The organism is Pseudonocardia yunnanensis, from assembly GCF_039534065.1.
Taxonomy (GTDB): Bacteria; Actinomycetota; Actinomycetes; order Mycobacteriales; family Pseudonocardiaceae; genus Pseudonocardia; species Pseudonocardia yunnanensis.
In genome coordinates this window covers 337731-395086 of the sequence record NZ_BAAAUS010000024.1, presented here as the reverse complement: position 1 = coordinate 395086, position 57356 = coordinate 337731, and the positions used below count along the sequence as shown (strand labels likewise).

Below are 57356 nucleotides of genomic sequence, written 5' to 3'. Positions count from 1 at the left end.
CCACGGCGCCCTCGATCTCCGCACGCAGGTCCGGGTCGTTCACCAGGTCGCCGACGCCGTCACCGGCAGGCTTGCCGTTGCGCTCGCGCCACCCGGGCAGCGCCTCCGTGTCGATCGTCACCAGCGCGGCGACGAAGGGCTGCGCCTCCCCGACCACCATGCACTGGCTCACCAGCGGGTGGGCCCGGAGCCGGTCCTCCAGCACCGCGGGGGCGACGTTCTTGCCGCCCGCGGTGACGATGATCTCCTTCTTCCGGCCGGTGATCGTCAGGAAGCCCGCGTCGTCGATCTCGCCGAGGTCACCGCTGCGGAACCAGCCGTCCTCGAGCACCTCGGCGGTGGCGGCCTCGTTGTGCCAGTACCCGTCGAAGACGAGCGGGCCCTTCAGCAGGATCTCTCCGTCGTCGCCGATGCGGACAGCGTGCCCGGGCATCGGCCGCCCGACGGAGCCCACGCGCTGGGCCGCGAGTGTGTTGATCGTGATACCCGCGGACGTCTCGGTGAGGCCGTAGCCCTCCAGCACCGGCAGCCCGACGCCGCGGAAGAAGTGCCCGAGCCGGTCGCCGAGCGGGCCGCCGCCGGACACCGCGGCCACCACCCCGCCGCCGACGGCGGCGCGGAGCTTGGCGTAGACGAGCTTGTCGAACAACGCGTGCCGCAGGCGCAGTCCGAGCCCGGGACCACCGGTGTCGCGGGCGCGGCTCCACTCGATCGCGGTGCCGGCCGCGGCGTCGAAGATCCGGCCCTTCCCGTCGTTGTGTGCACGCTGGCGGGCTCCGTTGTAGACCTTCTCGAACACGCGCGGCACCGCGAGCAGGAGGGTCGGCTTGAACGCGGCCAGGTCGGGCAGCAGGCTGGACACGTCCGGGGTGTGCCCGATGACGGTGCGCGTGGCGAAGGAGGCGCACTGGATCGCCCTGCCGAACACGTGGGCGAGCGGCAGGAACAGCAGCACGGACCCGTCCTTCCCGAGCATCTCGGGGAAGACGTGCTCCGCGGCCTTGACCTCGCTGAGCAGGTTGCCGTGGGTGAGCTCGCAGCCCTTCGGGCGGCCGGTGGTGCCGGACGTGTAGACGAGGCTGGCGAGGTCGGCTGCCCCCACGGCGCGGCGGCGGGCGTCCACCTGGTCAGCGGGCACGTCCGCGCCGAGCGCGGTGATCCGTTCCACTGCGGGCGAGGAATCGGCGTGATCGTCGGCACCGTCGGAGACGTCGACGGCCGGTTCGATCTGCCAGACGTGCCGCAGTGCCGGGAGGTCGTCGGAGACACTGCGGACGAGCGCGCGGTGCACGTCCGTCTCGACGATGACGGCAACGGCTGCGGAGTCGCTGAGGATCCAGCTGATCTGCTCGGCCGACGAGGTCTCGTAGATCGGCACGGTGACCGCGCCCGCGGCCAGCACCGCGTAGTCGATCAGCGTCCACTCGTACCGGGTGCGGGACAGCAGCGCCACCCGATCGCCCTGCTGTACGCCGGCGGCGATGAGGCCCTGCGCGATCGCGGTGACCTCCTCGGCGAACTGCCCGGACGTGACGTCGGTCCATGCCCCGTCGATCCGCCGGCGGAAGGCCGGTGCGGAGGCGTGCTGCGCGGCGTTGTCGTAGACCGCGTCGACGAGGTTCTCGTTCTCACCGACCCGGAAGGTTGCGGGGACGCTGTACTCGCGCACGGGCGTTGACCTCCTGGCCTGCGCTGGCTGTGGTTCACGGCAACCTACCGTGCTGATCTCCCTGTAGGGAGGGTCGAGTGCGCAGGCCGCGGCAGATCCGGCACGCTGCGTGTATGCCGTCGGTGGACGTGGTGGACGAGACGTTTCTCGCCGTGGCGCCCGAAGTGGTGGCCGCCGAGTTCGCCCAACCGGCACGGTGGCCCGTGCTGTGGCCCGATCTGCGCCTCGAGGTGATGACCGACCGTGGTGCGGAGGGGGTGCGCTGGACGGTGCAGGGCGCGCTCGTCGGCAGCATGGAGGTCTGGCTCGAACCCGTGCTCGACGGGACCGTGCTGCACTACTTCCTGCGCGCCGACCCGGCCGGACCGGACGGCACGCCGCGCCCGGCGTCGCCGCGCCGCGCCGCCGCGGAGGCCCGCAGGCGCCAGCGCGCGGCCAAGGCCATCGCGTTCGCCTGTAAGGACAGGCTGGAGGCGGGTCGCGCGCCGGGGGAGCCCCCGACGTAGGTTGGCGACCATGCGCGTGCACGTGGTGTCCGATGTGCACGGCAACGTCGAGGCGCTGGCTCGGGCGGGGGACGGTGCCGACGCGCTGCTCGTGCTGGGCGACCTCATCGACTACGTCGACTACGGCAATCCCGCCGCCGGAATCCTCGGGCGCGTCCTCGGCCCCGACGTGAGCACCCGCTTCGCACATCTGCGCACCAACGGTGCCCGCAGCGAGCTCGTCGCCTACGTCCGCGACGCGTGGTCACGCGTCGCCGACGCCGACGCCGTGCTCGAGCAGGCCGTCCGGGAGCAGTACGACCGGCTGTTCGCGGCGATGACCGTCCCGACCTACGCGATCCCGGGCAATGTCGATCTCCCGCGGCTATGGCCGGAGTACGAGCGCCCCGGGCTCAACCTGCCGGACGGGAAGGTGGTCACGGTGGGCGGGCTGAGGATCGGATTCGTCGGGGGCGTACCGCTGCCACCGGGGCAGACGGTGCTCTCCAGTGGTCCGTGGACGCCGCATCTGCTGCCCTTCGAGGAGTACGCGGCCACCGTCCGCGCCCTGGACCCCGTCGACGTGCTGTGCAGCCACGTCCCGCCCTCGGTTGCGGAGCTGGCCTACGACGTGGTCTCGCGCCGCCCCGAGGCCGCGGCGCCCGCGCTGCTCGACGTCGTCCGCCGGGACCGGCCGCGGGCCGCTCTGTTCGGGCACGTCCACCAGCCACTGGCACCCAGGGCGCGGGTGGGCCGCACCGAGTGCGTCAACGTCGGGCACTTCCGCCGGACCGGCGTGCCGTACGTGCTGCGCTGGTGATCCCCGGATGTCGCAGTAGGTGATGTTCGGCCCCGCTGGGTGACCCGTCGGTGTCGATGTTGGGGCCCGCTTAGCGACCCTTCGGTATCGATGTTCGGATCTGCCCGAGGCCCTTCGGTAGCCTGCCGCTATGGCCGACGCTACGACATCCACGATCACCATTGCCGCGGCGCCGGAGCGCGTCATGGCGGTGATCGCCGACTTCCCGGCCTACCCGGAGTGGGCTTCTCAGGTGAAGAGCGTCGAGGTGCTCGGTAGTGACCCGAACGGGCGCGCCGAAAGAGTGAAGTTCACGATGGACGCCGGACCGATCAAGGACTCCTACACGCTCGACTACACGTGGGCGCCCGATGCGAGGTCCGTGAGCTGGACGCTGGTGAAGGGCCAGATCCAGAAGGCGCAGAACGGGTCATACACCGTGGTAGGGACGGCGTCTGAGACCACCGTCACTTACAGCCTCGCTGTTGATCTGAACATCCCGATGATCGGAATGTTGCGCCGCAAGGCCGAGAAAGTGATCATCGACACCGCTCTCAAAGGGCTGAAGCGGCGGGTTGAAAGCGCCCCGTGACTGGTCGTCGGCCATCTCGCGGCTACTCTCCGCCTCGTGCGCGTCGTCATGTTCACGGGCAAGGGGGGCGTCGGGAAGACGACTCTCGCTGCGGCCACTGCCGCGCTGCTCGCGCGTGCGGGTCGCAAGGTATTGGTCGTCTCGACTGATCCGGCGCACTCGCTCGGCGATGCGTTGGCGGTCGAGCTCAGCGGCGAACCGTTGGAGCTCGAACCCGGTCTCTCCGCGGCGCACATCGACACCAGGGCGCTGCTCGACGGTTCCTGGACCAGCCTGCGGGGCCACCTACGCACGCTCCTGGCCGGGGCGGGCGTCGACGAGCTGGTGGCCGACGAGCTGACGGTGCTGCCCGGCGTCGAGGAGCTGCTCGCCCTCGGCGAGGTGCGCCGGGCGGCGGAGACCGGCCCGTGGGAGGTCGTGGTCGTCGACTGTGGACCCACGGCCGAGACGCTGCGGCTGCTCGCCCTGCCCGAGGCGATGTCGGGCTACCTCGAGCGGCTGTTCCCGGCCCACCGCCGTGCCGTGCGCGGCCTGCTCGCCGGCCTGTCCGGGGCGGGCCGCGAGGCGCAGTCGGCCTGGGACCGCACTGTCGACGCCCTCGACACGCTGGCCGAGCAGCTCGACGGCCTGCGCACGATGCTCGCCGACCACCGCAGGACCTCGATCCGGCTCGTCCTCACCCCGGAACGTGTGGTGGTCGCCGAGACCCGACGCACGCTCACCGCGCTCGCCCTGCACGGGCTGCACGTCGACGGGCTGGTCGCCAACCGGGTCGTGCCCCGGCCGCCGTCGTCGTTGCGCGGCCCGGCCGCCAGGTGGCTGCGCGTCCGGCACACCGAGCAGCAGGCCGTGCTCGCCGAGCTGGGCGCGGTGCCGGTGCCGCTGCGCACCGCCGTCCACACCGCTGAGGAGCCCACCGGGGTCACGGCACTGCTGGAGGTGGCGCAGTCCCTGTACGGCTCCACCGACCCCGTCCCGCCCCCCGGTGGGGCGCCCGAACCGCTGTTGCAGGTGCAGCGCACCGCCGGGCAGGGCAAGTCGCTGGACTCCGAGTTCGAGCTCGTGATGCACCTCCCGGGTGCCGGTGTCGGTGCGCTGGACCTCAGCCGCGTCGACGACGACCTCGCCGTCACCGCGGGCGGCACGCGCCGCATGGTGGCGCTGCCATCGGTGTTGCGCCGGTGCACCGTGAGCGGCGCGCGCCTCTCCGGCGATGATCTGCGGGTGGCGTTCACCCCCGACCCGGCGGTCTGGTTCCGGTGACAGGCACGGGAGGCTGCGGCGACCACAGCGGGCTCAGCGCCGAACTACGTGCGTTCGCCCTGAGCGCGCTCGGCAAGGTCGAGCCCTTGGTGGAGCGGCTGCGCGTCGAACCGACCGGCCGGACGCCCGAGACGTGCGCGAACTGCCCGGTGTGCGCCCTACTCGCCGCGTTGCGCGGCGACCAGCCCGAGCTCGCCGGGCGGCTGGCCACGCACGCAGCGGGGCTGCTCGCGGTGCTGCGGGCGGCGCTCGAGGAAGGCACACCGGCGAGCTCAGGCGGGCCGCCCGATCCCGAGCCGGCTGAGCCGGAACGGCGGGTGCAGCACATTCCGATCGATCGTGGGCAGGAGGCCGGATGACCGCCGGCGGGAGACTCCCCGGGTGGCTGTGTCTGCGCCTGTGCTGACTGTTGGTGTCGATGTCGGGGGAACGAGCGTGCGGGCCGGCGTCGTCGACGCCGAGGGAAACGTTCACGACACTGCTCGCACTCCGACCCCGCGGAGTGAGGCGGCGCTGGAGGCGGCGCTCGCAGGCGTCATCTCCGAGCTCGCCGGCCGGTACCGGATCGGAGCCGTGGGGCTCGCCCTGGCCGGATTCGTGACGCCGGACCGGCGCGGGGTCCGGTTCGCGCCGCACCTGTCGTGGCGCGACGCCCCCGTCGCCGACCGGATCGCCGAACGTGTTGGGCTGCCCGTCGTCGTCGAGCACGACGCCAACGCGGCTGCGCTTGCCGAGCGTCACTTCGGGGCCGCATCCGGCGCGTCCACCGTGGTCTTCGTCGCGCTGGGCACCGGCATCGGGTCGGCCCTGCTCATCGACGGGCAGCTGTACCGCGGCGCTTTCGGGGTGGCTCCCGAACTGGGGCACCTGCGTGTCGTGCCGGAGGGGCGTCCGTGCCCCTGCGGCAAGAACGGCTGCTGGGAGCGCTACTGCAGCGGCACGGCGCTGGCCACCACCGCCGTCGAGATGCTGGCGCGTGACCCCGGGCGGTCACCGGTGCTGCGCAGGCTCGTCGCGGGCGACCCTGGACGCGTCACGGGTCAGCGGGTGGCTGCCGCCGCCCGCGACGGCGACCCGGTGGCCTGCGCAGCCATGGACGAGCTCGCCCGGTGGCTGGGGGAAGGGCTCGCGCTGGTGGCGGACGTGTTCGACCCGGAGCTCGTGGTCATCGGGGGTGGGGTGTCGGAGTCGGCCCCGCTGTTCCTCGACGAGGCGCGCGAGCACTACGCCGCCACCGTCACGGGGGCGGGGCGTCGCCCGCTCGCGCGGATCCGCACCGCCCAGCTCGGCGAGGCGGCCGCTGTGGTGGGCGCGGCACAGCTCGCGCGTGAGGTCGTGCTGTCCTGAGCTGACGCCCGGCCGGCGTCAGACCACCGCGCCGTCGTCGCCCTCGTCCTGCTCCGTGCCGGGTGGGTCCGGCCACAGCCGCAGCACAAGCCAGCCGATCCCGGCAGCGAGCGCGACGAGTCCGAGCGGCAGCCCGTAGAGCGAGGGGACCCCGATCCAGTCGGGGGCCACGACCAGCACGAGACCGAGTCCGAGCAGTACCAGACCGACGATCGCGGGTGGGCCGAGCCGCGGCAGTGGGGGCGGCTCCGGCGGGACGAAGTGCTCGTCGTCGGCAGCGGGGGCCGGCTCCGGCGTCGGGACGGGCCGGGACTCGAACAGCGATCCCGCAGGCTCCGGGGCAGCGGGCCATTCGGGCACGTGGCCATCGCGGCGCAACTCCGCCACGATCGCGTCGAACTCGTCCGGCTTCCGACCGCCACGGTCGGGCTGCGCGCGTTCATCGGGATCCCGGTCCACGCGGCCTCCTTTCGACCTGCGGCCCGCATCCAAGCCCCCCGCTGTGCCCACCATCCTGACATGCCGGCCCGCGGAAGAGGAGAAGCGCGCCCCCCGGTTCGGTGCGATCGACAGAGCCCGTTGTCGCCGTGTGACGCGCGTCCGTAGGCTGACGCCGTCGAGGTGGAGGGGGCACGCCCAGGTGCTGTACTGGTGGTCCAAGTTCGTGCTCCTCGGTCCTCTGCTGCGGCTCTTCTGCCGGCCGACCATCGAGGGAGTCGGGAACGTCCCGGAGCGCGGCGGCGCCATCCTCGCCAGCAACCACCTCGCCGTCGTCGACTCGTTCTTCCTCCCGCTGCTCGTCCCGCGGCGGATCACGTTCCTCGCCAAGCGCGAGTACTTCATCCAGCCGGGGCTCGTCGGCCGGATGAAGAAGATGTTCTTCTCCGGTGTCGGCCAGGTGCCGATCGACCGGTCGGGCGGGTCGGCCGCGCAGGCGGCGATGGACACCGCGGTGCGGCTGCTGCGCGAGGAGAAGCTGCTCGGGATCTACCCCGAGGGCACGCGGTCGCCCGACGGGCGTCTCTACAAGGGGAAGACGGGCATCGCCAGGATGACGCTGGAGGCTGCCGTCCCCGTCATTCCGGTGGCCATGATCGGCACGGACAAGGTCAACCCGATCGGTTCGAGAATGTGGCGCCCGCGCAAGGTGCACATCAAGATCGGGGAGCCGCTCGACTTCTCCCGCTACGCGGGGATGGCGGGCGATCGATTCATCGAGCGCTCGATGACCGACGAGATCATGTATGCCCTCATGGAGCTATCGGGGCAGACCTACGTCGACATGTACGCGGCGTCGGTCAAGGAACGAGCGGCCAAGGCGAAGCTCGCGGATCCCCAGGAATCGAGCGCAGACGGCCACTCCGGAGACGGCGTCCCGAAAGCCCGCGCAAGCTAGGCCGTGTCGGTTACACCCACTTGGACGAAGCTCCAGCAATCGGTGTAATACCCTTGCCCGGTGCCGCGATGGGTCAATGTGGTCAGACGGGACAACGCCCCTTCTTCCGGCGACGACTCACCGACGTCAATCGTCCGCCTCGAGGACATACCCACCTCGCACGTCCAGGTGGTGACGAGCCCGCCGCCCGCCCCGCCGCAGAGCTGGATCCGCAGGATGGCGCCATGGGCGGTGTTCGGTGTGGTCGCGGTGGTGGTGGTCGGGGGCACCACGGCGTGGTCGGCCTCCGTGCGCGGCCCCGAGAGGCCGCTTCTCGCCTCCGTTCCCTCCACCTATGCGCCGCCCGTGCAGGCCACCTCCGACGTCCCGCCACCCGCGGAGCCGACCGCTGAGCCGGAGACGGAGCGGGCCGCCGCCGTGGCGACCAAGGTCAGGCGCGCGGCCACTCCCACCCCGAGCCCCACTCCGCAGCAGCCGGCTCCGCCCCCGCCGCCTCCTCCGGTCACCACGACTGCGCCCGCTCCGACGACGGTGAGCCAGCCCCCACGGACCACCACCCCCAGGACTACCGCTGCTACGACCACGCGCCGCCCGCTGTTCCCGACGTCCCGTAACACTCCCCGGTCGACGCCCGCCAACCAGCGGGTCGCTCCGGGGCCTGGCTCGGGCTGACGAGTCGGTCCGTTCGGCCGCTTCGTGGTGTGCCGGTCGGGACACTCGGCGGCACCGACCACGAACCGCCACATACAGTCATGGATGCCCCGCTCGGAACGACCGGACCGCCTGGCACCCGCCCGGCACCGGGCGCGCCCGTCCGGGTGCGGACCGAACGTGGCCGGTCGTGCGTCGACCAGCGGGAACAGGACGGGTATGCGCTTCTTCTACGACTGCGAGTTCATCGAGGACGGCACGACGATCGACCTGGTGTCGATCGGCGTGGTCGGAGAGGACGGCCGCGAGTTCTACGCCGTGTCCACGGAGTTCGACCCATCGCGGGCAGGCGACTGGGTGCGGGCTCACGTCCTACCCAAGCTCCCGTCCCCGGCGGACCAGGCCTGGCGCTCACGTACCCGGCTGCGCGCCGACCTGCTGGAGTTCCTGACCTCGGCGCCGGGCGACGTCGAGCTTTGGGCCTGGATCGCCGCGTACGACCACGTGGCGCTCTGCCAGCTGTGGGGCGCGATGCCGGCGTTGCCGCGGGCGCTGCCCCGCTTCACCCGTGAGCTGCGGCAGCGTTGGGAGGACGCCGGACGTCCCCCGCTCCCGCCGCCCACCTCCGACGCTCACGACGCGCTCGCCGACGCCCGCCTGAACGCGAAGCGGTGGGAGGCGATCGAGTCGGCGGTGGCCGCCCGCTGACCATCAGCGAGCGGCCGCCGAATGGTGCTTTCGGCGTCAGGTGAAGATGCTGACGCCACCAGGCCCGACCAGCAGGCCGACGACGATGAGCACGATTCCCCATACGAGCTGCTTGCGCAGGATCGCGAACACGCCGGCGATCACCAGAACCACGGCGATGATCCACAGTAGAGTTGACATACCGCTATGTGCCCTGATCACTCGCTCGGGAACCGCGCCGTTCGGGTGACGCACGCTACTTTCGGCCGCGTCGAGCCTCATCCGGCGCGCGGCTGAACGGAGCGGCTGCCGCTTTCTGCGGCCGTCCGGGTCGGGTGGATCCGGCGGTCCGCCTGTCGCGGGCCCGGCTACCCTGCTGGGTGTGAACTGGACCGTCGACGCCCCGGTCGAAGTGCTGCCCGAGCTGCCGCCCCTGCCCGCTGAGCTGCGTGCCCGCCTTGACGACGCGCTCGACCGGCCCGCCGCTCAGCAGCCCGACTGGCCCGACAGCGAGCACGTCGCGCACGTCCGCACCGTGCTCGAGAGCGTGCCGCCGGTCACGCTGCCCCCCGAGGTCGACCGCCTCCAGACGCGGCTCGCCCAGGTCGCCCGCGGCGAGGCGTTCCTGCTCCAGGGCGGCGACTGCGCCGAGACCTTCGTCGACAACACCGAGCCGCACATCCGCGCCACGATCCGCACGCTGCTGCAGATGGCGATCGTCCTCACCTACGGCGCCTCCCTGCCCGTGGTGAAGGTGGGGCGGATCGCGGGGCAGTACGCCAAGCCGCGCAGCGCACCCGTCGACGCTCTGGGGCTGCCCTCCTACCGCGGTGACATCGTCAACTCGATCGTCGCCCACCCGGCCGCCCGCGTGCCGGATCCGTCCCGCATGGTCCGGGCCTACGCCAACGCCAGCGCAGCGATGAACCTCGTACGGGCGCTCACCGCCACCGGCATGGCGGACCTGACCATGGTGCACGACTGGAACAAGGACTTCGTGCGCACCTCGCCTGCGGGGGAGCGGTTCGAGACCATCGCGGCGGAGATCGAGCGGGCGCTGCGGTTCATGGACGCCTGCGGCGTCGACGACCACAACCTGCACAGCGTCGAGTTCTACGCGAGCCACGAGGCCCTGCTCATCGACTACGAGCGGGCCATGCTGCGGATGGACACCACCGGCCCCGAGCCGCGGCTCTACGACCTCTCGGCCCACTTCCTGTGGATCGGGGAGCGCACCCGTCAGCTCGACGGCGCCCACATCGCCTTCGCGGAGCTGCTGTCCAACCCGATCGGGCTCAAGATCGGCCCCACCACCACGCCGGAGCACGCCGTCGAGTACGTCGAGCGGCTCGACCCGCACGGCACACCCGGGCGGCTCACCCTCGTCAGCCGGATGGGCAACGGCAAGGTCCGCGACGTGCTGCCGCCGATCGTCGAGAAGGTGGAGGCGTCGGGGCACAAGGTCATCTGGCAGTGCGACCCGATGCACGGCAACACGGTCGAGTCCACCACTGGCTACAAGACGCGCCACTTCGACCGGATCGTCGACGAGGTGCAGGGCTTCTTCGAGGTGCACAGGGCACTGGGCACGCACCCCGGCGGCATCCACGTGGAGGTCACGGGTGAGGACGTCACGGAGTGCCTCGGCGGCGCGCAGGAGATCTCCGACGCCGACCTCGCCGGACGCTACGAGACGGCTTGCGACCCCCGCCTGAACACGCAGCAGTCGCTGGAGCTGGCGTTCCTCGTGGCGGAGATGCTCCGCGGCTGACCTGAACCCCCGCGAGTCGCCCGTTCGTACGGGATTCGGGCGACTCGCGAGGGGTCAGAACGTCTCCAGGGTGACCGTGCTGCCCTTGTCCACCAGCGTGCCGGCGCTCGGGTCCTGGCCGATCACGCGGGAGCGCCCCCGCCCGTCGGAGAACCGGGAGTGCTGGTCGGAGTCCAGCCCGGCGTCGTCGAGCTTGTCGGAGGCGTCGTCATACCGCTCCCCGATGACGAACGGCACCTCCACCTGGTCCTCCTCCGGTGGCTGGGGGCCGCGGCTGAGCACCAGCGTGACGGGCGCGCCGATCGGGAGGGCGGTGCCGGCCGGGGGGGTCGTGCCCACTACGGCGCCGACCGGCACCGTGGCGCTGAACTGGTCGGCATCGGTGGACCGCACGGGGGTGAGGCCGCCATCTCGCAGGGCCTGTTCGGCAGCTGCGACGGCAGTGCCGGGAGTAACGGCGGGCACAGTGGGCCGGCCGGAGGAGACCGTGATCACCACGATGCTGCCTCGTAGCAGTCGGGCGTCCGGCGGTGGATCGGTGGCTGTGATGGCACCTTCGGGCTGCGTGTTGTCGCGGGCCGTCTTGATGCTCGCGACGAGGTCGGACTCGCTGAGCAGCTGCTGCGCCGTGGCCTGCTGCAGGCCCACCAGGGACGGCATGGCCGTCCACCGGCCGCTGCCGAGCCACCAGGCCGTCACCCCCACGAGCATGGCGAGCACGAGCACCACCGCCACCCAGATGGCGAAGATGCGCCGGCTGCGTCGCCGGGCGCGCAGGTGAGGCGGCGCATCGCCCGGCGTGGCCAGGTGCTCCGCCTCGTCGGACCGCGGCATCATCCGGGTGCCGCTGCGGCCGCCCGGAGGAAGCGCGGCACCGGCGCCGCTGGGCACGTGCTGCGGAATGGCGGGCAGCGTGTCCTGGTCTTCCAGGGATCGCGGTGGCGGCACCGGCGGCGGGACCCGTGGCACCTCGAGCTGCACCGCCACCCGGCGCAGCGCGGCGAGCATCGCCGCGGCGTCCGGGGGACGGGCGGCCGGATCGCGGCGGGTGGCGCGCAGCACGAGGTCGTCGAGCTCGGGAGGCACGTCCCCGGCGATCAGTGACGGCGCCGGCACGTCGGTGTTGACGTGCCGGTACGCCACCGAGAGCGCCGTGTCGCCCGAGAAGGGCGGTGCGCCCGTGAGCAGCTCGTAGAGCAGCACGCCGGCCGCGTAGACGTCGCTGCGCGAGTCGGCCGCGCCCGTGGTGACCTGCTCAGGGGACAGGTAGTTGACGGTGCCCAGGATGTAGCCTGCGTGGCTCGCACCGGCCTGCGCGGCGGCGGTGACGAGCCCGAAGTCGGCGACCTTGACCTCACCGGTGTAGCTGATGAGCACGTTCTCCGGCTTGACGTCACGGTGGACCAGCCCGAGCCGGTGCGCCTCGGCGAGGCCGGCCAGCACCGGCTCCATGACGGCCAGCGCCGCCGGCACGCCCAGCGCTCCCCGGGCCTCTAGAACGTCGCGCAGCGTGCCGCCGTCGACGAGCTCCATCACCAGGAACAGCACCGGCCCGTCGACGCCCATGTGGTCGCCCTGGTCGTGCACGTCGACGACCGCGGGGTGGTCGATCCGCGCCGCGGACCGGGCCTCACGCTCGAAACGTGCCCGGAATGCCGGGTCGGACGCTAGTCGCGGCTCCATCACCTTGATCGCGACAGGGCGGTCCAGACGGGTATCGGTACCCCTGTAGACGGTGGACATTCCGCCACGGGCGAGCACCGGGCCGACCTGGTACCGCGCGTCGAGCAGCGCGGCCGGCGGGGCGTTCACACTAAGACGGTACCGTCCGCGTACGGTGGTGCCGGACCTACCGCGCCTGTGGCATCGTGGTTCCTCGTGAACGACGTGTCCGTGCTCTCCGAGGTCGTGGCGACGCTGCCCGTCGCGGAGGTCGCCCAGAGGCTCAACCAGCCCGTATCCCGAGTGCACCAGTTGGTGCGCGATGGCCAGCTCCTGTCCTTCCGTCGTGATGGCGAGGTCGTTGTCCCCGCCGATTTCCTCGACGAGGACGACGCCGTGGTCAAGGGCCTGTCCGGGACGATCACGGTGTTGCGTGACGGCGGTTACTCGGACTCGGACATCCTGCGGTGGCTGTTCGCCGAGGACGACTCGCTGCCGGGCACACCGGTGGCGTCGTTGCGTGAGGGTCGCCACCGTGAGGTCAAGCGCCGCGCCCAGGCGATGGCGTTCTGACAGGTCGTACGGGCAGGCTCACGAGCGCGCCCGCGCGAGCACGGCGCGCAACATCCCCGGCACCGCCACAGCGGCGCGTGTGCGGTTGGAGACGGTCACCCTGCGGTGCAGCACGTCGTAGTCGGCCGCCTCGATCTCGTCGAGGATCCCTCGGTACAGCCTGAACGCGCAGGCGATGCAGGCCCGGGACACCGGTTCGAGCATCGCGACGCCCGGAGCCGCTCGTCGGTAGATCGCGCGCGTATGTGCGACGAGGTGCGCCAGCGCCCGGCGCACGCGGCGGTCGTGCCTGCGTGTGCGGCGGCACCAGCTGAGCAGCTCGCGGTCCACCCCGAACGCGGCGAGCTCGTCGGCGGGGAGGTACAGCCTGCCCCGGTCGAGGTCCTCTCCGACGTCGCGCAGGAAGTTCGTGATCTGAAACGCAACACCGAGCGCCGCCGCGGCCGGCTCGGCCTCGGCGCGCGGCACGATCGTGCCCAGGATCGGCAGCATCTGCAGCCCGATCACGGCCGCCGAGCCGTGCACGTAGACGTCGAGCTCCTCGAACGTGGCGTAGCCGCTGACCTGGGTGTCCATTCGCATCGATCTCATGAAGTCGATGAAGTGACGCCCGTCGATGTCGTAGCGACGGGCGGTGTCGACGAGGGCGATGAGCACGGCCCGGTCGGTCGCCCCGCCGGCGAGGGCGATCTCCAGCTCCGCCGACAGCGCGTCGATCAGGGCCGCCTTCTCCGCGGCGGGCCGCTGGTCGCCCAGGTCGTCGACGATCTCGTCGGCGTAGCGGGCGAAGCCGTAGAGGGCGTGCACGGCGGGCCGGCGTTCGCGGGGCAGGAGCCGGGTGGCGAGGAAGTAGGTGCGGCCGTGCCGCGCGTTGAGGTCTCGGCAGCGGGAGTAGGCGGCTCGCAGACCCGGGTCGGTGATCCCGGCGGCGTCGAGCTCAGCCCGTCGGGCGCTCGGCACCGGCGGCCGGTACTGCGGCTGCAGGGACGGCCGGAACGGTGACCGGCACCGCCTCCGGTGATTTGCGGCGGGAGCGGGCCCCCGCGGCCAGTCGCAGTGGGTCGGGACGCAGCAGCGACACCGCGGCGAGCGCCGCCACCAGCGCGCATCCCGCGAGGTAGGGCCAGTTGTAGAGGGCGTCCTCGCCGTTGGGGTAGTAAACGATCACCAGCATCAGCGAGCAGAACACCACCCAGGCGAGCCCGCGCGGCGACCAGGCGACCATCGCCAGCAGCGCCATTCCCCAGCTCACGTACCACGGGAGGGTGGCGGGCGAGAGCACGGCGACGGCCAGCAGCACGATCCCGGCCCGGTGGATGGCGTCCGGGCCGCCGTCGCGGGCCGCCAACCACTGCCGCACGGCGATCCAGACCAGGACGATCGCACCGATGACGCGGCCGACGTTGATGAAGGGCTGCTTCGGGACGGTCGGCGCCGCGAGCCCGATGAGGGCGTGCAGGAACTCACCAGCACCCGTCGGGAACGACATCCAGTTCACGATCATGGACGGGGCGCTCAGCGCGGGCAGCCACCCGAGGCTCACCCCCGCCGCGAAGGTGCAGGCGGCGAACACCACGACGAACACGCCGACGCCCGCTGCAGTGGCCTTCACGATGCGTGCGCTGCGCGTGCCCGGCAGCCGGGCCGCCCACACGAGCACGAGGAACGGCAGTGCGACGCCTGCGCTGGCCTTCACGGCCATCGCCCCGGTGACGAGCGCGATCCCGCCCGCCGGTTTGCCGCGCAATGCAACCAGCGACCCTGCGGCGAGCAGACCGACCACGAGAAGGTCGTTGTGGCCGCCGCCGATCATGTGGATGACCATCACCGGGTTGGCGACGGCGATCCACAGTGCGAGGGGTACGCGGCCGCCGAGACGGCGGGTGAGCTCGGGCAGCGCCCACACCAGCAGGAGCAGCCCCGGCAGCAGCGCGAGCCGCATGAGCACGACGCCGAAGATGATGTTGTCGCCGGTGGCCCAGGCCACCGCCTTCGCGATGAGGATGAACAGCGGGCCGTAGGGCGCCGGTGTGTCCTGCCAGAAGTAGTGGACGTTGTCGGTCCAGATACCCGGCATCGCGTCCGGGCCCACCGCGTACGGGTCGAACCCGGCGAGGGACAGACCGCCCTGCGCGAGGTAGCTGAAGATGTCGCGCGTGAACAGCGGCGGCGCGAACAGCACCGGCACGGTCCATGCCATCGCGATCGTGAGCACGGCGCGGCCGCCGACGCGGCGTGCGAGGACGTCGCGGCCCAGCTGGACCCATGCCCACAGCATGAGGGCGACGCCGATGTAGACGAGCACGGTGGCGAGCTCGCGCCCGTGCCCGTAGCGCCAGAAGCCGAGCGGCGAGTTGGTGAGCAGCGGGTCGCGGACGAGCACCCCGCCCGCCCCGTACCCGCCGATCACCATCATCACGGATCCGGCCAGCCCGAGCAGCAGTGGCCGTCGCGGGGGGTTGCCCAGGCGGGCGCGCCACGCCGATCCGGACGCCGGCGCGCTCGCGGGCGCCAGTGGCTCCCGCTCCGCCGTGCCCCCGCCGGGTGCCGCTCCGCCCTCTGCCGGCGCTGCAACTGACGCCGATGCGCGCTCCGCGGGCGCTGCGTCCGGCAGCGCCTCGGGCAGCGTCGATCCGTCGACCGATGATGGTGGCTTCATGACGCGATCCATGCTCGCATGACCCCTGTCAGGCGCCGGTGGGGACCCTGCGAGCACGCCTGGCCGGGCCCGTGATCCGCTGGGCTGCGAGCCGTCCGGAGATCAGAACGGGCGGGATTCCGACGCCCGGAGTGGTGCCGCAGCCCGCCAGCACCACGTTCGACAGGCCGCGGACGAGGTTGCGGGGCCGGAAGGGTCCGGTCTGGGCGACGGTGTGGGCGAGTGAGAACGGCGTGCCCGCGGCGAGTCCGGCGCTCGCCCAGTCGGCCGGGGTCACCAGGCGCGACACCTCGATGTCGCCTGCGAGCCCGTCGAGGCCGGGGTGGCCACGGGCCTCGAGGACGCCGAGCAGCTCGTCGCGGTAGGCCGGGCCGACCCGCGCCCAGTCCACCGTGGCGCGGTCGGTGTTGGGGCACGGGGCGAGCACGAACAGCAGGTCGCAGCCGGCAGGCGCGAGGTCCGCGTCGGTGGAGGTGGCCCGGGTGACCAGCAACGACGGGTCGCTCATCAGCCGGCCGTCGTCGATGATCTCGCGGAACGTCCGCCGCCATGCCGTGCCGAAGGAGATCGTGTGGTGGGCGAGTTCGGGACGCCTGCGCGTGACGCCCGCGTGCAGCACCACGGCGCTGGGGGAGTGGCGCAACGGCACCACGCGCCGCGGGGTGCGCCCGATGATCCGGCGCGCGGCCGGCAGGTCCGGTGTGAGCACCACCGCGTCGCAGGCGAGACGCTCCGTCTCGCCCTCCGGCCGCCCGGTCGAGGCGTGCCGGACGGCGGTGACCCGGCCACCGCGACGTTCGAGGCCGGTGGCGGAGCGCCCGTAGTGGATCTGCGCGCCTGCGGCCACGGCGGCGTCGGCAAGCGCCTGCGCCACCTGCCGCATGCCGCCGCGGGGGAAGAAAATTCCCCCGATCGTGTCCATGTAGGCGATGACGCCGTACGCGGCCATGGCGAGGTGCGGCGGCACGCCCGCGTACAGCGCCTGGAACGAGAAGATCCGCTGCAGCCGCTCGTCGGGCAGCATGCGGGCAACGCGCGGACCGAGCCGTCCGAACCCGCCCAGAGCCGCGAGCCGGAGCAGGTCGGGGCCGAGCAGGTCGAGCGGTGAGTCGAGGTTGGCGCCGATGAAGGAGTTGATCTCCGCGTCGTAGAGCCGGGTGAGCCACTCGCGGGTGCGCCGGTAGCCCGCCGCGGACCTGGGCCCGCAGACCCTTCTGACCTCGGCCTCCATGGCAGCGCCGTCCGTGTGGACGTCGATGGTGGATCCGTCGGCGAAGTGGGCGCGGTAGGCCGGGTCGAGCTCGACGAGGTCCAGGCGCTCCTTCAGCTTCTCGCCCACTGCGCCGAACGTCTCGTCGAGCAGGTCGGGCATCGTGAGCACGGTGGGGCCGGTGTCCACCTGGTAGGTGCCGCGCTCCGTGTGCAGGTCGAGCCTGCCCGCGCGTCCGCCGGGATGCTCCGCACGTTCGAGGATCGTGACGCTGCGCCCGGCACCGAGCAGGTGCAGGGCGGCGCTCAGTCCGGACAGGCCGGCACCCACCACGACGACGTGGTCGGTCGGCCCGGGGACCGTGCGCGTCAACTCCTCCTCCGGGTGGCGAGCTCGGCGAGGGCGACCAGTTCGGTGGCCGCCGGCTCGTCGATCTCGACGGCCGAGAGTGCGTCGAGTGCGGAGCCGGTGAGGGCAGCGATCCGGTGTTCGATCGTCTGTACGGCCCCGAGATCGGTGAGCAGATCGCGGATGCGGTCGACCCCGGCCGCATCGAGGTCCGGGTCACCGACGGCCGCGGTCACCGCGTCGCGCGCGGCCCGCTGCCCCCGCTTCTCGGCCCTCTCCACGGCGACCGCAACCAGCAGGGTGCGCTTGCCCTCCCGCAGGTCGTCGCCTGCGGGCTTGCCCGTGACGGCGGGATCGCCGAAGACGCCGAGCAGGTCGTCGCGAAGCTGGAAGGCGACGCCGATGTCGGCCCCGAACCGCCGGTACGCGGAGATCAGCTCAGGGCGGCCGTCGGCGAGCGCCGCTCCGAGGTGCAGCGGGCGCTCGACGGTGTACGCGGCGGTCTTGTAGCGGTCGATCTGGAGCGCGGCGCGCGTGGAGGTGTCGCCGGTGGCCTGGTGCAGCACGTCGAGGTACTGCCCGCCGAGCATCTCGGTGCGCATCGCCTGCCACGGCGGCGTGGCCCGCAGCAGAGCGGACAGTGGCAGGCCGGCGGCGCGCAGCATGTCGTCGGCCCATGCGAGGGCGAGGTCGCCGAGGAGGATCGCCGCGGCTGCGCCGAACCGCGCAGGCTGCCCGGTCCAGCCTGCGGCGACGTGCCGGCGGGCGAACTCGACGTGCACGGTCGGACGGCCCCGGCGGGTGGCGGAGGCGTCCATCAGGTCGTCGTGGATCAGCGCGCAGGCCTGGATGAGCTCCAGCGCGCTGACCGCGCGGAGCACGGCGACCGCCTCGGGTGAGTCGACCGCCCCGCCCGCGCCGCGCCAGCCCCACCAGGCGAACGTCGGCCGGATGCGCTTGCCTCCCTGGAGGACGAATGCGACGAGTGCGTCGGTGGCCTCGGCGAACGCGGGGTCGATGGCGGTGGTGTCGGTCGTGCGCGACCGCAGGAACGCGGCGAGTGCGGCCTCGACGGCCACGATGAGACCGGTGTCGTCGAGCAGGTGGTCGACGGGCCGCGTGTCGGCCCCGAAGGGGTCGTGCCCGGTGTCGAGCGCTCCGGTACGGGTCACCTGGGGGACCTCGATAGGCGCGGCCCGATCGCGCCGCGGCATCGGGGAGGCAGATGTGCTGGTGAGCAAGGCACGAATGGAGCGTAACGGCGTCGGCACGGCGCGGCGCGCCGACGAGGCCGCCGGCCGTAGGCTGAACCTGTGAAGGTCACCCAACGGATCGGCGGCGACCGTCCCGTCTTCTCGGTGGAGTTCTTCCCGCCGAAGGACGAGGCCGGTGAAGCCGAGTTGTGGCGCGCCGTCCGAAGGCTCGAGCCGCTCGACCCCGCCTTCGTCTCCGTCACCTACGGCGCAGGGGGCTCTAACCGGGACAGGACGATCCGGACCACGGCCCGCATCGCCACCGACACCACGCTCGTCCCGATGGCACACCTCACCGCGGTGTCGCACTCGGTGAGCGAGCTGCGGCAGGTGATCGGGGCCTACGCCGCGGCGGGTATCTCGAACATCCTCGCGGTGCGCGGCGACCCGCCCGGTGACCCGCTCGGGGAGTGGGTGGCACATCCCGAGGGCCTGACCTACGCCGACGAACTGGTCACGCTGGTGCGCCGCCTCGGTGACTTCTGCGTGGGCGTCGCGGCGTTCCCCTACGGCCACCCGCGCTCGCCCGACCCCGAGTCCGACCTCACGCGGCTGGTGGCGAAGATCCGGGCAGGGGCCGACTTCGCGATCAGCCAGCTGTTCCTGGAGCCGGAGGGATTCCTGCGGCTGCGCGACCGGCTCGCCGGTGCCGGCTGCGACGCTCCGCTGCTTCCCGGCATCATGCCGCTCACCACGGCGCGCACCCTGCGACGCGGGCCGGAGCTCTCCGGTGCACCGGTGCCACCGGCGCTGACCAAGCGCTTGGAGCGCTACTCCGACGACCCCGCGGCCTTCCGGGCCGCCGGCATGGACGTCACGTCGGAGATGTGCGCACGCCTCCTCGACGAGGGGGTGCGGGGCCTGCACTTCTACACGCTGAACAGGTCGACCGCCACGGTGGAGCTCGTGCGGCGGCTCGGGCTGGCGGCCCAGCGCCCCGCCGTCACTGCCCGGGGGTGACCGGGGGGTTGCGGGTGCGGCGGGCCAGCACCACCACCGCCGCACCGGCCAGCGCCACCATGGCGCCCAGCCCGATCGTCCAGTTGACCGCCGAGGGCGCGTTGGGATCGGCGAATGCGACCACCGCGTTGGTGTCGCCGACCTCGCCCGGCACGAACGTCCAGCTCACGGTGCTGTTGTCGGTGTCGCCGTTGGTGTCGATGACCTGGCCGGGGAACCCGATCTTCAGCTGGAAGTCGGCCCGGTCGACCGGCACGGTGGTGAGATCGACGGCGCCGCCCAGCAGCACCCGGCTGCCCACCCGGCGCATGTCGAACTTCACCGCGTTGCCCGCCGGGCCCGCCACCTGCGTGAGGCTTGCGACCTGGGCGAAGGTGAGCCCGGAGAACCGCAGCACCGACCCGGCGTAGCCGTCCTGACGGTACGGCGACACATCGACGTCGGACTCCAGCTCGGACGGAATCGTGATCGTGGGCCCGGGATCGTCGGCGCTCTTCTCGGGGGTGGCGATGAGGATCTCGCCGGTGACGGTGTCGTCGGGCTGCACGGCGAGCGCCGCACGGACCCGCGCGCACCCGCTCAGCAGACTGGTGGCCACCAGCAGGGCGAGCAGCAGCAACGGCAGGACGCGGCGGCGGGCAGCGGTCGACGTCGGCACGGCGGACATCGTGCCACCCCGGTGTGCCACGACGGGCGGCCCCGTGGCTCCGGCTACCTGGCAGACGACATGGGGAGCTCGCGGCCGAGCACCGCGAACGGGCGGGAGTCGCCGGTGAAGCGATGGTCGCGCAGCACGTCGCGGAAGCCGGTGCGCCGGTAGAGCCGCCACGCCCGGCCGGGCGGCTCGGTGCCGTACTCGGGCGTGGAGAGCAGCACCCGTGGCCGGTCGGTGAGAGCGAGGAGAGCCCGCAGCAGACGCTCGCCGAGCCCGTGGCCCTGGGCGTCCGGGTGGACGTGCAGCTCCGTCAGCTCGAAGTAGTCGCGCAGCCAGATGTGGGCCTCGGGGCCTTCGGCGGCCACCCCGCGGCGGACCTCCTCGAACCACCACTGCCCCGGCCCCCCGGTGTAGCCGTAGGCGATGCCGAGCAGCGCCCCGGTGGAGTCGAGCCACCCGACGGCGCGCCAGCCGGGTCTGCGGGAGTGGTCGAGCCAGAGCGTGCGCCGGTGCCGCGCGGTGCTGTGGGGGTAGCCCATCGCGGTCACGTACACGTGCAGCGCTTCGGCGAGTCGGTCGGCGAGATCATCCGGACCGAGCTGAATCAGCTGATGTGCCGGAGCCCTTGTCACCCTTCCATCACACCATGGGGATCGCACGTGCGCCGCTCCGGTCGACGGCGACTTGACGGGGGAGGTCAAGAGCGCTCTACTGGAGATGGATCGAACATGCGTTCGATCCTCCGGCGTCGGTGGTGGGGCGGGGGAAGCGTCCCGCCACCGGCAGCCCGGTGCCGCTGCTGGGCGGGAGGAGCGTAGTCGGATGAGTGCTTTCGGTCGGGTGTTCGGGTCGCGCCGGCCGACGCCGATCCAGGTTCGGTGGCTGGACGGCGAGCCGGTCGAGTTCGAGCGCCGTCCCGTCCGGCGGGGCGCGCGCTACCTGGTCACCGACGTCCACGAGCGCTGGATCGAGGAGTCTCCGTGGCCGTTCCCGTCGCCGATGCCCGTCGGCGGCGATCGGCTGCGCTGCTGGCGCGTGGAGGCGCGATCGGCGGCGGAGCCGGAGGCGCCGGCGCGCGAGTTCGTGCTGCGGATGCGCTCCGGGCCCGGCGTCTGGGATCTGGTGCGGGTGACGGAATGACAAGGCTCACGGAACGACAAGGCTCGGGGAGGCGACGATGACCATCACCACCGCGCGGGTGCCGCACCCGCGGGGGCCGCAGCGGGCCCCTGCCGGGCCGCCGCCCCCGGCGCCCACCTCACGCGCAGCGCTGGGGCTGCTCCGCCAAGCGACCGACGGGCTCGCCGAGGCCCACCGCACGGAGGAGCCGCTGCTCCGCTATCCCGCGGCCTACCTCGCCGCGCTCCGGGCCGCGGCTGCCGTGCTCGCGGTGCACGCCCGTCCGGCGCCGCGCCGCGGATCCACGCGCAACGTCTGGCAGTTGCTCGCCGAGGTCGCGCCCGAACTGGCGGAGTGGGCGGCGTTCTTCGCCGCGTGCTCCGACACCCGGGCGGCGGCCGAGGCCGGCATCGCGCGGCTCGTGGGGCGCCGTGATGCCGACGACCTGTTGCGGCAGGCCGAGCAGTTCGTCGGCATCGTCAGCAGGTCGGTGCCGCTGCGCTGATCGCTCTCCTCGGGTGGGTCGTTCGCCCGGGCGGCGCTGCGTCAGCCCGCGCCGTGCGGGGCCGTCGTCGCCACCGTGCGCCGGGCGCGCTCGCTGCGCAGCACCCGGCCCAGGAGGAGCGTGAACACGGCGGAGGCCTCGCGTGCTCCCGGCGTGTCCCACCGCTGGATGGGCATGCAGGCGCCTTGGGCCTGCTGGATCGCCGAGCGGTCCGGCAGCACTCCGGTGAACACCAGCGGGCCGAAGAGCTCCCGCAGCTCGTTGATCCGGAAGTCGTGCTCCGTGTTGCGCGGGCGCACCCGGTTGATGAGCACGCCGAGCGGCTGGAGGTCGGGGTTGCCGCGCTGCCGCTCGGTCTGGATCGCGTCGAAAGCGCGCTGCACGCCGGACACCGCGAAGATCGTCGGGTCGGTCACGAGCACCGCACGGTGGGCCGCGGCGAGGGCGCTGCGGGTGAGCTGCCCGAGCGACGGCGGGCAGTCGATGATCACCAGGCGGTAGGGCTCGGCGTTGTACCCGTTGTCGGAGCCGCTGTCCGAGGCTGCCTCCCCGTTGGGGGACGGACCGCCGAACAACTCGACGTCGTGGAGCCGCTCCAGTGCTCTGGCCAACCGGATGAGCTGCTTCGGGCCCGGATCGGGGTGGTTGTGGCGCTCGGCCTGCTCGGCACCCACCAGCACGTCCAGGCCGGCGCCCCAACCGCTCGGGGCGATCGCGCGGCGCACCACCGACGGGCTCGGGTCGTCGAGCACGTCCGCCACCGTGGCCGTGGTGGAGCCCACGTCCAGCGCGATCGTGGAGTTGGCTTGCGGATCGAGGTCCACCACCAGCGTGCGTACACCGTGGTGCAAGGCCGCGCCGGCCAGCCCGAGCACGACGGTGGTCTTCCCCACTCCACCCTTGAGGCTCAACGTGGCGACGACCTGCACGGCGATCAACCTACCCTGCCCGGGATCGCACTAGTCTGCCGTTGTGAGGCTCCGATGCTGAGCGGTGCGACGACAGAGACGGCCGGTGCGGTGGGCGAGGGCTCGGTGCACCGGGCGCTGGTCACCGAGGTGGCCAGGGTGCGTGCCGCAACGCCGGGCCGTCCGCCCCGTGTACTCGACGTGGGCGGCGGAAGCGGAGCCTGGGCGGTACCTCTGGCGCGTTCCGGATGCGCGGTCACGGTGGTCGACAACAGCCCCAACGCGCTCGCAGCCCTGCAGCGGCGGGCGCGCGAGGCCGGCGTGCACGATCTGATCACGCCCGTGCAGGGTGACGTCGACGCCCTCGCCGAGGTCGTCCCGCAGGGCGGCGCCGATCTGGTGCTCGGCCACGGTCTGCTCGAGGTCGTGGACGACGCGGCCGCGGCCGTCTCGGCGCTGGCCGCGGCCACCGCGCCGGGCGGTGCGGTGTCGGTGCTCGTCGTCGGCCGGTACGCGGCGGTGCTCGCGCGCACCCTCAGCGGCCGGCTCGCCGAGGCGCGCGCGGTGCTCACCGACCCGGACGGCCGGTTCGGGGCCGACGACGCGCTTCGCCGACGGCTCGACGCAGAGACGCTGCGCGGCTTGCTGGAGCAGGGCGGGGCGTTGCGGGTCGAGACGCTGCAGGGCGACGGAGTGCTGGACGGGTGGGTTCCCGGAGCGGTCCGCGACGGTGGCCCCGCGGCTGCCCGAGCGGTGAGCGAGCTGGAGGACATCGCCGCCACCGCCTCCCCGTTGGTGGAGATCGCGACCCGCCTGCACGCGCTGGCCCGCCGGTCCGCCTGACCGCCCGGCGCCGAAAGGCGGCGGTTCACGGCGTGTCGCGGCCCGCTTCGTCCGGTTCACTCTCCTGGGGGCGTGGGGCCAACTGGGTGTGATTGACGGCGCACCCGGGGTGTGTTCGCCGGGCCCCGCGGCCTTGCAGCGGCTTGTGGATCACCAAGACCGGTCGTCGCAAGCCGCCAGCGGGGGATCCTGACGCCCTAATCGTGCTGCTCATACTGTCTGCGACCCGACCGGGGCGAAGATCGACCCTTCCGCTTGACGAGTCCGGCTAGTCGGCAGGCCGTGAGGCTCGTATCCTTTCGCGTAGACGCCCAGCCCCGGGCGCTCGTCGCGTCGTTCCGGCACCATGGAAGATGACCCGACAGGATGACCAGTGCCGGAGGTGAAGCCGTGCCCCTCTCCGAGCACGAGCAGCGCTTGCTCGAACAGATCGAGCGCGCTCTCTACGCCGAGGACCCGAAGTTCGCATCCACCGTCCGTGGTGGCCGCCTGCGCAAGCCCACACGCCGCCGTCGCCTGCAGGGCGTCGGATTGTTCGTCCTCGGTCTGGTGCTGCTCGTCGTTGGCGTCGCCGTACCCGCACTCTGGCTGGCTTCCAGCTTCCCGGTGCTGAGCGTGGTCGGCTTCCTTGTGATGCTCGGCGGTGCCGTGCTCGCGGTCACCTCGGTCGGGTCGGGCGGCCAGCCCGGTCAGGCCAAGGAAGCCGAGCCCGACAAGAACCGCTTCACCGGCCGGATGGAAGAGCGCTTCCGCCGCCGGTTCGAGCAGGAGTAGCAGGAACAACAACTCGGAACCGGTCCCTAGTCGGGACCTGTTCCGAACGAGTCCGAGCCAGCGCCCGGTCCGTCGGGCGCGCCGTTGAACAGCGGCGCGCCCAACGAACCGGGCGTTCGCTATGTGACGGTGCCCCACGCCCAGGTTGAACGAGCGGCACTTCCGTCCGATAGGCCTGGACGAGCGTGCCGCTCGTTGCGAGGAGTGGCCGGCGTCCCGAGGCTCGGGCTCTCTGGGTTACGAGCGGCACTTTCATCCGATAGGTCTGGACTGGCGGGCCGTTCGTGCAGGCAGGTCCTTGTTTCGGCTCCGTGGGGTGCCGGGTCGGTGAGCGAGCGGGTCGCCCTGCCGGTCTGCCCAGTTGACCGCTAGTGGGGGCCGAGTGGTCGAGGCTTCAGCTCCCCGGGGTCACGGGATGCTGCGCGAACGTGCCGTTCGAGCAATAGGTCTGGGCGAGCGTGCCGCTGGTGCGGCGACTGGCCGGCGTTCTCGGGGCCCGGCTTCGTGAGCGAGTGGGCGAGCGGCGCTCTCGTCCGATAGGTCTGGACTGGCGGGCCGTTCGTGCGGGCAGGGCTCGGAGCGCTCGGCGCCGGGCGGTGGCCGGGTGGTGGGCGAGCGGCACGTTCGTGCGATAGGTCCGCGCGGGTGGCCCGTTCGTGGGGAACGATGAGCGTTGCTCAGGTGTCGGAGGTTGCCTTCTCGCGTTCCGCCACGGGCTTCGAGGCCGGGGTCCGTTGCAGCACGGACCGCGGGAGCAGCCGGCCGCGCAGCGACAGCGAGCCTCCGGCGGCGATTCCTGCCCGCACGGCATTCACCGGCTCATCCAGATCGCCGGGGGCGGGGTGGACGTCGCCGTACCAGCTCGCCTCCACCGCGGTGACCACCTGCCGCAGCGCCTGTTGCGCATCGTCGTCGAGCCGGTGCTCCCGAACGATGCGGCGGGCCGCACCTCGCACCGTGTCGCTCGGTGGGTGGTCGACTCCTCGGTCGATCGACTCCGCGAGTAGCTCCGACCAGGCCGCACCCGTGGCGTCCGGGCCACCCGCGCTCGCCGCTGCCAGACGCCGGCGCCGGGCGAGTGCCCGCAGCCCGGCCGGGACGAATCCGGTGGCGATCAGCAGGACCACCACGAAGAGCGGCCAGAGCGGCAGCCCGCTCTCGGCGGCCGGCGGTGGGGCGAGGGCGACCGACGGAGCCTGCTCGGTCTCGGCGGGGGCCGGCAGGGGCTGCTGCTCCGCGTCGTTCCCAGGGCTGAGGTCGTCGTTGGCCGGGGCGTTCTCCGGGTCGGGCGGGATGCCCTGCGCCTCCTGGACGTACGGCGGTGCGATGGTGCGGCCGTCGGTCAGCGGCGTGGGGTCGAACGTCGTCCAGCCGATGCCGGGGAACCAGGCCTCGACCCAGGCGTGCGCGTCGGAAGTGCTGATCGTGCGGTACTGGCCGTTGTCGGCCCCGGCCGTGAACCCGACCGCCACCCGCGACGGGACGCCGACGGCGCGCAGCATGACCGCCATGGCAGAGGCGAACTGCTCGCAGTACCCCGCCTTGCCGACGGTGAGGAACTCGACCAGCGCGTCGTCGCCGGAGCCCGGGGCCGTCTGGAGGCTGTAGGTGAACTGGCTTTCGGGCCCGGTGAAGTACTCCTGCAGCGCCATCGCGCGGTCGAAGTTGTTGGAGCGGCCGGCCACGACCTGCTGGGCGATCTCGGTGACCCGCGGGTCGACGCCCGTGACGTCGAGGTACTCCGGTCCGACCCCGGAGTCTCCGGCCGCCTGGCGTAGCTGGGAGACGGTGGGCACCGGCAGGAACGCCTGCTCGCGCCATCCGTCCTCCTCCCTCGGCCGGCCGGTGTAGCCGGTGCCGCTGCTCCGGTCGTAGAGCCACGGCCCCTCGGGCAACCCGCCGACGTCGATCGGGTCGCCGTAGAGCGGAAGCCAGTAGTCGCGGAAGGCGAGGTTCTCGATCTCCACGTTGGCGACGTCGCCCGAGCCGGTCGGCTGGGGTTGGATCGGGCCGGGCAGCCCGACGCCGGGGGCGGGCCGGGTGGCCTGCCATCCGGCGTCCGGCACGTACTGGCGCAAGGTCAGCGCCCGCAGGTAGGTGGGGCGGGTGAGGCCGCGGACCCGGAAGAGGTCGACGGGGTCACGCTGGTCGAGTTGCCCGCGCAGTGCGGTGAAGGGACTGAGGCCGATGGAGCCGCCCGACCCGCCCGCGCCGGTGCCGCTGTCGAACCGGCCCGCGGTGCCGACGAAGCTCGTCGCCGCACCGACGCCGACCGCCAGCACCACCGCGACCGCGACCAGCGCGACGGCGCCCGGCAGCCGGCCCCGGAAGCCCGTGTGGGCCACGAGGAGCAGCCCGAACCCGGCCGCGGCCGCGGCCATCGCCCACCACGGCAGGAGGGTGTCGGCCAGCGCCGCAGGTACGGCGAAGACGGCGAGCAGCGGCACGCCGGCCGCGGCGGGAGCGGCGGCGCTCACCGCCGCGAGGTGGACGCCGATCGCCAGCAGGCCGAAGGCGGCCGTCACGAGGAAGAGGATCTGCGGGGTGCTCGTCACGGGCGCGATTCCCGTGTCGATCTGCTGACCGGCACCGGAGAGGAGCGCCCCGAACTCCTGCAGCGCCCCGGGGCCGGGCAGCACCCCGAGCAGCCCGTCGTCGGCGAACTGCACCGTGAGGAGCACTAGCACCCCGACGGCCTGCCCGGCCGCGACGACGACGGCTCCGAGCCGGTGCAGCAGAAGCCCGAGGACGACGACGACGGCGACCGCGGCCAGGGCGTGGCCGAACCAGGCGCCGCCCTGCACGATGGCCGTGACGGGCCCGGCCGCGAGCAGCACGGCCAGTCCGGACGCGATCGTGGTGACCCACGGCAGCCCGGCGCCGCGTGCGGCGGGCGGCCGTGCGGGTGCGCTGGGAGGCGGGCCGGTGGGGGGCGGCGCCGTCGGAGGACCCGCGATGGTGGTGCTCACAGTCCGTTCACCAGATCGCTCCAGACGCGTTCCGGCGAGGATCCGGCCGAGGCGATGGTGACGTGCCAGCCGGCTCCGCGCAGGGTCGCAGCATTGGCCGCGGCGGTGCCACCGGATCCTGCCCGGACGCGTACGGCGGGGTCCCAGGTGGAGGTGTCGAGGAGCACGGCGTTGCCGCCGCCGCTGCGGCGACCGAGCAGCGTGTCGACCTCGCCGGGCTCGAGTGCGCCGAGCACGGCGAGCACGTCGGTGCCCGAACGCAGCTCGGGGCCTGCCAGGTCGGGCCGTGCCGACGGGCGCAGGGCGGCGAGGGCGTCGAGCAGTGGTTCCGGGCTGATGCCGGAGCCCCGGCCGCTGAGCTGCACACCGTCCTCCGTGAGGAGATCGAGCGGTTCGCCGCGGGAGAGGAGGTGGGTGCAGATGCTGGCGGTGAGGCTCACCGCGAACTCGAGGCTGGAGTCAGCGCCGCGGCCGCGATGCGCCACGTCGCGGCGGTCGAGCAGCACCGTCATCCCGCCGCGCCACGGCCGTTCCTCCAGCCGCACCATCAGTTCGTCGTGGCGCGCCGTGCTGCGCCAGTGGACGCGGCGCAGCTCGTCGCCCTGCCGGTAGGGCCGGATGAGGACGTCCGACGCGCCCTGTCCCTGGTGGGCCAGTGCGGAGCCCGGCGTGCCCTCGCCCGCCCCGATGGCGGGCGGCAGCCCCTGCAGCGCGACCACCCGGGGCAGGACGAGCAGGCGGTCGGCCGGTGCGAGCTCCCGTTCGAACTCCGCGAGCCCCAGCGGATCGGTGGCCGTGCCGCTGAGCGGGCCGACGCGGTGCACGCCACGCAACACCGGGCGAAGGGGATAGGTGACCACGGCGCTTCCTCGGCCGGACAGCCGGTGCACCGTGAACCGCGGGGGAGCGGCGGCCTGTGGGCCGGCGGCGTCGGGTGCGGTGTCGGTCAGCCGGAGGGCACCGAGCAGCGGGCCTCCGTGCAGATGGAGTCCGACGGTGACGGCGGCGCCGACCGGCACCCGGGCCGGGGTGAGCTCGCGCTCGACGTGGATCCGCCGCCGGGCCCGGGCGGCGAGCAGCAGGGCCAGCACCGGTAGCAGGGCGACGAACGCCCCGATCCGCAGCAGGTCGCGCTCGTCGAGGGCGATGGCGGAGACCCCGGTGGCGAGGCCACCCGCGAGCAGGCAGCGGCCCCGTGTGGTGAGGCCGGAGAACCGCCCGGACCGCTCACTCACGACCGGGCTCCGCCGCTTCTGCCCATGGCCGGGGACATCCCCGGTCAGTGGCCCCGGCCCGGCGCGGGTACGGCATGCCGGGCGAGGAGGCTGCGGACGATGTCGACGGCGGTGCGTCGCGAGGCCTGGGCCTCCGGGGTGAGCAGCAGTCGGTGGGCCAGCACGGGAACCGCGACGGCCTGCACGTCGTCGGGCACCACGAAACCGCGGCCGGCGAGCGCGGCCTGTGCTCTGGCCGCCCGCACGAGCTGGAGGGTGGCCCGTGGGGACGCGCCCAGCCGCACCTCGGGGAGCCGGCGGGTGGTGCCGACGAGCTCCACGCAGTACTGCCGTACCTCGGGGCTCACGTGCACCCGGCGTACGGCCTCGATCACCGAGCGGACGAGCCGTGCGTCGACGACCGGGCGGAGGATGTCGAGCGGGTCGCTGGCGGCGTGCTCGTCGACCATCGCCAGCTCGGCTCCGAGGTCGGGGTATCCGACGCTGACGCGTGTGGTGAACCGGTCGCGCTGCGCCTCGGGCAGCGGGTAGGTGCCGTCCATCTCGATGGGGTTCTGTGTGGCGACGACCATGAACGGGCTCGCGAGCGCATAGGTGGCGCCGTCGACGGTGACCTGGTGCTCGGCCATGCACTCGAGCAGCGCCGACTGCGTCTTCGGCGAGGCGCGGTTGATCTCGTCGGCGATCACGATGTTGGCGAACACAGGGCCGGGCCGGAACTCGAACTCGGTGGTCTGCCTGTTGTAGATCGACATGCCGGTGATGTCGCCGGGCAGCAGGTCGGGCGTGAACTGGACGCGGCTGACCGAGCAGTCGATGGACCGCGCGAGTGCCTTGGCCAGTGATGTCTTGCCGACCCCTGGGACGTCCTCGACCAGGAGGTGGCCCTCCGCGAGCATGGTGACCAGCGCGACCCGCACAACCTCCGGTTTGCCCACGATCACCCGTTGGATGTTGGCCGCGATCCGGCCGCAGAGATCGGCGACATCAGCGAGGGCGGGCGCGTCGCCCTCCATCCCGGCGCGGCTGCTCGTCGCGGTCACCAGACCTCCTCGCGCTCGTCGTGTCGGTCCCGATCCGTCGAGACGCGATCAGTCTGTCAAACGCCCGCAGAGAACTTTGCCCGATGGGGGTACTCCGCGCCGTCCCCACTGTGCCCCACTGGCGATGACCTTGTCCCCAGCGGCACCCCATCGGCGGTCGCGCTACCCCCACATGGCGCCATCAGCGGGCGCACGAGGCCGCAAATTCTCACGCTGAGTGACTGAATCCGGGTGTGGAATCCATGTGTGCGGGTGAGGCCCGTCGGCGCCCCCCACCTTCCCCCACCCTCTCTGACCTGCAGTTTTCTCGCGGATGTCGACTGATCGCCACGATCGATCCTGTTGACGGTGGGGAAGAGTGGGGTAATGTGGTTCTCGCTGGGGCACAACGGGGCCACTGTTGGAGGTGGGGCCGGTGTTCCTCGGTACCTACACCCCCAAGCTGGACGACAAAGGGCGGCTCACGTTGCCCGCAAAATTTCGCGACGAGCTGCGAGGCGGGCTGATGATCACGAAGGGGCAGGACCACTGCCTGTACGTGTTCACCCGCGAGGCTTTCACGGAACTGGCCAGCAAGGTCGCAAGCGCGCCGCTCACGAGCGAGTCCGCTCGTGTGTTCCAGCGCAACCTGTTCTCCGGCACCGACGAGCAGAACCCCGACGGCCAGGGGCGGATCGCCATCACCCCTGAGCTGCGCCGTTATGCCGGCCTCACCAAGGACTGTGTCGTGATCGGCGCCTTCACCCGTGCCGAGATCTGGGACGCCGAGGCCTGGCAGCGGTACCAGGATGCACATGAGGACACCTACGCGAAGGCCCAGGAGGAGGTGCTTCCCGGACTCATCTGATCCGGGATGGAGCGGGGTGGAGATCGACGCGGCGGTGTCCCCACCCGGCAGCCCTGGCGCACCTTCCCCGGTGCCAGGTCTGCCGGGTGGGGACATCGCTGGTGGCCCGGCTGGGGAGCCCGGGCCAAGCGGGGGGCTCGACGACACGGGGCAGGGAGGTGTGCGGTGGGGCAGCATCACCACGAGAGCGGGCCGGCTGGGGCCAAGCACGTTCCCGTGGCCCTGCCCCGGGTCGGCGAGCTCCTCCGCCCTGCATTGTCCGACCGCCCTGCGGTGATGGTGGACGCGACGCTGGGTCTGGGCGGGCACGCCGCAGCCCTGCTCGCGGAGCACCCGCAGCTCACTCTGGTCGGCCTGGACCGTGACCCGGAGGCTCTCGCGATGGCGGGGCGGCGGCTCGCGGCCCACGCCGATCGCATCCACCTCGTGCACGCTGTCTACGACCGCATGGCCGACGTCCTCGCGGAGCTGGGGCTGCCTCGCGTCGACGGCGTGCTGTTCGACCTCGGGGTGTCCTCCCTCCAACTCGACGCCGACGAGCGCGGCTTCTCCTACTCCCGCGACGCGGACCTCGACATGCGGATGGACCCGACCACCGGTCCCACCGCCGCGGAGGTCCTCAACTCCTACCCGGTGCCGCAGCTCGCACGCATCCTGCGGGAGTACGGCGAGGAACGCTTCGCTGGGCGGATCGCCTCGGCCGTCGACCGGCGGCGTGCGAAGGCGCCGCTGCGGCGCAGCAGCGAGCTGGTCGAGCTGCTCTACGAGGCCGTGCCCGCCGCGTCCCGCCGCACCGGCGGCCACCCGGCGAAGCGCACGTTCCAGGCATTGCGGATCGAGGTGAACGGCGAGCTGGACGCGCTGCAGGCGGCGCTCCCCGCCGCTCTGGACTCGCTCGCCGTCGGCGGGCGGATCGTGGTGCTCGCGTATCACTCGCTGGAGGACCGCATCGTCAAGCGTGAGCTGGCGGCGCGGTCGAGCTCGCGCACACCTATGGACCTACCTGTCGAACTGCCCGGCCACGGCCCGGAGCTGCGACTCCTGACACGCGGTGCCGAGCAGGCAGGCGAGGACGAGATCAGCGAGAACCCGCGGGCGGCTTCCGTGCGCCTGCGGGCAGCGGAACGCATCCGCGAGGCGGCCGAGTGACGACGTGCGCGGCTGCACGCGCCACACGGTTGCGACGTAGGGGTCGCCGCGCCGGGCACGGCGGACGGCGTCAGCAAGAGAGGGGCGGTCATGACAGGCGCAGTCGGGGCACCGGTGAGGGTGGTCGCACGCAGACGGTCCGTCCCAGGTGAGTCGCCGGCCGGTGGAGGGCTGGGGTGAGCACGCCGGTCGGTGAGCGCACTCGCACCGCCACCCGGAGTGCGACGGCCCGTGGTGCCACGCGCACCCGTTCCACCACGATCCCGGCTCAGCGCGGCGCACCGGTCGCCACCCCTCGTACGGGGGAGGGTGTGCCGTCCTCGGTGCGTGGCCGGCGGTCGCCGCAGGCCTACGCCGGGCGGGAGGATCGCGCCAGTCGGGCCACCGCCAACCGTCCGGTCCGCACCGCGGTTGCCCCGAGGCGTCCTCAGTTCGTGCTGCTGGTCATGGTGCTGCTCGCCGTCGGGCTGGTGGCGACGCTGTGGCTGTCCACGGCTGCCGCCGGCGGCTCCTATCACCTGCAGTCCGCACGGGCTGCGGCCCTGGCGCTGAGCCAGCAGAGCGAGCGGCTGCACCGCGAGGTGGCCGACCTGGAGTCCGCGCCCGAGCTGGCCCGGCGTGCCGAGGCGCTCGGGATGGTGCCGGTCCAGGACTCCGCACGCCTCGTGGTGGCGCCGGACGGTTCGGTCACGGTCGTCGGTCAGCCGCGGGCCGCCGTCGCACCGCCACCGCCACCACCCCCGCCCGCTCCCGTGCAGCCCGCCCCGCCCGCGGGGCAGCAGGGCACGCCGGCGGCGCCAGGGGCCGGTGACCCGGCAGCGGCGAACGACTCGGCAGCGTCCGACGACTCGCAGGAGTCGGCCACGGGCGCCCGGGGCGACGCGGCGGGCACTCAGGGACAGTCGGCAGGCGCCCAGAGCGATGCGTCCACCGGTGGCACTCAAGGGGGTGCCTCCACGCAAGGCGCCACCGGGGGTACCTCCACGTCGGGTGCCACCGGCGGTACGTCCACAACCGGCACCAGTGGCGACGATTCGTCCACTACCGGTGAGGGTGCGACGACGCAGGGCACCGGTGACGACTCGTCCACGGCGGGCACCAGCGGGGGCAGGTCCACCCCGGGCGCCACCGGCGGCGCGACGACTCAGGGCACGACCGGCGGTACGTCCACGCAGGGCACCGGCGGAGCAGACGGGACGGGCAACGGCTGATGACCACGGCCCCGCCCCGGCCCCGGGCCTCGCGGGCGGTCCGGAGGGTCCCGACGCAGCGTCCCCCCGCGCCACCTCGTCGTACGGCGAAGAGGAGCGCGAACTACTCGCGCCGTCTCAAGATCGGCCGGATCCTGCTCGTGCTCGCGCTCGGTGTGGCCACGCTCAGGCTGGTCGCTGTGCAGACGATCTATGCGCCCGCACTGAGCGCGAAGTCGGCGCTTCAGTCGACGACCGACATCACGCTCCCCGCGGAGCGCGGCGAGATCCTGGACCGCAACGGCCACCCGCTCGCGTTCAGCGTCGAGGCCCGCACGCTCTCGGCCAACCCCCGCCTCATCGCGTCCAACCACGGGAAGGACACCCCGCAGTACGTCGGGGAGATGGCCACTGCGGTCGCCCAGGCCACCGGCCAGGACCGCACCGAGCTCGTCAACCAGCTCACCAGCGACCGGGGCTACGTGGTGCTGGCCAGGCTCGTCGACCCCGACGTCGCGGATTCTCTGCACGAACGGTTCAACGAGATCGCCGCGGACCGGCGGGAGGACCGGCAGTACCCGGCGGGCAACGCCGCCGCGAACGTGGTCGGCGCCGCGTCGTGGAGCGCTGACGAGAACAAGCTCGTCGGCCGGGTGGGCCTGGAGAGCTCCCAGGACAACGCGCTCGCCGGGTCGGCGGGTCTGCGGGTGGTGGACACCGCTGAGGGCAGTGATGCCGTCATCCCGGGCAGCACCCGCTACGAGCGGCCCGCGGTCCAGGGATCCACCGTGCAGCTCACCCTCGACTCGGATCTGCAGTACATGACGCAGAAGGCGCTCACCGACTACGTCGCGCAGACGGGTGCGAAGCCGACCTCGTCGGCTGTGGTGCTCGACGCCCACACCGCGCAGGTGCTCGCGATCGCGAACGGGGCGACGTTCGACCCGAGCAACCTCGGGGGCGCCACACCCCAGCAGCTGGCCAACCCTGCCGTGCAGAGCCCGTTCGAGCCGGGATCGGTCAACAAGATCGTCACGATGTCGGCCGCGCTCGAGTACGGCGTGGCGAAGCCCACCGACGTCGTGACGGTGCCGGGGAACATCAAGGTCGCCGACCGCACGATCAACGACGCGTGGGTGCACGGGCCCGAGCAGTTCACGCTCACCGGGATCCTTGCGAAGTCGTCCAACGTCGGCACGATCATGACGGCGCAGAAGGTGGGGGAGCAGCGCTTCGCCGACATGCTCACGCGCTTCGGGCTGGGCACACCCACCGGTGTCGGGCTCCCCGGCGAGAGTGGCGGCCTGGTGCCCCCCATCGCAACGTGGTCGGGGTCGACGTTCGGCAACCTGCCGATCGGGCAGGGGCTGTCGGTCACCACCCTGCAGATGGCGGGGATGTACCAGGCGGTTGCCAACAACGGGCTGCGGATCCCGCCGCGGATCATCGCGTCCACCACCGGGCCCGACGGTGTGCCCACAGCGGCGCCCGCGCCGCAGGGGGTGCAGGTGGTGTCGCCGCACACGGCCGAGCAGCTGCGCACGATGCTCACCGCCGTCACGCAGAAGGCCCCGGGCCAGACCGGCACGGGACCCGCGGCGGCGGTGCCCGGTTACCAGGTGGCGGGCAAGACGGGCACGGCGCAGCAGGTGGATCCGCGCTGCGGTTGCTACTCGGCGTCGACGTACTGGATCACGTTCGCCGGAATGCTCCCCGCGCAGGATCCGCGGTACGTCATCGCGATCATGCTCGACGCTCCCAAGGGGGGCACGAGTGCGGCCCCGTTGTTCCACGACATCGCCACCTACCTGGCGCAGCGCGAGCGGCTGCCGGTGAGCCCCACCGAGGCTCCGGTGCAGACGCTGACGCTGCCCACGCCGCCGCCACCTGCGTTGCCGCCGCCACCACCGCCGGCGCAGCCCGCCTTGCCGCCCCCGCCGTAGCCGCTCGTGGGCCGGGCTCCCGCGCGGGCGTACGGCGGGTGGTCGGGTGGGGGCGGCAACCGGTCGTGGCCCCTGCGGTCGTCCACAGAGGCCGGTGTGGGCGCGACACGCCGGTGCTCCGGCTCAGCCGGATCGATCATCGGTGCGGTGAGAACGACCACTGGCCGTTTCGTCCAGACCCTTCCGGGGAAGCATGCGCCGGCCGGTCATTCCTCCGCGGCCGGTGGTGTATCTCCCATCGCCCACCTGGCGGTGCGCGGGCGGGTCGGTCGAGGTACGCCGGTAGCCTTCCCCGACGTGTCACCCGCCAGTCCTGCCGCAGCCTCCACGGCCGCCGCGTGTCCCCGACCGCGGTGCGTGCGGCCGGTTGACCTGCAGGTGATCGCGCGCGCCGTCGGCGCCACCACCGTCGCCTCCGCCACCGGTGCCGCACGGCCCTCGCGCGTCACCGGAGTGACGTTGCGCGCGGCGGAGGCGCAGCCCGGCGACCTGTTCGCCGCACTGGCGGGCTCCCGTGCCCACGGTGCCGACTTCGCCGAACAGGCGCTCGCCGCCGGAGCCGTCGCCGTGCTCACCGATCCCGATGGCGCGCGGCGCCCGGCGCTTCGCAGGCTTCCCGTTCTCGTGCACCCACGGCCCCGCGAGGTCCTGGGTGCGGTCGCAGCGCTCGTCTACGGCGACCCGACCGCGCGACTCTCGGTGCTCGGCGTCACCGGCACGAGCGGCAAGACCACGGTCGCGCATCTGCTCGAGGCGGGGCTCCGCGCCGCGGGCCGCGCCACCGGGCTGGTCGGCACGGTCGGCACCCGCATCGACGGCAAGGACCTGCCCAGCGCCTTCACCACCCCGGAGGCCCCCGACCTGCAGGCGTTGTTCGCGGTGATGGCCGAGGACGGCGTCACCGACGTGGCGATGGAGGTGTCGAGCCACGCGCTCGCGCTGGGCCGGGTATCCGGCACGAGGTTCGCGGTGGCCGCCTTCACGAACCTGTCGCAGGACCATCTCGACTTCCACGACGACATGGACGACTACTTCGAGGCGAAGGCGGCACTGTTCGACGGCCGAGCCGCCCACGGCGTCGTGTGCATCGACGACGAGTGGGGCGAGCGGCTGGCTGCGCGTTGCCCGGCCGCGGTCACGGTGTCCACCCGCGGGCCGGCGCAGTGGCGCGCGGTGGACGCCGCCACGGGCACCGACGGCACGCAGACGTTCACAGCGGTGGCCCCGGACGGTGTGTCCGTGCCCGTGCGGCTGCTGCTGCCAGGAGCGTTCAACGTGGCCAACGCGCTGGTCGCGCTGGCCTGTCTGGACGCCGTCGGCGTGCCCGCGGAGGTGGCGGCGGAGGGATTCGCGCACCTGGCTGTCCCGGGGCGGATGCAGCGCGTGGAGGCGGGGCAGCCGTATCTCGCGCTCGTCGACTACGCACACAAGCCTGCCGCCGTGGCTGCGCTGCTCGACACGCTGCAGGCGCAGGTGACGGGCCGCCTGATCGTCGTGCTGGGCTGCGGTGGCGACCGCGACCGGGGCAAGCGGCCCCTGATGGGCGCCGCCGCAGCGTCCCGGGCACAGCTGCTGGTGGTCACCGACGACAACCCGCGCACCGAGGACCCTTCGGCCATCCGGGCCGCCATGATGGCGGGCGCCCAGGCCGAGCCGGGCCACGGTGATCTGATGGAGATCGGCGACCGGCGCGCCGCGATCACGGCTGCGGTGGCCCACGCCCGGCCGGGGGACGCGGTCGTCGTGGCCGGCAAAGGACACGAGACGGGCCAGGAGATCGACGGCGTGAAGCATCCGTTCGACGACGCCGCCGAGTTGGCGGCTGCGATCGAGGCCGGTCGGCAGTGAGCCGCACACACATGATCCGATACAACCGATGACCGGGATCACAGCATGATCGAGATGCGGCTGGCCGATGTCGCCGCCGTGACCGGGGGGCGGTTGCACCGTGCCTCCGGGGAGGAGCGCGTCGTCGCCGTCGAGTTCGACACGCGCGTGATCGGGGAGGGCGGCCTGTTCGTCGCCCTTCCTGGTGAGCGCGTCGACGGGCACGACTACGCAGCCGCCGCGGTGGACGCGGGTGCCGTCGCGGTCCTCGCGGGCCGCGAGGTGGACGCCCCGGCCGTCGTGGTCCCGCCCACCGAGCGCGACGCCGGCACCTACCTGGGCGAGACCGACCCGGACGGCGTGGGTGCGGCCGTGCTCGCTGCGCTCGCCCGGCTGGCCGGGCACGCGGTGCGGACGCTGCCCGCCACCACCGTGGTCGGAGTCACCGGCAGCTCCGGCAAGACGTCCACGAAGGACCTGCTCGCCGCGGTGCTGGCCCCGCTGGGGCCGACGGTCGCGCCGCCGGGCTCGTTCAACAACGAGCTCGGCCTGCCGTGGACGGCGCTGCGTGCCGATGCGGCCACCCGCCACCTGGTGCTCGAGTACTCGGCCCGCGGGCCCGGGCACATCGCGCGGCTCGCCGCCGCCGTGCCCCCACGGATCGGGTTGGTCCTCAACGTCGGGAGCGCGCACCTCGGCGAGTTCGGCTCGCGTGCCGCGGTCGCGGCCGCCAAGGGCGAGCTGGTGGAGGCCCTGCCTGCCGAGGCAGACGGCGGCGTGGCCGTCCTCAACGCCGACGACCCCGCCGTCGCCGCGATGACGGCGCGCACCGCGGCCCGGATCGTGACGTTCGGCCGCGCGCCGGACGCCGTCGTCCGTGCCGAGGACGTCGAGCTCGACGCCGGCCGGGCCCGCTTCACCCTGGTCGGCCCCGGCGGTCGCGCGCCCGTCGCGCTGCGGCTGGTGGGCGATCACCACATCGGCAACGCGCTCGCCGCGGCCGCGGTGGCGATGGAGCTGGGCGCCACCGCCGACGGCGTCTCCGCGGCCCTGAGCGCGGCGGTGCCGGCCTCCCGATGGCGTATGGAGGTCATCGACCGCCCCGACGGGGTCACCGTCGTCAACGACGCCTACAACGCCAATCCCGAGTCGATGCACGCCGCGCTGCGCGCGTTGGTCGCGCTCAGCGGGCAGGAGCGCCGCACGTGGGCGGTGCTCGGCCGGATCGCCGAGCTCGGCGACGGCAGCGCCGCCGCCCACGCCGAGGTGGCGGCCGTCGCCCGCAGGCTGGGCATCGACCAGCTGGTCGCGGTCGAGACCACCGACTACCCCGGCGCACGCAGCACCGGCAGCGTCGACGAGGCACTGGCCCTGCTGCGGGCGGAGCTCGCCCCCGGCGACGTCGTGCTGGTGAAGGCCTCGCGCTCGGCCGGGCTGGAACGGGTGGCCGCCGGCCTGCTGGACGCCGACACGGCATCGGGGGCGGTGTCCCGGTGAGAGGTGTTTTCATCGCTGCGGGGGTCGCCCTCGCGGTCTCGATCCTCCTGACCCCGTACCTGATCAGGTTCTTCTCGCGGCAGGGCTTCGGCCAGGAGATCCGTGCCGAGGGCCCGTCGAGCCACCAGGCCAAGCGCGGCACCCCCACGATGGGTGGCGTCGCCATCCTGCTCGCGATCTGGCTCGGCTACGGGTTCTCGCATGCGCTCACCGGCGAGCCGGTCACCTCGTCGGCGATGCTCGTGCTGTTCCTCACCACGGCGCTGGGGGTCGTCGGGTTCCTCGACGACTTCATCAAGATCCGCAGGGCACGCAACCTCGGGCTCAACAAGACGTCCAAGATCGTGGGCCAGGTGCTCACCGCCACGATCTTCGGCATCCTGGCGCTGCGCTTCAGCAACGCCGACGGGCTCACCCCGGGCTCGGACAACCTCTCGTTCGTCCGCGACATCACCGTGCTGTCGTTCGGCCTGGTCGGCTTCGTGGTGCTCGCCAACCTCATCGTCGCGGCCTGGTCCAACGCCGTGAACCTCACCGACGGACTCGACGGCCTGGCGGCCGGCACGGCCGCTATGGTGCTGGCCACGTACACGATCATCGGGTTCTGGCAGTTCCGCAACAACTGCTCGCTCATCAGCGCCGCCGGCTGCTACCAGGTGCGCGACCCTCTCGACGTCGCGCTCGTCTCGGCGGCCGCGATGGGCGGCTGCATCGGTTTCCTCTGGTGGAACGCTGCCCCGGCGCGCATCTTCATGGGCGACACTGGCTCGTTGGCGCTCGGCGGTCTCGTCGCAGGCCTGTCGATCGTGACGCGCACCGAACTGCTGCTCGTGGTGATCGGTGGGGTGTTCGTGGTGGAGGCGCTGTCGGTGGCCGTGCAGATCGCGGTGTTCCGTACCACCCGGCGACGGGTGTTCCGGATGGCCCCGTTCCACCACCACTTCGAGCTCGCCGGGTGGGCGGAAACCACGGTGATCATCCGGTTCTGGCTGCTCGCCGCCATGTGCGCGGCGCTCGGGCTGGGGCTGTTCTACCAGGAGTGGCTCACCGCGTCGGCGGGACCGTGATGGATGCCCGGGGACGCGCGGACGCCGCGAGCACCACACCGCCGGAGCTCGCCGGCGCAGCTGTGCTCGTGGCCGGGGCGGGCGTGTCCGGGCTGGCCGCCGCGGCGGCGCTGGTCGAGCTCGGTGCGCGGGTGACGGTCACCGACGCTGTGCCGGACCGGCTCACCGACCTGCCCCCGGGTGCCCGGGCGGGCGGCGACCCCGATGCCGTGCCGCCCGGCACCGCGCTCATCGTCACCTCGCCGGGGCGGCGTCCCGACCACCCGCTGGTGACCGCGGCCGCCGCGGCCGGGGTGCCGCTGGTCGGCGAGCCGGAGCTGGCCTGGTGGATCGGGCAGGCCCGCCCGGTGCCGCCGGAGTGGCTCGTCGTCACCGGCACCAACGGCAAGACCACCACCGTCGGAATGCTCGCCTCGATCCTGCGCGCGGCCGGACGTGACGCCGTGGCCTGCGGAAACATCGGCTACACCGTGATCGACGCCGTCCGGGCCGGCCATCCGGTGCTCGCCGTGGAGCTGTCGAGCTTCCAGCTCCACTGGTCGCCCTCGATCCGGCCGGCCGCCGGCTGCGTCCTCAACGTGGCCGACGACCACCTCGACTGGCACGGCTCGATGGCGGCCTACGCGGCCGCGAAGGCCGGAGCACTGCTCGGCCCGGTCGCGATCGCCGGCGCGGACGACCCCGCGGCCGCCGCGCTGCTCGCCGCCTCGCCCGCCCCTCGCCGGGTGGGCGTCACGCTGGGGGAGCCGGGGCCCGACCAGCTCGGTGTGGTCGAGGATGTGCTCGTGGACCGCGCGTTCGGCGGTGGGGAGCTCGTCGCGGCCTCCGCCGTGCATCCCGGCGGTGCGCCGGGGGTGACCGACGCCCTGGCGGCCGCGGCGCTCGCGCGGGCGACCGGGGTGGGTCCCGACGCCGTGCGCGCCGGGCTCGACGACTTCCGCCCGGGGCCGCACCGCGGCGCCGACATCGCGACGGTCGCGGGCGTCCGCTTTGTCGACGATTCCAAGGCGACGAACCCGCACGCCGCGGCGGCCTCGCTCATGGCGCAGGCGCCTGCGCAGGTGGTCTGGATCGTCGGCGGTCTGCTCAAGGGCGCCAAAGTCGACGACCTCGTGGCACGTCACGCCGACCGGCTGCGTGCAGCGGTGGTGATCGGCACCGACAGGGCAGAGATCCTCACCGCTCTCGCGCGACACGCACCTGACGTCCCCGTCGCAGAGGTGACGGCAGGCAACGATGGCCCCATGATGACCGCGGTGCGACGTGGTGCCGCCCTCGCACGGCAGGGTGACGTCGTCCTGCTCGCCCCGGCCGCGGCGTCGATGGACCAGTTCGTCGACTACGCCGACCGTGGGCGGGCGTTCGCCGAGGCTGTCGCCGGGCTGCAGCCGCGACCGGGGGAGGCGCGATGACCGGGGTGGACACCCGCCGTGCCCGGCCGTCCCGGAACCGGTCCTCCTCGCCGCTCGCCGGCGTCCGTGCGCTGGTCGGCCGCAGCGCCACCGCACTCGGGCAGTGGCTGCGCCGTCCTCTGACCTCGCTGCACCTGATACTCGGCGTGTTCGGGTTGCTGACGCTGTTCGGCCTGGTCATGGTGCTCTCGGCGTCGTCGGTGGAGTCCTTCACCGCGGACGGATCGTCGTACTCGGTGTTCAGCCGGCAGCTGATGTTCTGCGTGCCGGGGCTCCTGCTGTTCTGGCTGGGCCTGCGCATCCCGCCCCGGTCACTGCGCTCGTTGGCGCCCGCTGCGCTGATCATCGGTGCCCTGTCGCTGGTAGCCGTGCTGCTCGTCGGCGACGTGCGCAACGGCTCCCGGGCGTGGTTCGTGGTCGGGCCGCTGTCGCTCCAGCCCTCGGAGGCGGTCAAGGTCGCCCTGACGCTGTGGGGCGCGCACGTGCTCGCCGCGCGGCGGGCGGTCATGCACCGCTGGAGATACGCGCTGTCGCCCGTCGTGCCCGTCACGGTCGTGCTGCTCACCCTGCTGGTGCTGCAGCCCGACCTCGGCATGACGGTCTCCCTGGGCATCGTGCTCATCGCACTGCTGTTCTTCGCCGGTGCCCCGATCCGGCTGATGGTCGCGCTCAGCATCGGCGCGATCGCCGGGGCGGTCGTCCTCGCGCTCAGCGCGAGCTACCGGCTCAGCCGGATCAGCGCGTTCCTCTCGCCCGAGAGCACCGACCCCCTGAAGGCGGGTTTCCAGTCCCAGCAGGCGCTCTACTCGCTCGCCGACGGCGGACTGTTCGGCGTCGGTCTCGGGCAGGGGCGGGCGAAGTGGAGCTACCTGCCCAACGCCCACAACGACTTCATCTTCGCGATCATCGGCGAGGAGCTCGGTTTCCTCGGTGCGTTCGCCGTACTCGCCCTCTTCGCCACCTTGGCCTACGCGGGCTTGCGCATCGCCGCGCGCAACACCGACCCATGGCTCAAGCTCGTGGTGGCCACCTCCACGACCTGGCTGGTCGCCCAGGCGGCAATCAACATCTCCTACGTCGTGGGGCTGCTGCCGGTGACCGGGCTGCAGCTCCCACTGATCTCGTCCGGAGGCACATCGCTCGTGGTCACCATGTTCGTCTTCGGGATCCTCGCCAACGCCGCGCGCCACGAGCCGGAGGCCATCGCGGCGCTGAAACAGCACGGCCAGGGGCGGGTCGCGCGGCTGTTACGGCTGCCGCTGCCACAGCCGTACAAGGCCCCGGCCACCCGCCCGCCCGCACAGCGGGGACGGGTCCGATGAGCCGCCCGGCCCGGCACGCGCCCTCGGTCGTCGTCGCGGGCGGGGGGACCGCGGGCCATATCGAACCGGCGCTCGCGCTGGCCGACGCCGTGCGCAGGCTGCGCCCCGACGCGAGGATCACCGCCCTCGGCACCGAGCGGGGGCTCGACACCGCCCTCATCCCGGCCCGCGGCTACCCGCTCGAGCTGATCCCGCCGGTCCCCATGCCGCGAAAGCCCAGCACCGACCTGCTGCGCCTGCCTGTTCGCGTGCGCGACGCGGTCATGCGCGTGCGCGACGTGCTCGACAGGGTGGAGGCCGACGTCGTGGTGGGCTTCGGGGGCTACGTCGCGCTGCCGGCGTACCTGGGGGCCCGTGGCCGCGTCCCTGTCGTCGTCCACGAGGCGAACGCGCGGGCGGGGCTTGCCAACAAGGTGGGGGCGCGGTTCGCCGAACTCGTGGCGGTCGCCGTGCCCGGAAGCGGGCTGCCGGGGGAGCAGGTCGTCGGGATGCCACTGCGGCGCTCGATCACCGGGCTCGACCGGGTGTCCCTGCGTGCTCAGGCCCGCCACTTCTTCGGCCTACCCCCGCACGGACCGGTACTGCTGGTGTTCGGCGGCTCGCAGGGTGCCCGCACGCTGAACGACGCCGTCGCCGCCGCACTGCCCAGCCTGCTGCGGGCCGGGATCGCGGTGCTGCACGCCCACGGGAGGAACGGCACCGCCGCGCCGCCCGCGCGCGGCTACGTGGCCACGCCCTACATCGAGCGCATGGACCTGGCGTACGCGGCCGCCGACGCCGTGCTCGGCCGGTGCGGCATGACGACCGTCGCCGAGGTCACCGCCGTCGGCCTGCCCGCCGTCTACGTCCCGCTCCCGCACGGCAACGGCGAGCAGGCGCTCAACGCCGCGCCCGTCGTCGCCGCGGGAGGAGGGGTGCTCGTCGACGATGCCGAGCTCACCGGCGAGCGCGCCACGGCCGAGCTCGTCCCGCTGCTGACGGATCCACCGCGGCTGGCGGCGATGAGCCGGGCGGCGCGCTCCTCCGGCCACGCCGACGCCGCCGACCGGCTGGCACACATGGTCCTCGGCATCGCAGGCGCCGACGGTCCGGCGCCCGAGCAGGATCTCTGGCGGGCCAACACCCAGGCCCCCCGGCGGGGCCGCGAGCCATGGGCACAGACGTGACAGACGTGGAGACGGAGTCGGCGCCCGTCGACCTTTCGGGGCGCGTGCACCTCATCGGGATCGGCGGTGCCGGGATGAGCGGCATCGCCCGGATCCTGCTGGCCAGGGGGGCAACGGTCTCGGGTTCGGACGCCAAGGACTCCCGTGCCGTGCTCGCGCTGCGCGCGCTCGGCGCGCGGGTGGAGGTCGGCCACGATCCCGGGCACCTGCCCGAGGCGCCCGCCACGGTGGTGGTCTCGAGCGCGATCCGCGCCACCAACCCGGAGCTGGAAGCCGCCCGCGAGCGTGGGCTCGTCGTGGTGCACCGGGCCAAGGCCCTCGCCGCGTTGACGGCCGGGCGCCGGCTCGCCGCCGTCACGGGCACGGCGGGCAAGACGTCCACCACCTCGATGCTGACCGTCGCGCTGCAGCACTGTGGGCTGGATCCGTCCTTCGCGATCGGCGGCGACCTGGCCGCATCCGGATCGGGAGCCCACGAGGGCAGCGGCGACATCTTCGTGGCCGAGGCCGACGAGAGCGACGCGTCGTTCCTCGCGTTCTCCCCGGTGGTCGCGGTGGTCACCAACGTCGAGGCCGACCACCTCGACCACTACGGGAGCACCGAGGCCTACCTCGCGGCGTTCGAGACGTTCCTCGGCCGGATCGAGCCCGGTGGTGTGCTCGTGGCCTGTGCCGACGACCCCGGCGCCGCGGCGCTGGCCGGGGTGGCTGAGAGCCGTGGCATCCGGGTGCGGCGCTACGGCCGCGAGCAGGGCCGCGACGCCCAGCTGGTCGACTTCCGGCCGGACGGCACCGGCGCGCGGATCGTGCTTCGCCTCGACGGCGTCGAGCACCTTCTCCGGCTGGCGGTCCCGGGGGAGCACATGGCGCAGAACGCCCTCGGAGCGCTGCTCGCCGGCGTGGAGCTCGGCGCCCCCGTCGACGGCCTGTTGGCCGGGCTCGCCGCGTTCGACGGCGTGCGCCGCCGGTTCGAGTTCCGTGGCCGGGTGAGCGGTGTCGCGGTCTACGACGACTACGCCCACCATCCGAGCAAGGTCGCGGCGCAGCTGCGGGCCGCCCGTGACGTGGTGGGGGACCGCGGCCGCGTAGTGGTGGCGTTCCAGCCGCATCTGTACTCGCGTACCAGGGAGTTCGCGTCCGCGTTCGGCGCGGCACTCGGGCTCGCCGACGAGGTGGTCGTCCTCGAGGTCTACGGCGCACGGGAGGACCCCGAGCCCGGCGTGAGCGGCGCGCTCGTGGCCGATGCCGTGACCCTGCCGCCCGATCGTGTGCAGTACGTGCCGCGCTGGTCGGACGTTCCGGCGGTCGTGGCCGGGGTGGCGCGGCCCGGCGACCTCGTGATCACGATGGGCGCCGGTGACGTCACCGTGCTGGCGCCGGAGATCCTGCTCGAGCTGGAGCGGCAGGGGCAGACATGACCGGCGGGGCGGGCCGGCCGCCCCGCAGAGGCGGTGCCGGGGAGGAGGGCGCATGAGTAGCTCCACGACCCCCCGTCCGGCTGTGCGCCCGGCAGCCCCGCGTTCGATGGAAGGCCGGCCCACCCGGCGCCCGCCGGGGCGTCCGGGCCGCCCGGTGCCGCGGCCGCACCCTGCGGCGCGCTACCGGCGCCGACGGCTCGCCGCGTTGCTGATCGGGCTGCTGCTGCTCGTCGGGCTGGGATTGACCGGTCGGGTACTGCTGTACGACGTCGGGTTCGCCGACATCGAGAAGGTGCAGGTCAACTCGGAGAACCCCGCGGCATCGGCCACCGGGAACCTACGGACCGAGGACGTGGTGAAGGCCGCGGAGGTCAACGTCGGCACGCCGCTGGCCGCGGTGGACACGGCGGGGATCGCGTCCCGGGTGGCCCATCTGCCGGGCGTGGAGTCGGTCCGCGTCTCACGCACCTGGCTCCACACGGTCACCATCGACGTCACCCCGCGCGTCGCGGTGGCCACGGTGCAGACCGGGCAAGGCCTCGCTCTCGTCGACCGGTTCGGCATCGTCTACCCCGGCACACCCCCACCGGGGCTGCCGGCCTTCACGTTCGGCGCCGTCGGGCCGGACGACGCATCCACGCAGGCGGCGATCAGCGTGCTCGCCGCGGTACCCGATGCACTACGGTCGCAGCTCCTGACCGTGGACGCCACGGACACGGCGCCGGAGGCCCCGGGGCAGGTCACCCTCGGCCTGACGGGTAACCGGCAGGTCCGCTGGGGGTCCCCCGACCGCTCTCCCGAGAAGGCGGCTGTGCTCATGCCCTTGCTCACGCAGCCAGGCCACGTTTTCGACGTGACGAGCCCGGACCTGCCTACGATCACGCGGTGAGCTTGGTGGTGGGTGAGTTCACCTCCGACCCGGTCGGGGGGTTGCCGTCGCGCGGCGCGCCTGCTGGACCGCGACCATGACGCGACCTAGCGTTCGATCACGAAGGCCCGGACCCCTGGGTCCGACCCGAGCTGGACTGGAAGGTGCGCCATGACGCCCCCGCACAACTACCTGGCCGTGATCAAGGTCGTCGGCATCGGTGGCGGCGGCGTGAACGCCGTCAACCGCATGATCGAGGTAGGCCTCAAGGGCGTCGAGTTCATAGCGGTGAACACCGACGCCCAGGCGCTGCTCATGTCCGATGCCGACGTCAAGCTCGACATCGGGCGGGAGCTCACGCGTGGGCTGGGTGCCGGTGCCAATCCGGAGGTGGGCCGCAAGGCCGCCGAGGACCACCGCGAGGAGATCGAGGAGGTCCTCAAGGGGGCCGACATGGTCTTCGTCACCGCGGGAGAGGGCGGCGGCACGGGCACCGGCGGCGCGCCGGTCATCGCGTCGATCGCCCGCAAGCTCGGTGCGCTGACCATCGGCGTTGTCACGCGCCCCTTCACCTTCGAGGGGCGCAGGCGCGCCGGGCAGGCCGAGGACGGGATCCAGGCGCTGCGCAACGAGTGCGACACCCTGATCGTCATCCCGAACGACAGGCTGCTGCAGCTCGGCGACGTGGGCGTGTCGCTGATGGACGCCTTCCGCTCCGCCGACGAGGTGCTCCTCTCCGGTGTGCAGGGAATCACGAACCTGATCACCACCCCCGGCTTGATCAATCTCGACTTCGCCGACGTGAAGAGCGTCATGTCCGGGGCCGGTAGCGCCCTCATGGGCATCGGGTCCTCGCGCGGCGAGGGCCGGGCGGTGCAGGCCGCGGGCAAGGCCATCAACTCGCCGCTGCTCGAGGCGTCGATGGACGGCGCCCAGGGCGTGCTGCTCTCGATCGCAGGTGGGTCCGACCTGGGCCTGTTCGAGATCAACGAGGCCGCATCGCTCGTCCAGGAGGCCGCGCACCCCGAGGCCAACATCATCTTCGGCACGGTGATCGACGACTCCCTCGGCGACGAGGTGCGCGTCACGGTCATCGCTGCCGGGTTCGAGGCCGGAGGCCCGACGCACAAGAAGATGGAGCCCACGGCGTTCCGTTCCCCGGAGCGGCAGTCCGGCGGGTCGGGTGCAGGCACGCACTCCTCCGAGCACTCGTCCTCGAGCCAGCCCGCGGCGGCCGGCAACGGCACACCGCACCCGCAGAGCGGCAACGGCTTCGCGAACGGCACCAGGCCGTCGGCCGGTAGCCCGGCCGCGGCACACCAGTCCGGCACGCTGCCGCCGCCCGCTCCTGCATCGGGGCCCTACGCTCCGCCCGCTCCGCGTCAGCCCGACTCCCCGCGTCGCGACTCGGGATACGACCCCTCGGGCCAGCCTGCGGACGGCTCCCGTCCCTCCGCACCGGACCGGACGCCGCCCTTCACCCAGCCGGTCGAGGCGGCGGACTTCGACGACGACGTGGACGTTCCGCCGTTCATGAAGCGGTGACCATGGCGCAGGCCCGCGTCCGGCGCGTGGTCACGACGCGCGCCGGTGGCCGCTCCACCGGCCGTTTCGCCACGTTCAACCTATCCGCGGGAGTGGGGGACGACCCGGCCGCCGTCCGGGCCAACCGGCACAGGCTGTCGTCGGAGCTGGGCGTTCCCGTCGTGTTCCTCGAACAGGTGCACGGCACGCGGGTCGCCACCGTGGACGCGGTGCCCGGCCCCGACGCGCCCGACCTCCCGGCCACCGACGCGGCCGTCACGGCCGTGCCCGGCGTCGGGCTCGCGGTGCTGGCGGCCGACTGCGTGCCGCTGCTGCTCGCCGACCCCGGGGCCGGCGTCGTCGGGGCCGTCCACGCCGGGCGGGTCGGAGCCGCCGCGGGCGTGCTGCCCGCCACGGTGAGGGCCATGGAGGCCCTGGGGGCGCGTGCGGATGCCCTCGAGGTGCTGCTCGGCCCGGCGATCTGTGGGGCCTGCTACGAGGTCCCTGCGCAGATGCGGGCGGAGGTGGACGCGCGCCTGCCCGGCAGCGCGAGCCGCACCCGCCGCGGCACTGCGGGTCTCGACCTGCGCGCCGGTCTCTACCGTCAGCTGATCGATCTCGGGGTGGGACGCGTCGGCGGCGATCCGAGGTGCACGCTCGAGGACCGCGACCTGTTCAGCCATCGGCGGGACGCATCGACCGGGCGGCACGCCGCCGTCATCTGGCTCCACCCGCGCTGAAGCATCATCGTGGACGCGCCGCGTCCGGCACCGGCAGCTCCTTCCCGATCCGGAGCAATGCGATAGTCGTGTGGATGGGGTGTGAGGTGGACAGCGAGAGACGGCAAGAGCTGGCCGGGAGGCTGGAGGCCGTTCGCAAGCGGATCGACGCCGCGTGTGTGGCCGCCGGGCGCGCGCCCGGTGAGGTGGCCCTCCTGGCCGTCACCAAGACCGTGCCGGCGGCCGACGTCGCGACTCTGCTCGACCTCGGCCTCACGGAGTTCGGCGAGAACCGCGTGCAGGAGGCGGAGACGAAGGTCGCCTCCGTCGCCGCGCTCCGCCCCGGGTGCTCGCCCGGCTGGCACCTCGTCGGGAGCCTGCAGCGGAACAAGGCGAGATCCGTCGTGCGCTGGGCCCAGAGCGTGGAGTCGGTGGACTCGCTGCGCCTGGCCGACGCCCTCGACGCCGCCGTGCGGCGCGAGCAGGAGACCGGCGGGCGCGCGGATCCGCTGCCCGTTCTCCTCCAGTACAGCGTCGACGGCGATCCGGAGCGGGGTGGCGTGCCCCGTGAGGGCCTCGGAGAGCTCGCCGAACGTGTCGCATCCTGCGCCGGACTGCGGCTCGCCGGCCTCATGGCGGTTGCCCCACTCGGGGCGGATCCCGATGTCGCATTTGCCGATGTCGCTGCTGCTGCAACCTGGCTGCGTGAACGATTTCCGCAGGCCAGGACGTTGTCGGCGGGGATGAGCGGCGATCTGGAGGCGGCTATCCGGCATGGATCGGACGTGGTGCGTGTCGGAACAGCCCTTGTGGGGGAACGCCGGATAACCTCGGAGTGATCGTCGGGTCCGTGTGTGCTGCGGGCCGACCGTCGGGGGCGTCGATGATGGGAGCGCGAATGGGCGCGATGTACCGGCTCAAGGCCTATTTCGGCATGGTGCCCGCCGAAGAGATGGGGGAGTACACCGACGAGCCGGTCCAGGACCGGTACGCCGACGACCGGTTCGCCGACGGTCGGCGCTCCAACCGGTCGTCGCGGGAGTACACCGACGACCGGTGGGACGACCGCTTCACCTACGAGGACGAGCCTCAGCGCGACCGCTACGACGGCGACTGGGATCGGCGTACGCCACGTCCGGTCGCCGTGGACCGGTCCGCCGCCCGCAGCGCCCCAGGCCATCCTGGGAGCCCGTCAAGCATGGGCCCCGTGGTCCGGGGTGCGCTCGCGATCGATCCGGAGGCTGCCATGCACCGCGAACCCGCACGGCCCGTGCCTGTCACGCCCGCCGTGCCCGAGCAGCGCGACCGTGCCGCCCGTGGGGCCGCCGCGCTGGCCCGGATCACCACCTTGCACCCGCGTAGCTACAAGGAGGCTCGCACGATCGGCGAGCGCTACCGCGACGGGGTGCCGGTGATCATGAATCTCTCCGAGCTGGACGCCGCCGAGGCCAAGCGGCTCGTGGACTTCGCCGCCGGCCTCGTCTTCGCGCTACGGGGCGGCTTCGACAAGGTCACGAACAGGGTCTTCCTGCTCACACCCGCCGACGTCGAGGTGTCGGCCGACGACGCCCGCAGACTCGCAGAACGCGGCATCTTCCGCCAGGATTGAGGGCGTGCCCCTCGCCATCCAGTTCCTCGTGTACTACGTGCTGTTCTTCTTCTGGTTGCTGCTCATCGGGCGCATCGTGGCGGAGCTCGTACGGAGCTTCGCCCGGCAGTGGGTGCCGGGAGGTCCGAGCGCAGTGGCGCTGGAACTGATCTTCACAGCCACCGACCCGCCTGTGAAGTTGTTGCGCAGAGTGATCCCCGTCGTCCGAATCGGCGGCGTGGGGCTGGACTTGTCGATTATGGTTCTGCTGTTGGTCGTGTTCATACTGATGAACGTTGCCCAGCCGACGCCGTTGTGAGCCCCAGTCACACACGGTGCCGCCGCCGAGGACTGCATGAGGTGATCCGATGCCGCTGACGCCCGCCGACGTCCACAACGTCGCGTTCAGCAAACCCCCCATTGGCAAGAGGGGGTACAACGAGGACGAGGTCGACGCGTTCCTCGACCTGGTCGAGGCCGAGCTGGCCCGCCTGATCGAGGAGAACGAGGATCTCCGCGAGCAGGTTTCCCAGCTCGAACAGCGCCTCGGCAACGCACAGGCCGACCTGGAGGACGCCCGTTCGCGTCCACAGGCTCCGCTGGGGGCGCCTGTGTCGCCCCCGACGCAGCAGATCCAGCGGCAGGTCGAGCCACCGTCCATGCGCCAGATGGAGCCCCCGCGTCTGGGCCCGCAGTCGCTGGTCGACCCCGCCGAGCAGGGCGACCACCACGTGCAGGTGGCCAAGGTCCTGAGCATGGCCCAGGAGATGGCCGAGCGGCTCACCGCCGAGGCCAAGTCCGAGGCCGACGCGATGCTCAGCGACGCCCGCACCAAGTCCGAGCAGCTTCTGTCGGACGCCCGCACCAAGTCCGACGGTCTCGTCAACGACGCCCGCTCGCGGGCCGAGACGATGCTGAACGACGCCCGTACCAGGGCGGAGACCTTGGAGCGCCAGTCGCGCGACAAGGCCGCCACGCTGGTCGGCGACGCCGAGCGCAAGCAGGCGGAGATCATCGGCACGATCACCCGCGACAAGTCGGTGCTCGAGAAGAAGATCGACGAACTGCGCACCTTCGAGCGTGAGTACCGCACCCGGCTCAAGACGTACCTGGAGTCCCAGCTCAGGGACCTGGGAGAGCGTGGGTCCGCGGCACCGTCCGACAGCCGGTCCAGCTCGAACGGCGGCTACGCGTCCACTGGCTACGGCCAGCGGGCTGACGCCGGTAGCTGACCGAGACCTACACGGGCGGTGTGGCGGGCTACGCCGCACCGCCGCACACGGAGAGAATCGTGCTGCTCCTGGTCCTGATCCTGGTCCTTCTCGCCTTCGGCCTACTCGTGGTCGCGCTGCTGTCCGGCAGCGTGCTGTGGGCCTGGGTGTCCGTGGGGGTCAGTGTCGCTGCGGCGGCAGTCCTGCTGGTCGACTGGTTACAGCGCCGCAACGCGGTCAAGGCAGGTGCCGTGGCCGCGGGAGGCAACGGCGCCGCGCCGGGCATGCCTGACATCGAGCCGGTCACCGAGGTTCTGCCGGTCATTTCCGCCTCCGGGGATGCCGGAGCAGGGGGTCCGGCCGTCAACGGCGCCGCTCAGGGCGTCTCCGACGACCGGTTCGACCGGCTGATGGACGGCACTCAGACGGTGGTCATGCCGGCCGTGCAACCGTCCGGCTCTGGCGAGCGACCGTCCAGCGCTACCGGCGGAATCAGCCCATCGAGCAGTAATTCGTCACTCAGCGTAACCAAGAGCGGCGGGGATCGCCCGCCCTCCACCCCGCCGTCGAGCGACTCCAACGCCGGCGGCGACGCCGGTTCGGGCTCCACGTCCGAGCCCACGCAAGGAGCCGGCGGATCTCCCGCGACCCCGCCCTCCGCGGCGAAGGACGCGGGCCAGGCACCCGTGCGCGAGACCACGGCCGCCGGCGCTTCCTCCGCTCCGGCGGGGCAGCCGGAGCAGGACAGCGCCAACAAGGACAGTGCGGGCACGGGCGAGGTTCAGGACAAGAAGCCGAGCGGGGCCGCCGCTACAGGTGCGGCGAAGACCACCGACACCTCGGCTCTCGAATCCACCATGGCCATGAACGCACAGCAGGCCGCCACCAGCACCGCGCCGGCGGTCCCTGAGCACGGTCCCGCGGATCAGCCGCCCGCCGAGCGCGGCACGTCGGGCGCGGCGACCGACGCCGGTGCCACGGCCCGCACCGGGGCCGACAGCGCTCCGGCGGAGAAGGCAGCAGCCGCGGACGCCCCCGCGGAGAGCGGCCCGGTGGACGTCGGTCCGACCGTGGCTCTCGCGAGTGGTGCGTCCACCGCGTCGGCCACCGCCGACGAGGGCGAGGCGGCAGGCCCCGCCGACCCCGCTGCAACCGGCGCCCCCGAATCCACTGCCGGCGAGGCGGTCCCGGCCGAGTCCACGCTCCCTGCGGCTGACGCCGACGGTGAGCCGCCGGAGGAACCCCCGGACGTCGCGGCGTCCGCTCTGGTCGCTGCCCTCGACGACGAGGTCGTCGTGGTCGACGAGCAGCCGCGCTACCACGTGGAGGGCTGCCGGTCGCTGGTCGGCAAGGCACTGATCCCGCTTCCTGCGAGGGAGGCGATCGAGCTCGGCTTCACACCGTGCGGCTGGTGCACACCGGACCGCACGCTGGCGAGCCGGCACCCCGCCCCCACGCGGTAGCCCCCGCGGGAATACCTGGTGGCGGGCGGGCGCTACGCTTGTCGTACAGGCACCGATCCGGCCATCACCGGGGAGCCTCCGGAAGAACAGGTGCTCGGCCGTCTGGCCGGGTCACCTCAGTAGACCCGGACGGGAACGGCCCGTCACAGCCGCCCGATGAGAGGTCGTCCATCTGGACGGCAAGCGGGGTGGTACCGCGGCGCCCGTGAGGGTAGTCGTCCCCGTGCAGGCAGCAGCACTAGCCACGCACGAGGAGCGAGAGCCAGCGATGAGCCCCGACGCCGCAGAGAAGTCCGGCTACCCTGCCGTTCCTGCGCATCCGTCCTTCCCCGCCATGGAGCGCGAGGTCCTGGACTTCTGGGAGGCCGACGGTACGTTCGTCGCCTCCGTCGAGGCGCGGCCCGCGGGGGAGAACGGCAGCAACGAGTTCGTCTTCTATGACGGCCCGCCGTTCGCCAACGGGTTGCCCCACTACGGGCACCTGCTCACCGGCTACGTCAAGGACGTCGTGCCGCGTTACCAGACGATGCGCGGCAAGCACGTCGAGCGCCGGTTCGGCTGGGACACCCATGGCCTGCCTGCCGAGGTCGAGGCCGAGCGTGAACTCGGGATCAAGGACAAGACCGAGATCGACGAAATGGGGATCGCGGCCTTCAACGAGGCCTGCCGTACCTCCGTTCTCCGCTTCACCGACGAGTGGCGCGACTACGTCACCCGCCAGGCGCGCTGGGTCGATTTCGACAATGACTACAAGACGCTCGACCTGGATTACATGGAAAGCGTCATGTGGGCGTTCAAGACCCTTTGGGACAAGGGTCTGATCTATTCCGGATTCCGCGTGCTCTGGTACTGCTGGCACGACGGCACACCGTTGTCGGCCACCGAAACCAGGATGGACGACGTCTATCAGGACCGGCAGGACCCGGCCGTCACGGTCGGGCTGAGGCTGCGTGCTCCCGGCGCCGACCTGGACGGTGCGCTCGCGCTCGTCTGGACCACCACGCCGTGGACGTTGCCGTCCAACCTGGCCATGGCGGTCAATCCGGCCGTCGAGTACGCGCTGGTGCGCACCGCCTCCGGCGAGCGCTATGTCCTCGCCACGGCACGGCTGGCGCACTATGCGCGCGAGCTCGGCTCGGTCGAGGCCGGTGAGCTCGAGGTGCTGCGCACGATGCCGGGCAGCGAGCTGGTCGGTCTGTCCTACGTCCCGCCGTTCGACTTCTTCGAGGGCTGGGAGAACGCGCACCGGGTCCTTTCCGCCGACTACGTGACCACCGAGGACGGCACCGGGCTCGTGCACATCGCGCCCGCCTTCGGTGAGGAGGACAAGGTCGTCACCGACGCGGCGGGCATCGAGACCGTCGTGCCGGTGGACTCCCGCGGCGAGTTCGACGCCCGGGTGGCTCCGTACGCGGGCATGCAGGTGTTCGACGCCAACCCGAAGATCATCCGGGACCTGCGCGACGGAGCGCCGTACGTGAACGGCGTGCTGCTGCGCCACGAGACCTACGACCACCCGTACCCGCACTGCTGGCGCTGCGGCAACCCGCTGATCCAGCGTGCGGTCGACTCGTGGTTCGTGCAGGTCACGGCGTTCCGTGACCGCATGGTGGAGCTGAACCAGGAGATCACCTGGGTGCCCGAGCACGTCCGCGACGGGCAGTTCGGCAAGTGGCTGGAGGGCGCCCGCGACTGGTCGATCTCCCGTAACCGCTACTGGGGTTCGCCGATCCCGGTGTGGGTGTCGGACGACCCGCAGTACCCGCGCGTCGACGTGTACGGCTCGCTCGACGAGCTGGAGCGCGACTTCGGTGTGCGCCCGAACGACCTGCACCGCCCGTACGTGGACGAGCTGACCAGGCCGAACCCGGACGACCCCACGGGACGCTCCACGATGCGCCGGGTGCCGGAGGTGCTCGACTGCTGGTTCGAGTCGGGCTCGATGCCGTTCGCCCAGGTGCACTACCCGTTCGAGAACCGCGACTGGTTCGAGGACCACTACCCGGGCGACTTCATCGTCGAGTACAACGGGCAGACCCGCGGCTGGTTCTACACGCTGCACGTGCTGGCCACGGCGCTGTTCGACCGGCCCTCGTTCCGCTCGTGCGTGGCCCACGGGATCGTGCTGGGCGACGACGGGCAGAAGATGTCGAAGTCGCGGCGCAACTACCCGGACGTCAACGAGGTCTTCGAGCGCGACGGCTCCGACGCCATGCGCTGGTTCCTCATGGCGTCGCCGATCCTGCGCGGCGGCAACCTCGTCGTCACCGAGCAGGGGATCCGCGAGGGTGTCCGGCAGGCGATCCTGCCGCTGTGGAACACCTGGTACTTCCTGTCCCTCTATGCCGGGGCGGCGGGGCGCCAGGGCGTGGTCCGCACCGACTCGACGCACGTGCTCGACCGCTACGTTCTCGCGCGTACTGCGGCGCTGGTCGACGAGGTCACCGCGGCGATGGACGCCTACGACGTGGCGGGCGCGTGCGAGCGCATCCGTGACCACGCGGAGGCGCTCACCAACTGGTACGTGCGCCGCTCCCGCGAGCGGTTCTGGGCGGGCGACGCCGACGCGATCGACACCCTGCACACCGTGCTGGAGGTGACGGCCCGAGTGGCCGCGCCGCTGCTGCCGCTCATGCTGGAGAGGGTCTGGCAGGGCCTCACGGGCGGCCGGTCGGTGCACCTGGCGGACTGGCCCACGTCCGACGAGCTCCCGCACGATGCGGCGCTCGTGGCTGCGATGGACCGCGTGCGGCAGGTGGCGTCGGCGGCGTTGTCGCTGCGCAAGGCCCGCGGGCTGCGCGTTCGGCTGCCGCTCGCCCGTCTCACGGTGGCGGCGGAGGACGTGGCAGCGCTGGAGCCGTTCACCGACATCCTGCGCGACGAGGTGAACGTCAAGGACGTCGTGCTCACCACGGACGTCGCACGGCACGGGCGGTTCGAGATCGCGGTGAACGCCCGCGCTTGTGGGCCCCGGCTGGGTGGTGACACCCAGAAGGTGATCCGGGCCGTCAAGGCCGGCGAGTGGACCGCGAACGACGACGGCACCGTCACGGCGGCGGGGATCACGCTGCTGCCCGGCGAGTTCACCGAGAAGCTCGTGGCGACCGACCCGGACGAGACCACGGCGCTGCCCGGCTCCACCGGGCTCGTGGTGCTGGACACAGCGGTCACGCCGGAGCTGGCGGCGGAGGGCACCGCTCGCGACGTCGTTCGCGTGGTGCAGCAGGCCCGCCGGGACGCCGGTCTCGACGTGTCCGACCGCGTGGCGCTCACCCTCGACGGTCCCGCGTCCGTGCTCGACGCGGTGCGTGCCCACGAGTCGTTCGTGGCCGGTGAGGTGCTGGCGTCGTCCGTGACGTACGCCGAGGTCACCGAGCCGACCTTGGCCGGAGCGGTCGCCGCTCCGGACGGCGCGTCGGTGCAGGTGCGGGTGCTCGTCAGCCGCACCGCCTGAGGCACGCGCCAGGGGTGAGGATCTCCGTCCGGGTCCGGCCCGGCGCCCGAACCGACTCGGTCGGCGGGTGCTGGGCCGGACCACGCGGATCCGCGCTGCTCGTCACCGTGCGAGCCAGGGCGGTGGAGGGTGCCGCGAACACGGCCGTCCTGGCCGCGCTCGCCGAGGCGTTCGGGCTCCGCCGGAGCGAGGTCACCCTTGTGTCCGGTGCCCGCGGCCGGGACAAGGTGGTGGATCTCGACGGGGACGAGGCCGTGCTGGCGGTCCGGCACACCGCGCTGTTGAGCTGACCGGACCGGCCACCGGCCTCACGTCGTGGCGCGGGCGGCCTCCCACGCTGCGCTGCTCGTGAACCAGGTGTCGTAGAGCTCCTGCACGTCCAGGAGGCTCTCCGGTGGCACCTTGCCGTAGGCGATGCGTTCGAGGTGACGGAAGTACTCGAACCGCTCGACGCCCGGTGTGATGACCACGAGGATCTCGGCGTTCTCGCCCGGCGCGGCCGCGAAGGCGTGCGTCAGGCCGGGCGGCACGATCACCAGGTCACCTCGCTCGGCGGTGACGACCTGCTCGTCCGACAACAGCTGCGCGGTGCCGTCCAGAACGTAGAAGAGCTCGGCGGACGCGTTGTGCCGATGGGGCCGGGCGCCGTCCGCGCCCTCGGTGAGGGCGACCTGAATTGTGGAGAGCGCGCCTCCTGTGGCGCTGCTGTCTGCCAGCAGGCGGACCGCGGTGGGGGCGCGCCCGACCACCTCGGCCTCGCCGGAGCGGACGACCACGGAGTCGTCGAAGCGGGGGACGATCAGGGACATGCTCAGCTCCCGAGCAGAAGAAGAAGGCCGGCGATCGCGACGGCCACCGCGGTGCCACCGTGCATCGCGTATCCGAGGATCTTGCTCCCCTTGTTCCTGATGACCACGAGTGCGTCACCGAACGGGGTGATCGACGCGGCCAGGAGCAGCCAGCCGAGCACGTGGAACTGTCCGAGTGCGAGCGGGATGAGGATCACGAGCCCCGACACGATGTCGCGGATGCCCTTCAGGTTGAGCCACGCGCCGGCGTCCCCGTGGGGCCAGTCGGGTAGGCCGAAGCCCGCCGCGCTCGCCTGCGGGGCCAGGAGGTAGCGCGCTCCGACGGCGATGATGCCGACGCCGGTGAGACCGGCGAGGGCAGCGCCGATGTAGGTCGCGAACATTGTGGTGCTCCTTCGGTGAGAATCTAGCGGCGCTAGGACCGAGATCGACGCTAACACAAGCGTTGCTCGAAGATCTAGCAGTGATAGAATTTGGCGATGCCGAGCCCGGCCCACGCTCAGGAACAGCGCGTGGCGATGCTCGTCGGCCAGCTCACGAGCCCGGCGCGGCGAGCCGGATCCGCGTGTGCGCGGCACCAGATCGGTAGCAGCGCATACTCGGATCCATGGGCAATGCGGCGACCTTGTGGGCAGAGCGTCAGCAGGGCCGGGGCATCCCGCCGGAGATTCTCGCCAAGGCCCCGAGCAACCCGTTCCGCCACGACGTCGACCTCTTCATCGCTCCGTCGGAGCCGGTGGACACGCCGTCTCGCCGGGCTGCACTGGAGCTCCTCGCGGAGGGCGGCACGCTGCTCGATGTCGGCTGCGGCGGAGGCGCCGCCTCGTTTGCGCTGGTGGGGCTTGTCAGCCAGGTCACCGGCGTCGACCAGCAGCAGGACATGCTTGACGCGTTCAGTGCGGGCGCCGAAGCCCGTGATGTCCCCCACCGCACGGTGCTGGGCCGCTGGCCCGATGTGGCCCCCGAGGCCGGCTCGGCCGACGTGGTCGTGTCCCACCACGTGCTGCACAACGTCGTGGACCTCCCGCCGTTCGTGCAGGCCCTCACGGCGGCCGCCCACCGGGGTGTCGTCGTGGAGATGATGGCGCAGCACCCGATGGCCTGGCTCGATCCGCTCTGGGTGCGGTTCCACGGTCTGGAGCGCCCGCCCTCGGCCACCACGGACGATGCGGTGGCGGTGCTGCGCGAGCTCGGGATCGAGCCCACGGTGCGGCGGTGGGAGCGCGCGACCGACCGGCGAGACGCGGCCTGGGTGACCCGCCGCCTGTGCCTGTCCGAGGACAGGGTCCCGGAGGTCGACGCCGCGCTCGCCACCTTGGAGCGCTCGATGCTGGCGGCCACGCTGTCCTGGACCGTGCACTGAGCGCCGGGGACTCAGAGCGAGGGGCGGACGCGGACGTCGCCGGAGCCGCTCCCGACCACGATGGTGCCGGGTGCGGCGGGATCCGTGGGCACCAGGACGGTCGCCTCGCCGGTGTCCGACCGTGCGTCCACCCGGTAGCCGGT

The 57356-nt window shown here is 72.6% G+C and carries 55 protein-coding genes (2 of these 55 cut by a window edge); 38 read left to right on the top strand and 17 right to left on the bottom strand.

Annotated elements, in window-relative coordinates:
- Positions 1-1669, bottom strand: partial view of an AMP-dependent synthetase/ligase gene (locus ABD743_RS23500; RefSeq protein ID WP_344724307.1) — the 5' portion only. It extends 182 nt beyond the left edge of the window; only the first 1669 of its 1851 coding nucleotides appear in the window; its start codon is at positions 1667-1669; its stop codon lies off the left edge, out of view.
- 113 nt (positions 1670-1782) lie between these two features.
- On the opposite strand from ABD743_RS23500, the gene ABD743_RS23495 reads away from it, so the two are divergent.
- The 6 genes from ABD743_RS23495 to ABD743_RS23470 all read left to right on the top strand — a co-directional run bounded on the left by ABD743_RS23495 (position 1783) and on the right by ABD743_RS23470 (position 6155).
- On the top strand, positions 1783-2175 hold the full coding sequence (locus ABD743_RS23495; protein WP_344724306.1) for a polyketide cyclase / dehydrase and lipid transport: 393 nt from the start codon (positions 1783-1785) through the stop codon (positions 2173-2175).
- A 10-nt stretch (positions 2176-2185) separates the two neighbouring features.
- Positions 2186-2974: a metallophosphoesterase family protein gene (locus ABD743_RS23490; RefSeq protein WP_344724305.1), complete on the top strand. Its 789-nt coding sequence runs from the start codon at positions 2186-2188 to the stop codon at positions 2972-2974.
- A gap of 130 nt (positions 2975-3104) precedes the next feature.
- Entirely contained in the window at positions 3105-3545 is a 441-nt protein-coding gene (locus ABD743_RS23485) for an SRPBCC family protein (RefSeq protein ID WP_344724304.1), read from the top strand.
- 36 nt (positions 3546-3581) lie between these two features.
- Complete coding sequence (locus ABD743_RS23480) at positions 3582-4808, top strand: ArsA family ATPase (protein WP_344724303.1); 1227 nt, start codon at positions 3582-3584, stop codon at positions 4806-4808.
- Positions 4805-5167 (top strand): hypothetical protein, encoded by a 363-nt coding sequence (locus ABD743_RS23475; protein WP_344724302.1) that lies wholly within the window; start codon positions 4805-4807, stop codon positions 5165-5167. Before ABD743_RS23480 ends, ABD743_RS23475 begins: the two co-directional genes overlap by 4 nt.
- Before the next feature lie 40 nt (positions 5168-5207).
- Positions 5208-6155: an ROK family glucokinase gene (locus tag ABD743_RS23470; RefSeq protein WP_344724472.1), complete on the top strand. Its 948-nt coding sequence runs from the start codon at positions 5208-5210 to the stop codon at positions 6153-6155.
- A gap of 18 nt (positions 6156-6173) precedes the next feature.
- Here the strand turns inward: ABD743_RS23470 and ABD743_RS23465 are convergent, their stop codons facing one another.
- On the bottom strand, positions 6174-6614 hold the full coding sequence (locus ABD743_RS23465) for a hypothetical protein (protein ID WP_344724301.1): 441 nt from the start codon (positions 6612-6614) through the stop codon (positions 6174-6176).
- A gap of 181 nt (positions 6615-6795) precedes the next feature.
- Here ABD743_RS23465 and ABD743_RS23460 point away from each other — a divergent pair, with 181 nt between their 5' ends.
- From ABD743_RS23460 to ABD743_RS23450, 3 genes are all read left to right on the top strand, one after another.
- The gene (locus ABD743_RS23460) at positions 6796-7551 is read left to right on the top strand and encodes a lysophospholipid acyltransferase family protein (RefSeq protein ID WP_344724300.1); all 756 of its coding nucleotides are present in this window, start codon (positions 6796-6798) and stop codon (positions 7549-7551) included.
- 60 nt (positions 7552-7611) lie between these two features.
- Positions 7612-8223 (top strand): hypothetical protein, encoded by a 612-nt coding sequence (locus tag ABD743_RS23455; protein WP_344724299.1) that lies wholly within the window; start codon positions 7612-7614, stop codon positions 8221-8223.
- A gap of 198 nt (positions 8224-8421) precedes the next feature.
- On the top strand, positions 8422-8910 hold the full coding sequence (locus ABD743_RS23450) for a polyadenylate-specific 3'-exoribonuclease AS (RefSeq protein ID WP_344724471.1): 489 nt from the start codon (positions 8422-8424) through the stop codon (positions 8908-8910).
- A 36-nt stretch (positions 8911-8946) separates the two neighbouring features.
- Here the strand turns inward: ABD743_RS23450 and ABD743_RS23445 are convergent, their stop codons facing one another.
- Entirely contained in the window at positions 8947-9090 is a 144-nt protein-coding gene (locus tag ABD743_RS23445; protein ID WP_344724298.1) for a GPGG-motif small membrane protein, read from the bottom strand.
- Between the two features lie 181 nt (positions 9091-9271).
- Here ABD743_RS23445 and ABD743_RS23440 point away from each other — a divergent pair, with 181 nt between their 5' ends.
- Complete coding sequence (locus ABD743_RS23440; RefSeq protein WP_344724297.1) at positions 9272-10660, top strand: class II 3-deoxy-7-phosphoheptulonate synthase; 1389 nt, start codon at positions 9272-9274, stop codon at positions 10658-10660.
- Positions 10661-10714: 54 nt separating this feature from the next.
- Here ABD743_RS23440 and pknB read toward each other — a convergent pair whose 3' ends face one another.
- Positions 10715-12472: a Stk1 family PASTA domain-containing Ser/Thr kinase gene (pknB, locus tag ABD743_RS23435; protein ID WP_344724296.1), complete on the bottom strand. Its 1758-nt coding sequence runs from the start codon at positions 12470-12472 to the stop codon at positions 10715-10717.
- A gap of 66 nt (positions 12473-12538) precedes the next feature.
- On the opposite strand from pknB, the gene ABD743_RS23430 reads away from it, so the two are divergent.
- A complete protein-coding gene (locus ABD743_RS23430; RefSeq protein WP_344724295.1) occupies positions 12539-12895 on the top strand; it encodes an Rv2175c family DNA-binding protein in 357 nt (118 codons plus the stop codon).
- Positions 12896-12913: 18 nt separating this feature from the next.
- Here the strand turns inward: ABD743_RS23430 and ABD743_RS23425 are convergent, their stop codons facing one another.
- Genes ABD743_RS23425 through ABD743_RS23410 form a run of 4 tightly spaced genes read right to left on the bottom strand, consistent with a single transcriptional unit; the run spans position 12914 to position 18284 of the window.
- Positions 12914-13855 (bottom strand): phytoene/squalene synthase family protein, encoded by a 942-nt coding sequence (locus ABD743_RS23425; protein WP_344724294.1) that lies wholly within the window; start codon positions 13853-13855, stop codon positions 12914-12916.
- A complete protein-coding gene (gene mptB, locus ABD743_RS23420; protein WP_344724293.1) occupies positions 13833-15554 on the bottom strand; it encodes a polyprenol phosphomannose-dependent alpha 1,6 mannosyltransferase MptB in 1722 nt (573 codons plus the stop codon). The genes ABD743_RS23425 and mptB overlap by 23 nt, the downstream gene beginning before the upstream one ends.
- A 28-nt stretch (positions 15555-15582) precedes the next feature.
- Positions 15583-17136, bottom strand: coding sequence for a phytoene desaturase family protein (crtI, locus tag ABD743_RS23415; RefSeq protein WP_344724292.1), 1554 nt, complete (start codon positions 17134-17136; stop codon positions 15583-15585).
- A complete protein-coding gene (locus ABD743_RS23410; RefSeq protein WP_379659209.1) occupies positions 17133-18284 on the bottom strand; it encodes a polyprenyl synthetase family protein in 1152 nt (383 codons plus the stop codon). The genes crtI and ABD743_RS23410 overlap by 4 nt, the downstream gene beginning before the upstream one ends.
- A 141-nt stretch (positions 18285-18425) precedes the next feature.
- Here ABD743_RS23410 and metF point away from each other — a divergent pair, with 141 nt between their 5' ends.
- On the top strand, positions 18426-19325 hold the full coding sequence (metF, locus tag ABD743_RS23405; RefSeq protein ID WP_344724291.1) for a methylenetetrahydrofolate reductase [NAD(P)H]: 900 nt from the start codon (positions 18426-18428) through the stop codon (positions 19323-19325).
- Here the strand turns inward: metF and ABD743_RS23400 are convergent.
- On the bottom strand, positions 19309-19992 hold the full coding sequence (locus ABD743_RS23400; protein ID WP_344724290.1) for an LppM family (lipo)protein: 684 nt from the start codon (positions 19990-19992) through the stop codon (positions 19309-19311). The two genes, metF and ABD743_RS23400, sit on opposite strands and share 17 nt — an antisense overlap.
- Before the next feature lie 44 nt (positions 19993-20036).
- Positions 20037-20612, bottom strand: a complete 576-nt coding sequence (locus tag ABD743_RS23395; protein WP_344724289.1) for a GNAT family N-acetyltransferase — start codon at positions 20610-20612, stop codon at positions 20037-20039.
- Positions 20613-20802: 190 nt separating this feature from the next.
- On the opposite strand from ABD743_RS23395, the gene ABD743_RS23390 reads away from it, so the two are divergent.
- Both ABD743_RS23390 and ABD743_RS23385 read left to right on the top strand, forming a co-directional pair.
- Positions 20803-21120 (top strand): hypothetical protein, encoded by a 318-nt coding sequence (locus tag ABD743_RS23390; RefSeq protein ID WP_344724288.1) that lies wholly within the window; start codon positions 20803-20805, stop codon positions 21118-21120.
- A gap of 37 nt (positions 21121-21157) precedes the next feature.
- Positions 21158-21604, top strand: coding sequence for an SAV_6107 family HEPN domain-containing protein (locus tag ABD743_RS23385; RefSeq protein ID WP_344724287.1), 447 nt, complete (start codon positions 21158-21160; stop codon positions 21602-21604).
- A gap of 41 nt (positions 21605-21645) precedes the next feature.
- On the opposite strand, the gene ABD743_RS23380 is transcribed toward ABD743_RS23385, so the two are convergent.
- Complete coding sequence (locus tag ABD743_RS23380; protein ID WP_344724286.1) at positions 21646-22533, bottom strand: ParA family protein; 888 nt, start codon at positions 22531-22533, stop codon at positions 21646-21648.
- Positions 22534-22587: 54 nt separating this feature from the next.
- Between ABD743_RS23380 and ABD743_RS23375 the strand changes: the two genes are divergently transcribed.
- Both ABD743_RS23375 and ABD743_RS23370 read left to right on the top strand, forming a co-directional pair.
- Positions 22588-23355 (top strand): class I SAM-dependent methyltransferase, encoded by a 768-nt coding sequence (locus tag ABD743_RS23375; protein ID WP_344724285.1) that lies wholly within the window; start codon positions 22588-22590, stop codon positions 23353-23355.
- A 390-nt stretch (positions 23356-23745) separates the two neighbouring features.
- A complete protein-coding gene (locus tag ABD743_RS23370) occupies positions 23746-24129 on the top strand; it encodes a DUF3040 domain-containing protein (RefSeq protein ID WP_241039439.1) in 384 nt (127 codons plus the stop codon).
- A 677-nt stretch (positions 24130-24806) separates the two neighbouring features.
- Here the strand turns inward: ABD743_RS23370 and ABD743_RS23365 are convergent.
- From ABD743_RS23365 to ABD743_RS23355, 3 genes are read right to left on the bottom strand one after another with little or no spacing between them, the layout of a single operon-like run.
- Positions 24807-27098 (bottom strand): transglutaminase TgpA family protein, encoded by a 2292-nt coding sequence (locus ABD743_RS23365; RefSeq protein ID WP_344724284.1) that lies wholly within the window; start codon positions 27096-27098, stop codon positions 24807-24809.
- Positions 27095-28333, bottom strand: coding sequence for a DUF58 domain-containing protein (locus tag ABD743_RS23360; protein WP_344724283.1), 1239 nt, complete (start codon positions 28331-28333; stop codon positions 27095-27097). The genes ABD743_RS23365 and ABD743_RS23360 overlap by 4 nt, the downstream gene beginning before the upstream one ends.
- A gap of 44 nt (positions 28334-28377) precedes the next feature.
- Complete coding sequence (locus ABD743_RS23355; RefSeq protein WP_344724469.1) at positions 28378-29349, bottom strand: AAA family ATPase; 972 nt, start codon at positions 29347-29349, stop codon at positions 28378-28380.
- A 442-nt stretch (positions 29350-29791) separates the two neighbouring features.
- On the opposite strand from ABD743_RS23355, the gene mraZ reads away from it, so the two are divergent.
- From mraZ to ABD743_RS23250, 21 genes are all read left to right on the top strand, one after another.
- A complete protein-coding gene (gene mraZ / locus ABD743_RS23350; protein WP_344724282.1) occupies positions 29792-30223 on the top strand; it encodes a division/cell wall cluster transcriptional repressor MraZ in 432 nt (143 codons plus the stop codon).
- Positions 30224-30388: 165 nt separating this feature from the next.
- Entirely contained in the window at positions 30389-31372 is a 984-nt protein-coding gene (gene rsmH, locus ABD743_RS23345) for a 16S rRNA (cytosine(1402)-N(4))-methyltransferase RsmH (RefSeq protein WP_344724281.1), read from the top strand.
- Positions 31373-31548: 176 nt separating this feature from the next.
- Complete coding sequence (ftsL, locus tag ABD743_RS23340; protein ID WP_344724280.1) at positions 31549-32583, top strand: cell division protein FtsL; 1035 nt, start codon at positions 31549-31551, stop codon at positions 32581-32583.
- Positions 32583-34505: a peptidoglycan D,D-transpeptidase FtsI family protein gene (locus tag ABD743_RS23335; RefSeq protein ID WP_344724278.1), complete on the top strand. Its 1923-nt coding sequence runs from the start codon at positions 32583-32585 to the stop codon at positions 34503-34505. Before ftsL ends, ABD743_RS23335 begins: the two co-directional genes overlap by 1 nt.
- Before the next feature lie 297 nt (positions 34506-34802).
- Positions 34803-36353 carry a UDP-N-acetylmuramoyl-L-alanyl-D-glutamate--2,6-diaminopimelate ligase gene (locus tag ABD743_RS23330; protein WP_344724277.1) on the top strand — a complete coding sequence of 517 codons (1551 nt, stop codon included), beginning with the start codon at positions 34803-34805 and terminating at the stop codon, positions 36351-36353.
- Positions 36354-36398: 45 nt separating this feature from the next.
- The gene (locus ABD743_RS23325; protein WP_344724276.1) at positions 36399-37829 is read left to right on the top strand and encodes a UDP-N-acetylmuramoyl-tripeptide--D-alanyl-D-alanine ligase; all 1431 of its coding nucleotides are present in this window, start codon (positions 36399-36401) and stop codon (positions 37827-37829) included.
- Complete coding sequence (mraY, locus tag ABD743_RS23320; protein ID WP_241039431.1) at positions 37826-38896, top strand: phospho-N-acetylmuramoyl-pentapeptide-transferase; 1071 nt, start codon at positions 37826-37828, stop codon at positions 38894-38896. The genes ABD743_RS23325 and mraY overlap by 4 nt, the downstream gene beginning before the upstream one ends.
- Entirely contained in the window at positions 38896-40308 is a 1413-nt protein-coding gene (murD, locus tag ABD743_RS23315; protein ID WP_344724468.1) for a UDP-N-acetylmuramoyl-L-alanine--D-glutamate ligase, read from the top strand. The genes mraY and murD overlap by 1 nt, the downstream gene beginning before the upstream one ends.
- Positions 40305-41630: a putative lipid II flippase FtsW gene (ftsW, locus tag ABD743_RS23310; RefSeq protein WP_344724275.1), complete on the top strand. Its 1326-nt coding sequence runs from the start codon at positions 40305-40307 to the stop codon at positions 41628-41630. The genes murD and ftsW overlap by 4 nt, the downstream gene beginning before the upstream one ends.
- Entirely contained in the window at positions 41627-42796 is a 1170-nt protein-coding gene (murG, locus tag ABD743_RS23305) for an undecaprenyldiphospho-muramoylpentapeptide beta-N-acetylglucosaminyltransferase (protein WP_344724274.1), read from the top strand. Before ftsW ends, murG begins: the two co-directional genes overlap by 4 nt.
- Positions 42781-44214, top strand: a complete 1434-nt coding sequence (murC, locus tag ABD743_RS23300; protein WP_344724273.1) for a UDP-N-acetylmuramate--L-alanine ligase — start codon at positions 42781-42783, stop codon at positions 44212-44214. Before murG ends, murC begins: the two co-directional genes overlap by 16 nt.
- Positions 44215-44266: 52 nt before the next feature.
- Entirely contained in the window at positions 44267-45103 is an 837-nt protein-coding gene (locus ABD743_RS23295; RefSeq protein WP_344724272.1) for a cell division protein FtsQ/DivIB, read from the top strand.
- 150 nt (positions 45104-45253) lie between these two features.
- On the top strand, positions 45254-46627 hold the full coding sequence (ftsZ, locus tag ABD743_RS23290; RefSeq protein WP_344724271.1) for a cell division protein FtsZ: 1374 nt from the start codon (positions 45254-45256) through the stop codon (positions 46625-46627).
- Positions 46628-46629: 2 nt separating this feature from the next.
- Entirely contained in the window at positions 46630-47346 is a 717-nt protein-coding gene (gene pgeF, locus ABD743_RS23285; protein WP_344724467.1) for a peptidoglycan editing factor PgeF, read from the top strand.
- A gap of 86 nt (positions 47347-47432) precedes the next feature.
- Positions 47433-48164 (top strand): YggS family pyridoxal phosphate-dependent enzyme, encoded by a 732-nt coding sequence (locus ABD743_RS23280; RefSeq protein WP_344724270.1) that lies wholly within the window; start codon positions 47433-47435, stop codon positions 48162-48164.
- Positions 48165-48223: 59 nt separating this feature from the next.
- Positions 48224-48934, top strand: a complete 711-nt coding sequence (locus tag ABD743_RS23275; protein ID WP_344724269.1) for a cell division protein SepF — start codon at positions 48224-48226, stop codon at positions 48932-48934.
- Between the two features lie 4 nt (positions 48935-48938).
- Positions 48939-49232 (top strand): YggT family protein, encoded by a 294-nt coding sequence (locus ABD743_RS23270; RefSeq protein ID WP_344724268.1) that lies wholly within the window; start codon positions 48939-48941, stop codon positions 49230-49232.
- Positions 49233-49281: 49 nt separating this feature from the next.
- Complete coding sequence (gene wag31, locus ABD743_RS23265) at positions 49282-50145, top strand: DivIVA-like cell division protein Wag31 (RefSeq protein WP_344724267.1); 864 nt, start codon at positions 49282-49284, stop codon at positions 50143-50145.
- Positions 50146-50204: 59 nt separating this feature from the next.
- Positions 50205-51587, top strand: a complete 1383-nt coding sequence (locus tag ABD743_RS23260) for a hypothetical protein (protein ID WP_344724266.1) — start codon at positions 50205-50207, stop codon at positions 51585-51587.
- Between the two features lie 268 nt (positions 51588-51855).
- Positions 51856-55041, top strand: coding sequence for an isoleucine--tRNA ligase (gene ileS, locus ABD743_RS23255; protein WP_344724265.1), 3186 nt, complete (start codon positions 51856-51858; stop codon positions 55039-55041).
- A 14-nt stretch (positions 55042-55055) separates the two neighbouring features.
- Positions 55056-55331, top strand: a complete 276-nt coding sequence (locus tag ABD743_RS23250) for a DUF167 domain-containing protein (RefSeq protein ID WP_344724264.1) — start codon at positions 55056-55058, stop codon at positions 55329-55331.
- An 18-nt stretch (positions 55332-55349) separates the two neighbouring features.
- Here ABD743_RS23250 and ABD743_RS23245 read toward each other — a convergent pair whose 3' ends face one another.
- Both ABD743_RS23245 and ABD743_RS23240 read right to left on the bottom strand, forming a co-directional pair.
- Complete coding sequence (locus ABD743_RS23245) at positions 55350-55850, bottom strand: cupin domain-containing protein (protein WP_344724263.1); 501 nt, start codon at positions 55848-55850, stop codon at positions 55350-55352.
- Between the two features lie 2 nt (positions 55851-55852).
- Positions 55853-56233 carry a DUF4267 domain-containing protein gene (locus ABD743_RS23240; RefSeq protein ID WP_344724262.1) on the bottom strand — a complete coding sequence of 127 codons (381 nt, stop codon included), beginning with the start codon at positions 56231-56233 and terminating at the stop codon, positions 55853-55855.
- Between the two features lie 224 nt (positions 56234-56457).
- Here ABD743_RS23240 and ABD743_RS23235 point away from each other — a divergent pair, with 224 nt between their 5' ends.
- Complete coding sequence (locus tag ABD743_RS23235; protein WP_344724261.1) at positions 56458-57213, top strand: class I SAM-dependent methyltransferase; 756 nt, start codon at positions 56458-56460, stop codon at positions 57211-57213.
- A gap of 11 nt (positions 57214-57224) precedes the next feature.
- Here the strand turns inward: ABD743_RS23235 and ABD743_RS23230 are convergent, their stop codons facing one another.
- Positions 57225-57356, bottom strand: partial view of a DUF4097 family beta strand repeat-containing protein gene (locus tag ABD743_RS23230; RefSeq protein WP_344724260.1) — the 3' portion only. The gene runs 684 nt beyond the window's last position; the window shows 132 of its 816 coding nt (coding positions 685-816); its start codon lies off the right edge, out of view; the stop codon is at positions 57225-57227.

Excerpts from the sequence above, each read along its gene's own strand:
- ABD743_RS23495 (WP_344724306.1), top strand. The coding sequence starts at position 1,783 with ATGCCGTCGGTGGACGTGGTGGACGAGACGTTTCTCGCCGTGGCGCCC.
- ABD743_RS23490 (WP_344724305.1), top strand. The coding sequence starts at position 2,186 with ATGCGCGTGCACGTGGTGTCCGATGTGCACGGCAACGTCGAGGCGCTG.
- ABD743_RS23485 (WP_344724304.1), top strand. The coding sequence starts at position 3,105 with ATGGCCGACGCTACGACATCCACGATCACCATTGCCGCGGCGCCGGAG.
- ABD743_RS23450 (WP_344724471.1), top strand. The coding sequence starts at position 8,422 with ATGCGCTTCTTCTACGACTGCGAGTTCATCGAGGACGGCACGACGATC.
- ABD743_RS23445 (WP_344724298.1), bottom strand. The coding sequence starts at position 9,090 with ATGTCAACTCTACTGTGGATCATCGCCGTGGTTCTGGTGATCGCCGGC.
- mptB (WP_344724293.1), bottom strand. The coding sequence starts at position 15,554 with ATGAAGCCACCATCATCGGTCGACGGATCGACGCTGCCCGAGGCGCTG.
- ABD743_RS23400 (WP_344724290.1), bottom strand. The coding sequence starts at position 19,992 with ATGTCCGCCGTGCCGACGTCGACCGCTGCCCGCCGCCGCGTCCTGCCG.
- ABD743_RS23390 (WP_344724288.1), top strand. The coding sequence starts at position 20,803 with ATGAGTGCTTTCGGTCGGGTGTTCGGGTCGCGCCGGCCGACGCCGATC.
- ABD743_RS23385 (WP_344724287.1), top strand. The coding sequence starts at position 21,158 with ATGACCATCACCACCGCGCGGGTGCCGCACCCGCGGGGGCCGCAGCGG.
- ABD743_RS23375 (WP_344724285.1), top strand. The coding sequence starts at position 22,588 with ATGCTGAGCGGTGCGACGACAGAGACGGCCGGTGCGGTGGGCGAGGGC.
- ABD743_RS23355 (WP_344724469.1), bottom strand. The coding sequence starts at position 29,349 with ATGGAGGGCGACGCGCCCGCCCTCGCTGATGTCGCCGATCTCTGCGGC.
- ABD743_RS23335 (WP_344724278.1), top strand. The coding sequence starts at position 32,583 with ATGACCACGGCCCCGCCCCGGCCCCGGGCCTCGCGGGCGGTCCGGAGG.
- ABD743_RS23325 (WP_344724276.1), top strand. The coding sequence starts at position 36,399 with ATGATCGAGATGCGGCTGGCCGATGTCGCCGCCGTGACCGGGGGGCGG.
- murD (WP_344724468.1), top strand. The coding sequence starts at position 38,896 with ATGGATGCCCGGGGACGCGCGGACGCCGCGAGCACCACACCGCCGGAG.
- ftsW (WP_344724275.1), top strand. The coding sequence starts at position 40,305 with ATGACCGGGGTGGACACCCGCCGTGCCCGGCCGTCCCGGAACCGGTCC.
- murG (WP_344724274.1), top strand. The coding sequence starts at position 41,627 with ATGAGCCGCCCGGCCCGGCACGCGCCCTCGGTCGTCGTCGCGGGCGGG.
- murC (WP_344724273.1), top strand. The coding sequence starts at position 42,781 with ATGGGCACAGACGTGACAGACGTGGAGACGGAGTCGGCGCCCGTCGAC.
- ABD743_RS23295 (WP_344724272.1), top strand. The coding sequence starts at position 44,267 with ATGAGTAGCTCCACGACCCCCCGTCCGGCTGTGCGCCCGGCAGCCCCG.
- ftsZ (WP_344724271.1), top strand. The coding sequence starts at position 45,254 with ATGACGCCCCCGCACAACTACCTGGCCGTGATCAAGGTCGTCGGCATC.
- pgeF (WP_344724467.1), top strand. The coding sequence starts at position 46,630 with ATGGCGCAGGCCCGCGTCCGGCGCGTGGTCACGACGCGCGCCGGTGGC.
- ABD743_RS23275 (WP_344724269.1), top strand. The coding sequence starts at position 48,224 with ATGGGCGCGATGTACCGGCTCAAGGCCTATTTCGGCATGGTGCCCGCC.
- wag31 (WP_344724267.1), top strand. The coding sequence starts at position 49,282 with ATGCCGCTGACGCCCGCCGACGTCCACAACGTCGCGTTCAGCAAACCC.
- ileS (WP_344724265.1), top strand. The coding sequence starts at position 51,856 with ATGAGCCCCGACGCCGCAGAGAAGTCCGGCTACCCTGCCGTTCCTGCG.
- ABD743_RS23245 (WP_344724263.1), bottom strand. The coding sequence starts at position 55,850 with ATGTCCCTGATCGTCCCCCGCTTCGACGACTCCGTGGTCGTCCGCTCC.
- ABD743_RS23240 (WP_344724262.1), bottom strand. The coding sequence starts at position 56,233 with ATGTTCGCGACCTACATCGGCGCTGCCCTCGCCGGTCTCACCGGCGTC.
- ABD743_RS23235 (WP_344724261.1), top strand. The coding sequence starts at position 56,458 with ATGGGCAATGCGGCGACCTTGTGGGCAGAGCGTCAGCAGGGCCGGGGC.